The organism is Thermosynechococcus vestitus BP-1 (assembly GCF_000011345.1).
Taxonomy (GTDB): domain Bacteria; phylum Cyanobacteriota; class Cyanobacteriia; order Thermosynechococcales; family Thermosynechococcaceae; genus Thermosynechococcus; species Thermosynechococcus vestitus.
The window spans coordinates 1,769,712-1,826,061 of the sequence record NC_004113.1; the positions used below are offsets into that span (position 1 = coordinate 1,769,712).

Annotated in this window: 58 protein-coding genes and 2 tRNA genes (2 of these 60 only partly in view); 26 read left to right on the forward strand and 34 right to left on the reverse strand. The window is 53.4% G+C overall.

Features of this window, described 5'->3' with window-relative positions:
• Positions 1–168 carry the 5' portion of a translation elongation factor Ts gene (tsf, locus tag TLL_RS08565; protein ID WP_011057524.1) on the reverse strand. Its footprint begins 726 nt before the window's first position, so only the first 168 of its 894 coding nucleotides appear in the window; the start codon lies at positions 166–168; its stop codon lies off the left edge, out of view.
• A gap of 17 nt (positions 169–185) precedes the next feature.
• Positions 186–977, reverse strand: coding sequence for a 30S ribosomal protein S2 (gene rpsB / locus TLL_RS08570; RefSeq protein WP_011057525.1), 792 nt, complete (start codon positions 975–977; stop codon positions 186–188).
• Between the two features lie 220 nt (positions 978–1,197).
• Here rpsB and TLL_RS08575 point away from each other — a divergent pair, with 220 nt between their 5' ends.
• The 5 genes from TLL_RS08575 (at position 1,198) to TLL_RS08595 (ending at position 5,026) form a co-directional block, all read left to right on the forward strand.
• The gene (locus tag TLL_RS08575) at positions 1,198–2,589 is read left to right on the forward strand and encodes a ParA family protein (RefSeq protein WP_164920917.1); all 1,392 of its coding nucleotides are present in this window, start codon (positions 1,198–1,200) and stop codon (positions 2,587–2,589) included.
• Between the two features lie 358 nt (positions 2,590–2,947).
• Entirely contained in the window at positions 2,948–3,958 is a 1,011-nt protein-coding gene (locus TLL_RS08580) for a sulfate/molybdate ABC transporter ATP-binding protein (RefSeq protein ID WP_011057527.1), read from the forward strand.
• Positions 3,959–4,028: 70 nt separating this feature from the next.
• Positions 4,029–4,100: transfer RNA gene (locus tag TLL_RS08585), tRNA-Gln, on the forward strand.
• Positions 4,101–4,117: 17 nt separating this feature from the next.
• A complete protein-coding gene (locus TLL_RS08590) occupies positions 4,118–4,900 on the forward strand; it encodes an HAD family hydrolase (protein ID WP_011057528.1) in 783 nt (260 codons plus the stop codon).
• Positions 4,901–4,954: 54 nt separating this feature from the next.
• Positions 4,955–5,026, forward strand: a tRNA-Lys gene (locus tag TLL_RS08595).
• Positions 5,027–5,032: 6 nt separating this feature from the next.
• On the opposite strand, the gene TLL_RS08600 is transcribed toward TLL_RS08595, so the two are convergent.
• Genes TLL_RS08600 through TLL_RS08620 form a run of 5 tightly spaced genes read right to left on the reverse strand, consistent with a single transcriptional unit; the run spans position 5,033 to position 9,244 of the window.
• Entirely contained in the window at positions 5,033–5,878 is an 846-nt protein-coding gene (locus tag TLL_RS08600; protein ID WP_011057529.1) for a PspA/IM30 family protein, read from the reverse strand.
• Positions 5,879–5,925: 47 nt separating this feature from the next.
• The gene (gene fabI, locus TLL_RS08605) at positions 5,926–6,705 is read right to left on the reverse strand and encodes an enoyl-ACP reductase FabI (RefSeq protein WP_011057530.1); all 780 of its coding nucleotides are present in this window, start codon (positions 6,703–6,705) and stop codon (positions 5,926–5,928) included.
• Between the two features lie 57 nt (positions 6,706–6,762).
• Positions 6,763–7,836 (reverse strand): Rieske 2Fe-2S domain-containing protein, encoded by a 1,074-nt coding sequence (locus TLL_RS08610; protein WP_011057531.1) that lies wholly within the window; start codon positions 7,834–7,836, stop codon positions 6,763–6,765.
• A 39-nt stretch (positions 7,837–7,875) separates the two neighbouring features.
• A complete protein-coding gene (locus TLL_RS08615; protein WP_011057532.1) occupies positions 7,876–8,919 on the reverse strand; it encodes a photosynthesis system II assembly factor Ycf48 in 1,044 nt (347 codons plus the stop codon).
• Positions 8,909–9,244 (reverse strand): rubredoxin, encoded by a 336-nt coding sequence (locus tag TLL_RS08620; RefSeq protein WP_011057533.1) that lies wholly within the window; start codon positions 9,242–9,244, stop codon positions 8,909–8,911. Before TLL_RS08620 ends, TLL_RS08615 begins: the two co-directional genes overlap by 11 nt.
• Positions 9,245–9,589: 345 nt before the next feature.
• Between TLL_RS08620 and sfsA the strand changes: the two genes are divergently transcribed.
• The gene (gene sfsA / locus TLL_RS08625) at positions 9,590–10,315 is read left to right on the forward strand and encodes a DNA/RNA nuclease SfsA (RefSeq protein WP_011057534.1); all 726 of its coding nucleotides are present in this window, start codon (positions 9,590–9,592) and stop codon (positions 10,313–10,315) included.
• Here the strand turns inward: sfsA and TLL_RS08630 are convergent.
• Entirely contained in the window at positions 10,312–10,665 is a 354-nt protein-coding gene (locus TLL_RS08630) for a VOC family protein (protein WP_011057535.1), read from the reverse strand. The two genes, sfsA and TLL_RS08630, sit on opposite strands and share 4 nt — an antisense overlap.
• Positions 10,665–11,201 (reverse strand): phycobiliprotein lyase, encoded by a 537-nt coding sequence (locus TLL_RS08635; protein ID WP_164920918.1) that lies wholly within the window; start codon positions 11,199–11,201, stop codon positions 10,665–10,667. Before TLL_RS08635 ends, TLL_RS08630 begins: the two co-directional genes overlap by 1 nt.
• 182 nt (positions 11,202–11,383) lie before the next feature.
• Here TLL_RS08635 and TLL_RS08640 point away from each other — a divergent pair, with 182 nt between their 5' ends.
• Together TLL_RS08640 and TLL_RS08645 are read left to right on the forward strand one after the other, a co-directional pair.
• Positions 11,384–11,707, forward strand: coding sequence for a DUF2605 domain-containing protein (locus TLL_RS08640; RefSeq protein WP_011057537.1), 324 nt, complete (start codon positions 11,384–11,386; stop codon positions 11,705–11,707).
• Between the two features lie 36 nt (positions 11,708–11,743).
• Positions 11,744–12,025: a DUF2973 domain-containing protein gene (locus tag TLL_RS08645; protein WP_011057538.1), complete on the forward strand. Its 282-nt coding sequence runs from the start codon at positions 11,744–11,746 to the stop codon at positions 12,023–12,025.
• 87 nt (positions 12,026–12,112) lie between these two features.
• Here TLL_RS08645 and TLL_RS08650 read toward each other — a convergent pair whose 3' ends face one another.
• The 5 genes from TLL_RS08650 to TLL_RS08670 all read right to left on the reverse strand — a co-directional run bounded on the left by TLL_RS08650 (position 12,113) and on the right by TLL_RS08670 (position 17,893).
• Complete coding sequence (locus TLL_RS08650) at positions 12,113–14,398, reverse strand: ComEC/Rec2 family competence protein (protein ID WP_011057539.1); 2,286 nt, start codon at positions 14,396–14,398, stop codon at positions 12,113–12,115.
• A 110-nt stretch (positions 14,399–14,508) separates the two neighbouring features.
• Positions 14,509–14,799: a DUF1816 domain-containing protein gene (locus tag TLL_RS08655; protein ID WP_011057540.1), complete on the reverse strand. Its 291-nt coding sequence runs from the start codon at positions 14,797–14,799 to the stop codon at positions 14,509–14,511.
• A gap of 183 nt (positions 14,800–14,982) precedes the next feature.
• Positions 14,983–15,642 (reverse strand): 16S rRNA (guanine(527)-N(7))-methyltransferase RsmG, encoded by a 660-nt coding sequence (gene rsmG, locus TLL_RS08660; protein WP_231833756.1) that lies wholly within the window; start codon positions 15,640–15,642, stop codon positions 14,983–14,985.
• 7 nt (positions 15,643–15,649) lie between these two features.
• Entirely contained in the window at positions 15,650–15,955 is a 306-nt protein-coding gene (locus TLL_RS08665; protein ID WP_011057542.1) for a hypothetical protein, read from the reverse strand.
• A 186-nt stretch (positions 15,956–16,141) separates the two neighbouring features.
• Entirely contained in the window at positions 16,142–17,893 is a 1,752-nt protein-coding gene (locus TLL_RS08670; RefSeq protein WP_164920919.1) for an iron uptake porin, read from the reverse strand.
• Positions 17,894–18,184: 291 nt separating this feature from the next.
• On the opposite strand from TLL_RS08670, the gene radC reads away from it, so the two are divergent.
• Positions 18,185–18,934 (forward strand): RadC family protein, encoded by a 750-nt coding sequence (gene radC, locus TLL_RS08675; protein WP_164920920.1) that lies wholly within the window; start codon positions 18,185–18,187, stop codon positions 18,932–18,934.
• Here radC and TLL_RS08680 read toward each other — a convergent pair.
• Complete coding sequence (locus tag TLL_RS08680) at positions 18,931–19,833, reverse strand: polyphosphate kinase 2 family protein (protein ID WP_011057545.1); 903 nt, start codon at positions 19,831–19,833, stop codon at positions 18,931–18,933. The genes radC and TLL_RS08680 overlap by 4 nt on opposite strands.
• A gap of 203 nt (positions 19,834–20,036) precedes the next feature.
• Here TLL_RS08680 and TLL_RS08685 point away from each other — a divergent pair, with 203 nt between their 5' ends.
• Both TLL_RS08685 and TLL_RS08690 read left to right on the forward strand, forming a co-directional pair.
• Positions 20,037–20,456: a hypothetical protein gene (locus tag TLL_RS08685; RefSeq protein WP_011057546.1), complete on the forward strand. Its 420-nt coding sequence runs from the start codon at positions 20,037–20,039 to the stop codon at positions 20,454–20,456.
• Between the two features lie 7 nt (positions 20,457–20,463).
• Entirely contained in the window at positions 20,464–21,645 is a 1,182-nt protein-coding gene (locus TLL_RS08690; RefSeq protein ID WP_011057547.1) for a gamma-glutamyl-phosphate reductase, read from the forward strand.
• A 28-nt stretch (positions 21,646–21,673) separates the two neighbouring features.
• Here the strand turns inward: TLL_RS08690 and TLL_RS08695 are convergent, their stop codons facing one another.
• From TLL_RS08695 to TLL_RS08725, 7 genes are all read right to left on the reverse strand, one after another.
• Entirely contained in the window at positions 21,674–22,255 is a 582-nt protein-coding gene (locus tag TLL_RS08695; RefSeq protein WP_011057548.1) for a DUF1997 domain-containing protein, read from the reverse strand.
• 72 nt (positions 22,256–22,327) lie between these two features.
• Complete coding sequence (locus TLL_RS08700; protein ID WP_165442185.1) at positions 22,328–23,971, reverse strand: ABC transporter permease; 1,644 nt, start codon at positions 23,969–23,971, stop codon at positions 22,328–22,330.
• 42 nt (positions 23,972–24,013) lie between these two features.
• A complete protein-coding gene (gene nadC / locus TLL_RS08705; RefSeq protein ID WP_011057550.1) occupies positions 24,014–24,880 on the reverse strand; it encodes a carboxylating nicotinate-nucleotide diphosphorylase in 867 nt (288 codons plus the stop codon).
• Positions 24,870–25,889, reverse strand: coding sequence for an anthranilate phosphoribosyltransferase (gene trpD, locus TLL_RS08710; protein ID WP_011057551.1), 1,020 nt, complete (start codon positions 25,887–25,889; stop codon positions 24,870–24,872). The genes nadC and trpD overlap by 11 nt, the downstream gene beginning before the upstream one ends.
• Positions 25,890–25,956: 67 nt before the next feature.
• Positions 25,957–26,310, reverse strand: a complete 354-nt coding sequence (locus tag TLL_RS08715; protein ID WP_011057552.1) for a hypothetical protein — start codon at positions 26,308–26,310, stop codon at positions 25,957–25,959.
• Between the two features lie 96 nt (positions 26,311–26,406).
• Positions 26,407–27,888, reverse strand: coding sequence for a cobyric acid synthase (locus TLL_RS08720; RefSeq protein WP_011057553.1), 1,482 nt, complete (start codon positions 27,886–27,888; stop codon positions 26,407–26,409).
• A 292-nt stretch (positions 27,889–28,180) separates the two neighbouring features.
• Positions 28,181–29,887 (reverse strand): alpha/beta hydrolase, encoded by a 1,707-nt coding sequence (locus tag TLL_RS08725; protein ID WP_164920921.1) that lies wholly within the window; start codon positions 29,885–29,887, stop codon positions 28,181–28,183.
• Between the two features lie 343 nt (positions 29,888–30,230).
• Between TLL_RS08725 and TLL_RS08730 the strand changes: the two genes are divergently transcribed.
• Positions 30,231–30,974: a DUF928 domain-containing protein gene (locus tag TLL_RS08730; RefSeq protein WP_011057555.1), complete on the forward strand. Its 744-nt coding sequence runs from the start codon at positions 30,231–30,233 to the stop codon at positions 30,972–30,974.
• Here TLL_RS08730 and TLL_RS08735 read toward each other — a convergent pair.
• From TLL_RS08735 to TLL_RS08745, 3 genes are all read right to left on the reverse strand, one after another.
• Complete coding sequence (locus TLL_RS08735; protein WP_011057556.1) at positions 30,971–31,810, reverse strand: acyl-CoA desaturase; 840 nt, start codon at positions 31,808–31,810, stop codon at positions 30,971–30,973. The genes TLL_RS08730 and TLL_RS08735 overlap by 4 nt on opposite strands.
• Positions 31,811–31,899: 89 nt before the next feature.
• Positions 31,900–33,282: an oxygen-independent coproporphyrinogen III oxidase gene (gene hemN / locus TLL_RS08740; RefSeq protein WP_011057557.1), complete on the reverse strand. Its 1,383-nt coding sequence runs from the start codon at positions 33,280–33,282 to the stop codon at positions 31,900–31,902.
• Positions 33,283–33,320: 38 nt separating this feature from the next.
• Positions 33,321–34,052: a heme oxygenase (biliverdin-producing) gene (locus TLL_RS08745; protein ID WP_011057558.1), complete on the reverse strand. Its 732-nt coding sequence runs from the start codon at positions 34,050–34,052 to the stop codon at positions 33,321–33,323.
• A 272-nt stretch (positions 34,053–34,324) separates the two neighbouring features.
• On the opposite strand from TLL_RS08745, the gene acsF reads away from it, so the two are divergent.
• On the forward strand, positions 34,325–35,389 hold the full coding sequence (acsF, locus tag TLL_RS08750; RefSeq protein ID WP_011057559.1) for a magnesium-protoporphyrin IX monomethyl ester (oxidative) cyclase: 1,065 nt from the start codon (positions 34,325–34,327) through the stop codon (positions 35,387–35,389).
• Here acsF and TLL_RS08755 read toward each other — a convergent pair.
• Together TLL_RS08755 and TLL_RS08760 are read right to left on the reverse strand one after the other, a co-directional pair.
• On the reverse strand, positions 35,386–35,697 hold the full coding sequence (locus TLL_RS08755; RefSeq protein ID WP_011057560.1) for a DUF3181 family protein: 312 nt from the start codon (positions 35,695–35,697) through the stop codon (positions 35,386–35,388). The genes acsF and TLL_RS08755 overlap by 4 nt on opposite strands.
• 104 nt (positions 35,698–35,801) lie before the next feature.
• Positions 35,802–36,221 carry a photosystem I reaction center subunit II PsaD gene (locus TLL_RS08760; protein WP_011057561.1) on the reverse strand — a complete coding sequence of 140 codons (420 nt, stop codon included), beginning with the start codon at positions 36,219–36,221 and terminating at the stop codon, positions 35,802–35,804.
• Between the two features lie 380 nt (positions 36,222–36,601).
• On the opposite strand from TLL_RS08760, the gene TLL_RS08765 reads away from it, so the two are divergent.
• Positions 36,602–37,237 (forward strand): YqiA/YcfP family alpha/beta fold hydrolase, encoded by a 636-nt coding sequence (locus tag TLL_RS08765; protein WP_011057562.1) that lies wholly within the window; start codon positions 36,602–36,604, stop codon positions 37,235–37,237.
• Here TLL_RS08765 and TLL_RS08770 read toward each other — a convergent pair.
• Positions 37,222–38,208 carry a methyltransferase domain-containing protein gene (locus tag TLL_RS08770; protein ID WP_011057563.1) on the reverse strand — a complete coding sequence of 329 codons (987 nt, stop codon included), beginning with the start codon at positions 38,206–38,208 and terminating at the stop codon, positions 37,222–37,224. The genes TLL_RS08765 and TLL_RS08770 overlap by 16 nt on opposite strands.
• 249 nt (positions 38,209–38,457) lie before the next feature.
• Here TLL_RS08770 and ribBA point away from each other — a divergent pair, with 249 nt between their 5' ends.
• Positions 38,458–40,101: a bifunctional 3,4-dihydroxy-2-butanone-4-phosphate synthase/GTP cyclohydrolase II gene (gene ribBA / locus TLL_RS08775; protein ID WP_011057564.1), complete on the forward strand. Its 1,644-nt coding sequence runs from the start codon at positions 38,458–38,460 to the stop codon at positions 40,099–40,101.
• A 193-nt stretch (positions 40,102–40,294) separates the two neighbouring features.
• Here ribBA and TLL_RS08780 read toward each other — a convergent pair whose 3' ends face one another.
• From TLL_RS08780 to TLL_RS08790, 3 genes are all read right to left on the reverse strand, one after another.
• Positions 40,295–40,882 carry a 4'-phosphopantetheinyl transferase family protein gene (locus tag TLL_RS08780; RefSeq protein WP_011057566.1) on the reverse strand — a complete coding sequence of 196 codons (588 nt, stop codon included), beginning with the start codon at positions 40,880–40,882 and terminating at the stop codon, positions 40,295–40,297.
• Between the two features lie 6 nt (positions 40,883–40,888).
• Entirely contained in the window at positions 40,889–41,326 is a 438-nt protein-coding gene (locus tag TLL_RS08785; RefSeq protein ID WP_231833757.1) for a hypothetical protein, read from the reverse strand.
• Positions 41,327–41,642: 316 nt separating this feature from the next.
• Positions 41,643–42,677, reverse strand: coding sequence for a Gfo/Idh/MocA family protein (locus TLL_RS08790; protein WP_164920924.1), 1,035 nt, complete (start codon positions 42,675–42,677; stop codon positions 41,643–41,645).
• A 144-nt stretch (positions 42,678–42,821) separates the two neighbouring features.
• On the opposite strand from TLL_RS08790, the gene queC reads away from it, so the two are divergent.
• The 5 genes from queC (at position 42,822) to TLL_RS08810 (ending at position 47,819) form a co-directional block, all read left to right on the forward strand.
• A complete protein-coding gene (queC, locus tag TLL_RS08795; protein WP_011057569.1) occupies positions 42,822–43,523 on the forward strand; it encodes a 7-cyano-7-deazaguanine synthase QueC in 702 nt (233 codons plus the stop codon).
• A 126-nt stretch (positions 43,524–43,649) separates the two neighbouring features.
• A complete protein-coding gene (gene dnaK / locus TLL_RS08800) occupies positions 43,650–45,572 on the forward strand; it encodes a molecular chaperone DnaK (protein WP_011057570.1) in 1,923 nt (640 codons plus the stop codon).
• Between the two features lie 204 nt (positions 45,573–45,776).
• Positions 45,777–45,941, forward strand: coding sequence for a hypothetical protein (locus TLL_RS12650; RefSeq protein WP_011057571.1), 165 nt, complete (start codon positions 45,777–45,779; stop codon positions 45,939–45,941).
• A 10-nt stretch (positions 45,942–45,951) separates the two neighbouring features.
• Positions 45,952–46,251, forward strand: a complete 300-nt coding sequence (locus tag TLL_RS08805) for a TMEM165/GDT1 family protein (protein ID WP_011057572.1) — start codon at positions 45,952–45,954, stop codon at positions 46,249–46,251.
• 140 nt (positions 46,252–46,391) lie between these two features.
• Complete coding sequence (locus TLL_RS08810) at positions 46,392–47,819, forward strand: mechanosensitive ion channel domain-containing protein (protein ID WP_011057573.1); 1,428 nt, start codon at positions 46,392–46,394, stop codon at positions 47,817–47,819.
• A gap of 6 nt (positions 47,820–47,825) precedes the next feature.
• Here TLL_RS08810 and TLL_RS08815 read toward each other — a convergent pair whose 3' ends face one another.
• Both TLL_RS08815 and TLL_RS08820 read right to left on the reverse strand, forming a co-directional pair.
• Positions 47,826–48,200 (reverse strand): YraN family protein, encoded by a 375-nt coding sequence (locus TLL_RS08815; RefSeq protein WP_011057574.1) that lies wholly within the window; start codon positions 48,198–48,200, stop codon positions 47,826–47,828.
• 5 nt (positions 48,201–48,205) lie between these two features.
• On the reverse strand, positions 48,206–49,486 hold the full coding sequence (locus TLL_RS08820) for a glutamyl-tRNA reductase (RefSeq protein ID WP_011057575.1): 1,281 nt from the start codon (positions 49,484–49,486) through the stop codon (positions 48,206–48,208).
• Positions 49,487–49,788: 302 nt separating this feature from the next.
• On the opposite strand from TLL_RS08820, the gene TLL_RS08825 reads away from it, so the two are divergent.
• Genes TLL_RS08825 through ftnA form a run of 4 tightly spaced genes read left to right on the forward strand, consistent with a single transcriptional unit; the run spans position 49,789 to position 53,301 of the window.
• A complete protein-coding gene (locus TLL_RS08825; protein ID WP_164920925.1) occupies positions 49,789–50,250 on the forward strand; it encodes a FeoA family protein in 462 nt (153 codons plus the stop codon).
• Between the two features lie 14 nt (positions 50,251–50,264).
• Positions 50,265–52,559 carry a Fe(2+) transporter permease subunit FeoB gene (gene feoB, locus TLL_RS08830; RefSeq protein WP_011057577.1) on the forward strand — a complete coding sequence of 765 codons (2,295 nt, stop codon included), beginning with the start codon at positions 50,265–50,267 and terminating at the stop codon, positions 52,557–52,559.
• A gap of 2 nt (positions 52,560–52,561) precedes the next feature.
• Positions 52,562–52,777: a FeoC-like transcriptional regulator gene (locus TLL_RS13550; protein WP_164920926.1), complete on the forward strand. Its 216-nt coding sequence runs from the start codon at positions 52,562–52,564 to the stop codon at positions 52,775–52,777.
• On the forward strand, positions 52,777–53,301 hold the full coding sequence (gene ftnA, locus TLL_RS08840) for a non-heme ferritin (protein WP_145986138.1): 525 nt from the start codon (positions 52,777–52,779) through the stop codon (positions 53,299–53,301). The genes TLL_RS13550 and ftnA overlap by 1 nt, the downstream gene beginning before the upstream one ends.
• 104 nt (positions 53,302–53,405) lie before the next feature.
• Here ftnA and TLL_RS08845 read toward each other — a convergent pair whose 3' ends face one another.
• Complete coding sequence (locus TLL_RS08845) at positions 53,406–54,707, reverse strand: valine--pyruvate transaminase (protein ID WP_011057579.1); 1,302 nt, start codon at positions 54,705–54,707, stop codon at positions 53,406–53,408.
• A gap of 146 nt (positions 54,708–54,853) precedes the next feature.
• Between TLL_RS08845 and TLL_RS08850 the strand changes: the two genes are divergently transcribed.
• Together TLL_RS08850 and TLL_RS08855 are read left to right on the forward strand one after the other, a co-directional pair.
• Positions 54,854–56,140: an efflux RND transporter periplasmic adaptor subunit gene (locus TLL_RS08850; RefSeq protein ID WP_011057580.1), complete on the forward strand. Its 1,287-nt coding sequence runs from the start codon at positions 54,854–54,856 to the stop codon at positions 56,138–56,140.
• 3 nt (positions 56,141–56,143) lie between these two features.
• A protein-coding gene (locus tag TLL_RS08855) for a VOC family protein (protein ID WP_011057581.1) crosses the window boundary here: on the forward strand, positions 56,144–56,350 show its 5' end (the start). 219 nt of this gene lie beyond the right edge of the window; the window shows 207 of its 426 coding nt (coding positions 1–207); its start codon is at positions 56,144–56,146; its stop codon lies beyond the right edge, outside the window.

Here is a 56,350-nt window from a genome sequence, read left to right on the forward strand (position 1 = left end):
TACCCGCCCGGCCTTTTTACCCGCAGAGGCTAGACCCTTTTGCCGCAACCAAGTAATGGCGGCTTCCATATCGCCATTGGACTCCTGCAAGGCTTTCTTGCAGTCCATCATGCCGGCACCGGTTTTGTCCCGCAGTTCTTTGACTAGTTTGGCTGAAATCTCTGCCATGATCTGTTCCTCAAGGATTAAGCATCAGAGTCATCTGGAATATCTAGGGCTTCAGCATCACCATCGTCGCTGGTGGTCATCCCATTGTCGTCCTCATCAGCGAGATCCGCTTCGGGTTCCTCCAACTGACCATGGCGTCCCTCATAGATAGCATCGGCTAGTTTGCCCACAATCAGCTTAATCGAACGGATGGCATCATCGTTAGCCGGAATGGGAATATCCACCTGGGTGGGGTCACAGTTGGTATCTAGCAGTGCCACGATAGGAATCCCCAATTTGTGACACTCGGCAACGGCGTTGTACTCCCGCTTGACATCAACAATAATTGCGATATCGGGCAAGCGCCGCATTTGTTTGATCCCGCCAAGGTATTTTTGTAGGCGTGCCAGCTCTCGCCGCAGGGCTGAGGCCTCCTGTTTTGGCCGCAGATCAATGAGGCCGCTTTCCTCCATGCTTTCTAGTTCTTTGAGGCGATCGACACGGGTTTTGATCGTAGTCCAGTTGGTGAGCATTCCCCCCAGCCAGCGCTGGTTGACGTAGTAACTGCCGCAGCGGAGCGCCTCCTGTTCAACAATGCCGGCGGCTTGACGCTTGGTCCCAATAAACAAAAAGCGTTTGCCTTTTTCAGCAGCGTTGCGGATGTAGTTGTAGGCTTCTTCCACCAGTTGGGCGGTCTGTACGAGGTCAATGATGTGCACCCCATTGCGAACCGTGAAGATGTAGGGTGCCATCCGGGGGTTCCAGCGGCGGGCTTGGTGGCCAAAGTGAACCCCTGCCTCCAGCATTTGGGCAAGGCTGAGAACTGCCATTGATATTGTACTCCTATGGGTTAAACAACCATTCGTCCATGATCCGGTGAGGACACCCAAGGGGACGAATGTGAAAGATTTGCAGAGCTATTATCATAGCGTAATGATCAAGGCCTTTGGAAGGCCCAATCCCCAGTGATTTGGTAGCGTTGTCATCTTGACGCTCGGGGGTGGCCAACCTACTTCTGAAACAGGCAAGACGGCTGGATGGTGCTTAACCTTGGATATTTCCCGCTTGCGATCGCAATGGCAACAGATTCACGGTGACGAAACCTCTGAAGCCGTTATTGAGGAGCACTTTGTCCAACCACTCTTGAGTGTGTTGGGGTTTGGCGATCGCGATCGCCTCTCCTCCTTTGATACCGGTATGGGCATTGCCGATGTAGCAGCGCGGTTTCCCCGCCAGGGTCAGCCTCCCTTTTCGCAGACGCAAGTTGACCCCGATTTAATTGTGGAGATTAAAACCCCTGCCCGTCGCTCTCGCAATACCCCCAGTCAAACGGTGGCCTTGAATCTTGAGAATGGTTCTGCCCATCATAGCCGCGCTCTGCAACAGCTGCGCCAACTTCTCAGCGGGTGCCACTGCCAAGGAACCGCTTGGGGGTTGATCACCAATGCCCGCCATCTCCAGCTTTTTCGACGCCATGGTCACCTGGTCTATCCAGCCACGCCCAATTATGAACTGACGGGCGATCGCCTTGAGTGGATTATCAAAGACCTCAAAACCTGCCTGCGATCGCGCCCCCGGGCCACCACCCTCGGCATCTATAATTACAAGGGGGGAGTGGGCAAAACCACCACCACGATTAACTTAGGAGCCACTCTTGCTGTGGCGGATGCGGCGGTTTTGCTGGTTGATTGCGACCCTCAGGGGGATCTCAGCCGTGCTCTTGAGCTCGCCCCCCTAGGGACAACCCTGGCGGCCTGTCTACAACATCCTGATGAGCCGATTACGGCCGCGATTCGCCCCTTTGACTTGCGCATTCGCACCAGTAGCAGTATCAAATCTGCCCATATTTTTGATGTCATTCCCGCTGCGCCACAACTGCAAAGTCTCCTCATTCAGGCAATGCAAACCCAAAATCCACCCATTACCCGTCTGCGGGAGCGCCTCGCCCCCTTGCGCGATCGCTACGACTACATCCTCATTGACTGCCCCAGTGCCTGGCTCTTTTTAAGTAAGAGCGCCCTATATGCCAGTGACGCCGTTTTGATTCCCACCCGCCACACCGATCTCTCCTCCCTCAACAATGCAGCTCAGGTGATTCACCAATTTCTCTTTCATGAAATCCACCCATTGCGCCGTGAAGGGGGACCCCTGCCTTTACCCATTTTCTTTAATGGGGCTCCGACAACCGCCAAGGCAATGGCCGTTGCCCAAGCAGAAATTGAACGGATTCTCCAGAAACTCCCCCACCTCACCCCCTACTTTTGGCCACAGTATCAAGCTAATGACACGACTGTATTTGCCATTCCTGAATATGCTGTCATTTCCCGTGCCGCCTTTGCCCGTGTTCCTGCTGTGTTCAAAGATAAGCGCGTCCTAGGCTTCTATCAGGCATTGGTGCAGACCTATCTTCGTCCCCTAGCGCCTACCAATGACCTCCCCTAACAGACAACTTTCTAACAGGATTTATAAAAAATCTAAAAACAGAAATTGCTTGCTCCCCCTAAACTGAAATTGGCCCTTGCCGAGCAGTAGTCATAACTGAGCCTGTTACCCCCTCCCCAACCACTAACGTTTTGAAAACTGTAGAGTCAATCCAGTCGCCACGGGCGGAACTCACCCCCCGTAAAGGTTCCGTGAAACGTTCAACATCGTAGAGGCCAAAATAAGGGCAGAACGGGACGATGACGACCTCCTTCGTCTCTGGACGAGGGTCTGAGGAGGTGTTTGCTCTGTAGGCAAAGACACAAGCTGCAAAACTACGGTAATCTTATAGAGAAACTAGAGTATTACTGGCAGTGCTATGGGCATCACCATTGAAAACGTTTCTAAGTCCTTTGGTTCCTTTCAAGCAGTCAAGCAGGTGGATTTGGATATTGCCAGTGGCTCTTTAGTGGCGCTGTTGGGGCCCTCCGGTTCTGGCAAATCAACCCTACTGCGGCTGATTGCGGGTCTAGAGATGCCCGACACTGGACGGATTCTGCTCACGGGCAAGGACGCCACCTATCAAAGTGTTCAAGAGCGTAATATTGGCTTCGTCTTTCAGCACTATGCCCTTTTTAAGCACATGACGGTGCGCCAAAATATCGCCTTTGGCCTAGAGCTGCGCAAGGTGCCCCGTGCCAAGATCAACGCTCGGGTGGCGGAACTGCTCGAGTTGGTGCAGTTGACTGGCTTGGGCGATCGCTACCCCTCTCAGCTCTCAGGGGGACAGCGCCAGCGGGTGGCTCTTGCCCGTGCCCTTGCGGTAGAGCCCAAGGTGCTGTTGCTCGATGAGCCGTTTGGTGCCCTCGATGCCAAAGTGCGCAAGGAACTGCGAGCATGGTTACGCCGCCTCCATGACGATGTCCATGTGACAACGGTCTTCGTGACCCACGACCAAGAGGAAGCCATGGAGGTCGCAGATCAAATTGTCGTCATGAACAAAGGGCAAGTGGAGCAGGTGGGCACCCCCGCTGAAATTTACGACCATCCCGCCAGCCCCTTTGTGATGAGCTTTATTGGCCCCGTCAATGTCTTACGCTCTCGGGTTTTCCAACAAAGTGAAGGTACGGCTGCTCACTGCGATATTTTTCTGCGGCCGCGCGACATCATTATTGAAACCCGTCCCAATGGCAACACCGTCTCAGCCCGCATTCACCGCATCATTCACTTAGGCTGGGAAATTCAGGTGGAACTGCGCCTAGACGATGGGCAGGAATTGATGGCCCACCTCTCGCGAGAGCGATTTGACGAGCTGCACCTTGAACCCCAACAGCAGGTCTTTATTAAGCCACGGGAGGCAAAGTCCTTTCCCCTTTACTACAGCATTTAGGCACGAAAAAAAATCAGTCCATCCCTTGAACAACGGTCCCTAGACTTGCTATGCTAACAAAGCGATGCAATGGGGTGTCGCCAAGCGGTAAGGCAGCGGGTTTTGGTCCCGCCATTCGGGGGTTCGAATCCTCCCGCCCCAGTTAGGTCTTAGAACTCAATGGCACCAACACTGCCCTCATTGCTGGCCTTGGATTTTGATGGCGTTCTCTGCAACGGCCTGCGGGAATATTTTCAAACCAGTTGGCGAGTGTATCAGCAGGTGTGGCCTGAGCCGCTCCTTGGGATTTCCCTAGAGCAACTAGAAAGGGAATTTGGTCAATTGCGCCCTGTGATTACGGTGGGGTGGGAGATGCCGCTGCTGTTGCGGGCAATTGTTGCAGGTACCCCTGCTCAACAGATTCTCCAAGATTGGCCAAAGGTGCGCGATCGCCTGCTGGCTACCTATCATCTCACTGCCGCTGATTTAGGAGCACGCGTGGACGGCCTGCGCGATCGCTGGATTGAAACGGACTGGCAAAGCTGGTTGGCGCTCCATGACTTTTATGACGGTGTCATAGCCGCTTTGCAACACTGGCAGGCCCAAGGGCAAGCCCTCGCCATTGTCACCACCAAAGAGCAGCGCTTTGTCACCTATTTACTGGAGCAGGCGGGCCTCTCTTTTCCCTCGGAGGCCATCTATGGCAAAGAGCAACAGCAGCCAAAACCTGTGATTCTTCAGGCGCTGCAGTCAACCTATGGTGCCCCCCTGTGGTTTGTTGAGGATCGCCTTGGGGCCCTCCTACAGGTTGCCGTGACACCAGAACTAGGGCAAACAGAACTTTTCTTGGCCGCCTGGGGCTATACCACGGCGGGCGATCGCGCCCAGGCTGAGGCCCATCCGCGCATCCATCTCCTCAGCCTAGAACAATTTTGCCAATTTCCCCACTGGCTGCCCCCCTAACCCCTTGTCTTTCAAGGCGGTTTTCTCTATACTGAAAAAGCTGTGAAACAGCGCGGGTCGCTAGCTCAGCGGTAGAGCACTCGGCTTTTAACCGATTGGTCTTGGGTTCGAATCCCAGGCGACCCACTTCACCTAACCCTCTAGGAGGCGGCGGAGCTCTGCGATATCGTCATCAACAGATTTACTTTGAGACGATGAACGGGTGCGGGGTGCGTCCTGCACTTCGGGAGCAGAGACATTGATATGGATATTCACCTGACCGCTGCCACTGGAGGTCTGGGGTAGCGTTCCCGCAGAGGGGGCATCCGGCAACAAGCCCATTTGTCGCTTCATTTCCAGCAGCTCAAATTCCACGTCTTGCCTGTTAGCGCTGCTTTGGAGGGCTTCGAATTGACTTTCGAGAGTATCGCCACTCAGTTCAGCAATGGCTTGGGAGCGGGCCTCCATTTGGAGCACTTTATCTTCCATGCGCTCAAATGCCGCCATCGCATTGGAGGTGCCCACCTTGCTGACCGCTTGGTGAATCTGCTCCGAGGCCTTGGCTGCACGAACCCGTGCCTTAAGCATTTCCTTCTTCGTTTTCGCCTCAGAAATTTTGCTTTCAAGAGCCGTCAAGTTGTCCTTGAGGGTTTTCACTTGAGCAGCCATTTGATCCACCTGGGCTTTAAGGGCAGCAGCGGTATCTGCGGCAGTTTTCTTGCGATTTAAGGCTTCGAGGGCCAGTGCTTCATCTCCTCTACTGAGGGCAAGCCGTGCCCGCTCTTCCCACTGTTGGGCATCCTTAAGGTTTTGGGCGTACTGTTGTTCGAGTCGTTTTTGAGCGGCAATGGCCTGAGCAACCGCTTGGCGTAACTTCACCAAGTCGGCATTCATATCAATAATCGTTTGCTCAAGAATTTTTTCTGGATCTTCAGCAGCGCTCACTAGGGCATTGAGGTTAGAGCGAATTACCATGCCCACACGATCAAGTAAACCCATGCTTGGCCTCGTCAATAACTCGTTGACTCTACTCTAGCGCATGCCCCTCACATGCCCATGATGCAGTAGCCCGAATCCACGTAAAGAATTTGGCCAGTGATGCCACTGGCTAGATCACTGGCAAGAAAAGCTGCTGTGTTGCCCACTTCTGTTTGCGTTACCGTACGCCGCAGCGGAGCCGTGGCTTCCACATGGTGAATCATGTCCAGAATGCCCCCTACGGCTGAGGAAGCTAAGGTGCGAATCGGACCAGCGGAGATACCATTGACGCGGATGTTCCGAGGCCCTAGTTCCGCTGCGAGGTAGCGCACATTCATTTCTAGGGCTGCCTTAGCAATGCCCATGACGTTGTAGTTTGGCACAACCCGTACACCCCCCAAATAGGTGAGGGTAATAATTGAACCCCCATGGGTCATCAGGGGTTTAGCGGCACGGCTGAGGGAGATAAGGGAGTAGGCACTAATGTCAAGGGCAAGATGAAAGCCTTCGAGGGAGACCGCTGAAAAGTCACCATTGAGATCTTCTTTTTGGGCAAAGGCCAAACAGTGAATCAAGATATCTAAGCCACCCCATGTGGATTGAATCGCCGCAAAGACATCGTCAATTTGTTGAGGTTGCTGCACATCTAGCGGCAGGAGCAACTTGGGAACAAGGGGGGCTGTCAGTTCCTCGACCTTTTGCTTGAGCTTTCCCCGCTCGTCGGGAAGGTACGTCACCGCCAGTTCAGCACCCGCGGCATGGATCTGTTGGGCAATCCCCCAAGCAATCGAACGATTATTGGCAATGCCTGTCACAAGGGCGCGTTTGCCCGATAGGTCTAGGAGCATAGGTCCAGCCAGTGCGAATGATCTAACCCTCTGATCCTACCAGAGGGGCTGCTGCCTTTAGCGCCAGCGCAGGACTTGGGTTTTCAGGGGGTTGACAAATTCCCGTTCCTCTTGGGTGGCCTTTTCGTACTCCCGTTTAAGCTGGTAGTACCACTTGGCTTGGTAATCCGCTTCTTTGATGAGGGTCAAGGGTGGTTTGTACTTCAGGCCTTCGCTTTGCTTGGCTACAATGCGCAAATCTTGGTTGAGAAATTCCCGCGCTAGGGGAGCCAGTAGGGGTTTCAGGGGAGCAAGCCAAGGAAATGTCCAGTAGTAGGTGGCGGTGAGTTCAGTTTCCTGATCATTAATGGGGGTGAGGGTAATCAGAAAACAAAACGTGTGGCGATCGCTATAGTTGGTTTCAATGCGAATCCCCGGCAGCCGATAGATAATTTCCACCTCCGGGTGGCCACCCAAAAGATGGTGTGCCCAAGACTTGCGCAACAGGGGATGACGGCGCATTGTAAAGCCATAGGGCGACGGATCAAAGGTTTTTGCCTTCTCAAAGAGCTTGCCTCGCTTGCGCCACCACCACGCCCCATGGACAAAGGGCGCATGGGAGGGATCCATAAAGTTAATAAACACCTGATCTAGATGTCCCGGAAAGATGAATTTTTGTACCGCTTGGGGTTGGGTCTCGGCACTAAATCCGGGAACAAGGGGCACCTCTAGGGTGGGCTCGCTGACATTGCGGCCATTGGCCGGGAAAAAAATCCAGAGATTGCCCTGCACCTCCCGCACCGGATAGCTCAACACCCCAAAGTTCTTGAGATCCACATCGCTATCACTCGTCAGGGAGGGAATCAGCGTACAGTGGCCGTGGGCATTAAAGCGCCAGCCGTGGTAGGGGCACTCCACCTCTTTGCCATCAAAGCGACCATAGTGCAGGGGCATGCCACGGTGAGGGCAGAGATTACGCAGGGCAAAGGGCTTGCCTGAAGTGGTACGACAAAATAGGATGGGCTCCCCTAAAAGCACCTTGGCTTGACACCGACCGGGTTTAAGGTCAGCGGCGGGCAGGCCATAGTACCAGATATTGCGCAAAAAGCTATTACCCCCATGGAGAGAGAATGAAGTGCTGCTGGATGTCATAACGAGACGCCACCAGAGGCTCGGCAGTTATTTTCTACGTTACGCTGGCGCAGCCGTCAAGTCAGTTACATAGCGCAGTAAGATTCCCTTCTGGCCGAGGATAAACCCTTGATCGGGACTAAAGAAGAGAATTTTATAGAAGTTGGAGGGGACTTTCTTGACATCCACGTCCTGCTGCCACGTTTGGCCACCATCTTGGCTACACAGCAGCGCGCCGGCACCCCCTGCTAGCCATACTTCGTTCGGTGTGCGATAGGCCAGATCAAGGAAGCCAACACTATTGCGACGCAGAGGACTCAGCAGTTCTCCCCAGTTCTCAGAATTATCTGGATCAGAGAAAGCGATTTTACCGCCATTGACAATCATCCAGAGCCGACCATCAGGGGTAAAGCCCATATTGTGAAGGCGCCGGGAGGTGGTGCGATTATGGGGTTCCCAAGCGGTTTGTCCGGGTTCCCAGGTAGAGTAAAAGCTCCCCCGCGAGGAGACAGCCACATACTCGCCAGAGGGGGAACGGTTGAGGTTGCGCATGACACCAATGGCTTCTTGGACTAAGGCTTGCCAGTTTTTGCCACTATCTTTGGTGCGGTAAATTGCCCCCACGTTGGTTATCATTTCCGCAGAGCCATTGCCGAGGGCTTTGATCAGGCGGGGCGAGCCGGGGAGTTTTGGATCGAGGGGAATTTGGCTCCAAGATTGGCCACCATCAGTTGTGTGCAGCATAATTGGCGGCTCACCGACAATCCAGCCCTCGTTCCCTTGGAAGCTGACGCTGTTGAAGCGATAGTCGGAATGATCTAAAACCAGCGTGCGCGGTTCCCAAGTTTGACCACCGTCGCGGGTTTCCATTAGCGTGGCATTGACACCTACCAACCAACCATGATGACGATCAATAAAGCTCATGTCAAGAATCGTTGCGGTGGTTGGCAGTTGGATCGCTTCCCAAGGGTTGTAGTCTAAAGCAGGAATAGCAAGGGCAGGGGTACTCAGGCTCACCCAGAGGAGAACGGTCCCTAGGAGCCAATGCAGGAACTTGATTCCTTTCATTTTTTGCCAATGGATGTCAATTTGTTTAGCGAACATTATAGAAACTCAGTAGAAAAAGAACAGCAAGGGCAAGACCACCAAAAATGAGGATATTTTTTTGGCCAGGGGTGAGGCGATTCACACCGAAGCCATAGTTGAGATTCTCCTTGAAGCCTGAGGGGGATCCCACAGGTCCAATGTTGCTAAATTGCTTTTTTGGAGCACTACACACTGGACACCGCCAGTTCAGGGGCAGATCAGCAAAGGCTGTCCCGGGCGGAATCGAGCGATTCTCGTCTCCCTTTGCCGGTTCATAGATGTAGCCGCAGGCACGGCACTCAAACCGATCTAAGGGCGCAACATCAGGGGTTTCGGCGGTCATACCTCAGAAATTTTTAAGATTTGCGACATACATCTTAATACTACGGGATTTGGGGGCGTTTCTTGTGGGCAGAACCGGGGAGTTTTCAGGGCAATACTGCGAAACTCTAAGACATGTAACGAAAGATCGGGTCTTTGCAACATAAATATAAAGAAAAGATTAGGAAAGGCCCCCCTGCCAAGAAGTGATGCCATGATAGGGGTATTCAATTGAGGTCAGCCGATATAGACCTTAACCTTAAATCTCCTTTAATATTCCGTAGAATGCTGGCTTCCATATCACCAAAGGGGGCTGGCATTTTACTTTTGGGGTAAAATGAGGGCTTGCGCTTTCTGCTGATCCCCTGTGACTCCCCCATTCTGTTGGTACTATCCACCGCTCCAAGAAGGAATTCTCTGTCGGCGCTATCAGCGATTTTTTGCTGAGATTGAGTTGACCTCGGGCGATCGCGTTACGGCCCACTGCCCAAATACAGGGCCAATGACAGGGATTTGCCAAGTAGGTGCTCCCGTTCAAGTCTCCTACCATGCGGATCCCAAGCGTAAGCTAGCCTATACGTGGGAAATGATTTTTGTTGACGGTACCTGGGTAGGGGTGAATACCAGTCTGCCCAATCGGGTCATTGCTTCGGCGTTGGCGGCAGGCATCCTACCGGAACTGGCTGGCTACGGCACTCAGCAGCGAGAGGTGGCCTACGGTCAAGAGCGCAGCCGCATTGACTTTTACTTAACGGATCATCCTCAAGAGCCCCCCGCCTATGTTGAGGTGAAAAATACCACTTGGGCGCAAGGGGGTTTAGCCCTGTTTCCTGATACGGTCACCAGCCGCGGTCAAAAACATCTGCGGGAACTGCAACGGCTGCGGCAAACCCAACCAGAAACTCGGGTGTGTATGCTCTACTTTATTAATCGCGGCGATTGCGATCGCTTTGCGCCCGGAGATAGTGCTGATCCCACCTATGGACAGCTCCTACGCGCTGCCTACAACCAAGGGGTGGAAATTTTGCCCTACCGCTTCGCCATTGAACCAAGGGGCATTCAGTTCTTGGGAACTGCCAAGCTGTTGCTCTAGGACAGTTGGCTAAGTTCAATCAAATTGCCATCGGGATCGGCGACAAAGATGGCGGCGCGTCCTGAGGCACTGCGCTGCCAGGGAATTTGGGCTGCCACTAGGCGTTGTTCGAGACTGGCTAAATCAGTCACACCAAGGGCAAAGTGGGGGTTACGTCCCCACCGCTGATCTTGACAGGTATCTACTACCTTCTCCGCTTGGATCAGATGAATTTCCACGGCACCGATTTGGTACCAGCGGCCGGGAAATTTCAGGGGGCGATCGACGGCGGTAAGACCCAGCACCCCTTCATAGAAGGCAGCAGCTCGCTCTAGATTCGTGACGTTAATGGCAACGTGGAGAAAAACCATCAGGAGTTGGCGGGTTGCGTCACCCCTAAGCGAATTTCCGAGCAGAAGGAGGCCATACTAAAACCACCAAAGCGCTTGAGAATACTGGTGCGCAGACGTAAATTGGGGCTGGCAAACCAGAGGCGCTCTTCGGAATAGATGGTTTCGTATTCGGTAATCAATGTCAGGGCACCATCACTGCCCATGCTGAAGCGACCGGCAACCGGTGCTTTTTCAGCGTAGCCCATTTCCCGCAGGAGCTTTCCTTCCATCCGCGATCCCTGATCCATGATGGGTACCAGTACTGTTGAGCCTTCGTGCTTCTCATTGTCCCATTCCATGGTGCCGTCCCAACTGACCCGCGCGCCGCACACTGCCCAAGCGGGATCCATATCATATTGCTGACACAGGGCAATGACTGCAGGATCATCCACCGACAGTAATTCAATGGTTAACTGAGACTTGCCGGACTCGGTTTGCTTAAAGGCCAAGTGATGACTCGTCCGTTGGGAAAACCAGCGGCCAGCACTTTGGGCAAAAAAATCGCGGATGTCCATACCTATGCACACTAGCTAATGGGGACAGAATCGGTATTTTTTAGTCTTTTTTTAGGGTACACCGTCTCTTCGATTCCTTCCAAACGATCGCGCCGCGGAAAGGGCACTGAAAAATCAAAAATGTAACAATATGTAAACGAGTTTAAGATTTAAGATAGAAGTAGATCGCCCTCATAATCCCTATGCTGCACTCAAATTTACCTGAACCTCAACTCCTTAAGGTCTTGTTGGAGCCGCTACTTGAAGATTTTCAGTACTGGTTCACGCGATCGCGATCGCTGTTGCAGACAGAGGTCATTCCTTTCCTGGAGGTGGCACAACAGCAGGCACTCCTTGAACGGGTGGAGACAGCCCTCAACGATGTGATTGCTACCCAAAGCCTCTTTCGGGCAACGGACGGCCAAGTGGGGGTTGATACACAGGTATTAATGCAGTGGCATACGCTCTTGATGGAGTGCTGGCAGGTTGCCCACCACTACCGCTTATCCAAATCTTGTGACGCTTAAACGATTCTCAGCGCTTGGCTCGGAGGTGCTTTCTTCATGTTGCAGTTGATTTACATTGTTGTCTTTACGGTCTTGGCACTACTGGCCATGGCGAATTTGATTCGCAGTTTGTTGACCCTCGGTATTGAATCACAACGGCAATTTTCACCGCAACGGGTAACCCATCCAGAACTTTTAGATAGCGATGGCCGTGTTATTGATGAACCCCTGTTGGTGATGCGCTCTTTGAGTGTGGAGGATGCCCGTGCCCAACTGGATGCAATCTATCGCGAATCCCCCAGCTACGGTGATGATGGCGGTGGCAACAACCCAGCTTAGGTTTTTAGGGGAGGCTGCCAGAAGTTGTCCCTAAGTGGCTGCTTCGTGCTGTCTGCTGTAACCGCCAGCAGCGGGTAAGGGGGCATCCTAAATCAAGCCGTCGTTTTGAGGAGTATTTGCTTTTAGGGAGCCATCGGGCTGCCAGCGCACCTCCCCGGCTTCTCCAACAACAAAATAGGGGATTTGTTTTTGCTTTAAGTAGCGGGCGATCGCCGGATCAAGGGTATTCCGACTAAGAATGACACTGCGCGGCTTGACAATCTCAAAGAGGCGTGGCGTTAATTTTCGCCCCCACCACCAGAGAACCTGCGGCGGTTCCACGGGCGTCACGGCCAGCCAAGCCGTTTGCGCGGCATCCCGACTCGGATCAGTGACAAAGAGCCACTGAGTGTTGCCCATCTCCAAGGTCAAGATGGCTGGATCCGCCCGCAGGACTGTAATTTTCACCTGACCCAGTTGAACAGGTTGCCGCAGGGGGAGCGGTTGATAGGGGACCTTGAGGGTAGTCAACATTTCCCAGTAGGCAGGATCACTTTTGGCCGTTGGCACATCCGTCAATTGGCGAATGGGGGTGATCTCATGAATGTCGCGCCAGCCCTGTTGTTGACGGTACTGGCGATCGCTGGCCACCGCCCAATCAATCCGGTTAATGCCCTCTTGAGCCAAAAAGGCCGCCAGCCCTTGGGCATCGCCGCCATTGATCACCACGGTACCTGCCGGTTGCTGAATCACGAGGGTGGGAACCCGCGTATTGGCCAAAACAGTAGCCTGGAACAGGGTGGTTTGGCGGAAAATAAACGGCACAAGGACAAGGGTGACGCCCAGCGTAAACAACAAGAACCAGCGCCGCCGCCAAGGGGGACTCAACCACACCAGTAGCATCAGACCATAGAGGACAATGACCTGTAGCCAACCCAAGCTGCCAAGGGCAATCACTGCTCCTGGCCAGCGGCCAATGGTTTCAATCAGCCACAGGAGCAAGGCCGTGGGGTAGGAGAGCAGCCAAGCTAGGGCAGAGCCGAGGGGAGGAAGAATGAAACCAACGGTTGCACTGATAAAACCGCCAACAGTCAACAGAATCAGGAAAGGATTGGCAATCACATTGGCCGGCAGACCATAAACAGGGATAGTGCCAAAGATAGCGAGGGACAAGGGAAGTACCCAGAGGGTGGCCGCTAAGGCCACAGCAAGGGGGCTGCGCAGGGGTGTCGGCAGCCAATGGAGGCGATCGCTGATGGGTTGGGCGCTGACAATTAAGCCCAAGGTGGCGAGGAAGCTCAATTGAAAGCCTATGTCTTCAATCCAAAGGGGGTTGTAGATCAGCATGGCGGTGGCGATCGCCAAGAGAATCACAAGGGGTTGCCCCTTTTGGCCATTCACTAAAGCCACCAACCCCGCTAAGCCCATCAGGGCAGCGCGCATTGCGGAGGGGGCAAATCCAGTCAAAAAGGCAAAGAACACCAAGACGCCAGCCCCCAGCCCAGAGCGCCACCGCTGCGGCAGAGGACGGGTTGCCGTTAGGACAACGGCCAAAAGAATCGCTGTGTGAAACCCTGAGGCTGCCAGGGCATGGGATAGCCCCGCTCGCCGAAAGCTGTCGCGCACCTCAAAGGGAATGGCCACCGCGCGGTTCCCCAGCACCATTCCCGAGACCACAGCACCATGGCGATCGCCCAATCCTTGGGCATGGACTTGGACAATTCGCTGCCGTAGTGCCCATAACCCCCAGGGTGATCCCTGATCCAAAATGGTGACCTTATTGGCCGCTAAGCCCGCAAAGGTGTACTGCAACTGAAGCTGCCGCCGAAAGTTAAAGGCACGAAAAAACTGACTACCCCCACTGCGGGGAAGATAGAGCCGTCCCACAAGCCGAATCCGCTGGCTGGGATGCAGCATTGCCCCTTGCTGTGCTGGAACGGTGACGTAGAGACGACCGCTTGCCCGCCCTTGGAGCACACCACTTTTAGCAGCTTCCCCACTCAGATTTTCATAGCGCTCCACCCCAAGAAAAAAGCGTAGTCGCCCAGCGCGATTGGGCAGTGGTGTGGTTTCAACACGACCCTCGACCAGCACCGTTGGCGGTAGATTGAGTGCCTCAAGACGCGGCACCAAAGTGCTGATGTCATTGACCCCCGGCTGGGGGGTGCGCAGCCATACATAGAGCATTGCCAAGAGGGCAACCCCGGTGGCGATCGCAAAACTTTGACTTGCAGGCAGTCGCAGCCAAACCCTACCACCCCAACGGCGGCCCCCGTAGAGCATCCCCCCTAGGGCCAAGATCCCCAGCCACCCCCACTGAAAGAGACTGAAAATACACCCCGTAATAAAGGCGATCGCCCAGAGAATTCCATCCGCCTTGGTAATGGTGAACATAGCCCTGTGGAGGTTGGCGTCCAGTGGAAGTACCTAGAAGGAACTCTAAGGCACCATCCTACTTTAAGAAACTCTAGGGACAAAGTTTTGGAGCCAATTCAGACTTTAGCCTATGTTATGCCGACACTAAGGGGCACCCGCGTCTTTTTTTCGGCGTCAATGGTCACCTCTTCAGGACGGCAGCGCACCACACTGACCTCCAGTCCCTCTGCTCCCTCAGCCTCCAAGTCCTCAATGTAGCCATCCTTCTCTTTTTCGGCCTCCGTGGGTGTCAGAAAAGGACCAAAGTAGTACGTGCAGGGGGGGGTCTTCGTCTCTATCTTGACCCACCATGCCAGACCCATTCCATTGAGGAGATCGGCGAGCCAGCTTGTAAAACTTGTATTATTATCTTTAAACATTGACGGTATTCCTCCAAGACTTGCCAAATTGCCCCAACCAATCCATACATCTCTTGGTTTGTTCTCTATTTGTGTATAACTGATCCCCCCCTAAATGTGTATGGCAAAACTTCCAAACCATCAATTGTCATATTTATTTACAGCAAGACTCCCCAGGAGGACAAGATCGCCAAGATCACTGATTCAACCCTGACGCTGCAGGTAAACGCAGTGCCGTTGGGCATGGCTCAAGGGAGTAGTAAATCCCTGAATGTCTAGTCGTCGACTGCGGTATCGTGGCAAGAGAGTCTCTAGATGCTGGGTATCCTCGTCGCTCCACTGACCTCGGTACAGGACTAAAATGCCCCCCGAGCGCAACAGGGGCAAGCCGTAGGCACAACAACGAGCAACATCACCGACGGCTCGAATCAAGGCCAAATCATAACGGCGGCCATGGGACTCTGCCCGTCCCCATTCTGGGTAAATGTTGGCCAAGCCAACCGCTGAACCCAGAGAGTGCAAAAATTTCACTTTCTTTTGGGTTGCTTCAAGGAGCGTCACTGACCAGTCCGGGCGGGCGATCGCCACCGGTACCCCCGGAAAACCACCGCCACTGCCAATATCAATGACCTGTTGAATCTTGGCTCCCCACAACGTTTCCCCAGTGGGCTGAAGCCACGGTAAAATTCCCCGCAACGAATCCCAGAGGTGTTTCTCCCAGAAATCAGGGACTGCCGTAATCCGCGTCAGGTTCATCCCTTGGTTGGCTGCAAGGAGAGCCCCATAGAACCGTTGGAACTGTTCCTGCTGTTGGGGTGTGGGTTGCCACTGGAGGGTTTCCTGCCAAGGGAATTGCTCAAGCAATAACGCGCTAGGATTCCTCATCACCACTGGGCAGCTCTCTCTTTGCCGTTAGCACCTCCCAGGCGGCCTTGAGGCGCTCTTCAAAATCCTTGACATGGCTAGAGACGGTATCAGCATTCGACTTCAGCTCTGCGATCGCCGTTTCAAGGGCTTTTTGTACATCCGCGGGTAGGGCTTTAAGTTGAGCAGCTGCAAAGCGTTGCAGAGCAGCAAGGAGAGCTTTTGCCGCTTCGGTCACTTCTTCGGGAGTGACGGCTTCTGTTTCAGGTTCGGGAGTCGGGGACTCTGGTGGCGAAACTTGTTCTTCAGACATAGGGTAATACTCCCAAGTGAGTACTCAACAAGCTTAGCAATTCTTTTGCCTACCCCAGAAAAGGGCTGTACCCCTACCTTAGCAGATGGCTTTTTTGATTTTCAGAGTGCCCTGACGTTCTAAAGAAAGATTTTCTAAAGATTAAAGTGAAACCCCGCCCCGTGGGGCAGGGAAGATATCGAAGTACTAGAAGCTAAAGGTTGTCCGCACCACACCGAGGACGATTGGGGCATTGTTACTGTTGCTGTTGGGGTTGACCAAAGCAATGACCCCTGGTGTGATTGAAATATTCCGTGAAATAGGAATGCGGTATACTCCCTCAATGTGGTAGGAGTTAAACGTTGCAGCAGGAGCACCCAGTACATTACGAACGCTAATGGTTTGTGGAGGTTGACCAACAATCAAACCAAGAAGATCGCCCTTGCGCCAGAGGTCCGGTACCCCAAAGGTGGCTGCCCAGTTCAAAACCTCTGCTTCTGCCCGTGGTCCTGCAAAGCCTTGCACTTGATAGACACTGGAATAGCCGACCCAGCCAGCGATATTCAACTTCGGAATCGGGCGATAGGTAAACTGAAAGCCAAAGTTATCGGCTGCGGCATTGGCGTTATTACCAATGGGGTTAGCAGCGGAACCCGGAAAACCACTGCTTCCTGCGGCGCCATCAACACCAACACCGAAGGAGCGCACATAGGTAAATCCTAGGGCTAAGTTCTTCACGGGTCGCCAATCCAATTGGGCCAGGGCGGCATAGGCTCCCCCAATCAAACCATTGGTATTCGGCGCATTGGGGATGGGATTGTTGGCAAAGGGCGCTTGATAACCAAGATTCAGGACAAGGTTTGTCCCCTGCTCTTTATTTTCAAGGAGTGTGTAGCGTAGGGTTAGACCAGCACTGTTGCCGCCGCCAAAGCGATAGAGGGGGTTAAAGCGACCGAAACGGCTAATGGCTCCCGTTTCATCGGACTGCAAGAGGGGGTTAAAGGTGAAGACATTTTTATCAAAGTTCCCCGCTGCGGCGTCAAAGGCAAGGAATAGGCGCTGGGTCAGAGGGGTGCGGTAGTAGAGGTCAGCAAGGGCAAATACGCCACCAGTGTTGGTGTCATAGCCGAGGCGGGCCATGTTTGTACCGGTAACGGCTCCGTAGTTGGGCATATTGGCAGCCTGAATGCGCACCCGCAGGACATCTTTGCCATAGAAGCTGGTGTCAAAGTTGAGTCGAGCCCGGTAGGTGGCAACAGGATTGTCTTGGATAGTTGGCCCGCGACCGGGAGCCGCAACGGCTTGGGTGCCCGTGAGGACATCGGACACATTAAACACTACTGAAGCCCGTAGTTTGGTAGTGGTGGCGAATTGCTGTGCTTCCAACTGAGCAGTGCGAGCCTCCAGCCTATCCACCCGACCGCGCAGGGTAGCCAGTTCAGCCCTGAACTCATCCATCAGGCGCTGCAAGGTAGCGAGGTCTTCCTTGGTGGCAAAGCGATCGCTAATCACATCCAAGCAAGCATTCAGTGCTGCAGCCATTTCATAGCGGGTGGCTGCCCGATTGCCACGGAAGGTACCATCGGGATAACCGGCAATGCAGCCATATTTCTCCACCAGGGACGCCAAGGCTTGATAGGCCCAATCGGTGGGGCTCACATCCGAAAGTTGACTCACCGAGGTCACTTGGGGTATTGTCCGCTGCATTCCCAAAGACTGGTCGGGGGCAGGAAGTCGGGGAGCCTGAGCTTCTAAGTCCGCTACCGCTGGCATTTGTGCCACTTGAAAGGGTGATTTGACTGCATGAGTGGCTTGTTGCGACGTATAGTCAAAAAACGCAGCGGCACTCCCATCACTCCTATGGGAGGCATCCTGCAAGTGATTTGCAGCTATTGCCGCTGACATTCCCCAGGCGGGAGCCAAAACCAACCCCAGCCAGACCGCGATTGATCTCGCCATTATTCACTCCTCATTAATGATCAAAGTACCTGCAAGCCTCTTTATAAAATTCCAAGGGCGATCGCCCCCAGGAATTCCGAAGGGGCAACAATCACCTGTCCCTAGGAAAAGTCAGGAGTGGATTCGCAACAAGTTCATTGAGGCTGAACAGAGGAAAACGGTTCCCTTACTGTGTTTATCTTGAACTACTTGCAAATAAAAGTCAACTACTTCTTGCGAATTTTCTAATTCAGCCCCAACGCTACCATAAGCTTGATATGCTTTTTAGCAATCCCGTCAGTCACTGCTGTGATGTCCTACTCGCTGCGTGTTGCTGATCTGCCCGCCGGCGATCGCCCCCGTGAAAAGCTCCTCAGCCAAGGTGCCCGCTACCTGAGTTCCGCTGAATTGTTGGCGATTTTACTGGGAACAGGTCAAGGGGCGGGCAAGCTCTCGGCCGTCGGCTTGGGGCAGTTTATTCTCAAACAGTTGGGGGAGCGCACTGGTGACAGTACCGATGCCGTCAGCGCCTTGCGTGACATTACCCCAGAGGAACTAATGGCAATTCCTGGGGTTGGCCCCGCCAAAGCCACCACGATCCTAGCCGCCGTCGAACTGGGGAAGCGGGTCTTTCAGTCGCGACCGGGGGAGCAAACAATCATTGACAGTCCTGCTCTGGCTGCTGCTGTCCTCGCTGCTGATCTCATGTGGCAAGCCACAGAACGGTTTGCCGTTCTCCTGCTGGATGTGCGCCATCGCCTGTTGGGATCCCATGTGATTACGGTGGGCACCGCCACCGAAACCCTTGCCCATCCCCGCGAAATTTTTCGGGAAGCCGTGCGCCGCAATGCTAGCCGCCTGATCATTGCCCACAACCATCCCTCAGGCAATCTCTCTCCCAGTCAAGCAGATCTGGACTTGACAAAACAAATTCTACAAGCGGGACAACTCATGGAAATTCCAGTGCTTGACCATTTGATTCTTGGGAATGGGGATTACCAAAGTTTGCGGGAGATAACCCCCCTCTGGCAACAGGTGCCCCAAGGGGACGGCAGTGCCTAATCCTCATCCGGTTCATTTTCCAGCAGCGCTTTTGCCTCTAGGAGTTGCTCCCTGTGGGCTTCACTGAGCATCGGGTAGTGGAGGTTGAGGCTCGCCAGTTTTTGATAAATGAAGTGAGCCACCATCAGCCGCGCAAACCACTTATGATTGGCGGGAATAATGTGCCACGGTGCCCATTTGGTGCTGGTGTGGCGAAAGACATCGGCATAGGCTTGTTGGTAGTCATCCCAGTGGGCGCGATCGCGCACATCCTCAATGGAAAATTTCCAGTTCTTTTCCGGGCGGCTAATCCGCTCTAAAAAGCGTTTCTTTTGCTCTGCTTTGGAGATATGCAAGAAAAACTTGAGGATGAGAATGCCATTGCGTGTTAAGTAACGTTCGTAGTGATTAATGTCCTCAAAGCGCTCTTTCCAGATGTGCTTGGTCTTGGTTTCGGGGGGAAGTTGCTGGCGATTGAGTAAATCCGGGTGCACGCGCACCACAAGGACTTCTTCGTAATAGGAGCGATTAAAAATACCAATACAGCCTCGCTCGGGCAAGGCACGATTCGCTCGCCACAAAAAGTCATGATCCAATTCTTCGGCACTGGGGGCCTTAAAGCTGTAGACGCGGCAGGCTTGGGGGTTCAGGCCACTCATGACATGTTTGATCGTGCTGTCTTTGCCTGCTGCATCCATTGCCTGAAAAATAATCAGCAGCCCATAGATATTCTGGGCATAGAGCACATCTTGGTAGGCCGCGAGCTTCTTAATCCCCGCAGCAAGGAGTTCCTGGGCTTCGACTTTACTTTTGAGGCCAGCGGTATCGCCAGGATCGTAGTCCTTCCAGTGAAAATTTCCCCCCGCGGGAACAATGTAGCGATCGGGGTTAATTTCGTCGAGAAAATCTTGAGGAATCATGATCAAGGAAAGATGCGGCAGAACTGTATCCTAGCCTAGATTCTCTCATTGTAGAAAAATCAAAAGATTTCACGTTGCTGGCTATCTTTAACAAATTGTATAAGGCAGGGGCAAAACGGAATTCTGTTTGTATGCTGTATCAGTAGGCGAGCGATCGCCCCCCATCGAATCATTTCCTGTCGTTTGCGTTTTGGACAGCCACCGTGGCTCCGATGAAACCTCACAAACTGGATCTGGACGCCAGTTATCCCTGCCCCTGTCGCCGTCAGGGGGAGTTGATGCCAATTGCCCTCACAGAAGCTTTTGGCTGTCGGCGCTGTCAGCAAATTTTTGTTGTGCGTCCCGATGGCTATTCCATTGAGCAGTTGGCAACCACCTATCCCTACAAACGAGCGTGGTATTGGACGGGCTTGCAGTGGAGTCAGTTGCAGCGGGGCTTCTCAGAAAGCTACTGGTATTTCGCCATCGGTTTGAGCTTCTTTTTATTGATGCCTATTCTCCTCTGGCTGCCCTTACTTCTACAATTGTCCTTAAAACCTGAAGGGCTGCTATGGGTGATTGCCTCTCTGCTGATTGCACTAACGCCAGCATTTCTAGTCTGGATTGCCCTCTCCCGTCGTTGAATGCTCTGTGGCTATGTTGCCTGAGCCACTGAAGAGGGCGCGGGTCGCCAGTACATACCTCAGTCAAGCGAGCTATGCCCTCCGTCAGGAAGCCCTGAGGCACCTCATTGAGGAGTTGGCAACGGCAGAACCTCTCCTGTTGGAGCAAAATACTCTCGATCTCGAATCCAGCCGTGATCTAGCAGTGTCTCAGATTGTGCTTGGCTGGCTGCGGCTGACCCATGAGCGCCTGCAGCGGATTCGCCAGTGGCTAGAGCACCTCTACCATGCAGCAGATCCATGGCAGCAACCATTGCCGACGCGACCCGAGCGGTTTCAGTATGCCGTTCCCCTCGGAGTGGTGGCCTTAGTCTATGAAGGGCTACCTACTTTAAGCTTGATGCTGGCGGGCATGGCACTCAAAACAGGAAATGCCCTTGTGCTCTGGAGTGGTGAAAGTAGTCACTATACCGCTGGGGCGATCGCTACTCTCATCGAGGCCGCGTTGAGCAAAACCAGTCTGCCGAAAACCACTATTCAAACCCTCTCCCTTAGTCCGGCAAGTTGGCTTGGGGATCCCACTGCTGTTGATTTAGCCCTTGTCTATGGCCGCTCCCGCTTTGTCGCGGAGCAACGGGCTGCTGCTCGCTGTCCCTTGGTCTCTCTTTCCCTTGGTAATACCTATCTCGTTTGGGATGGTTCGGTGTCACCAGAGAGTGTCCTCAACTGTATTCAGCGCAGCCACCAGGCCAATCCCGATCGCGCCCTTGCCATTGAAAAAGTGATTGTGCTCGCCAATGTCAATCCCTCCCATCTTGCCTTTGTGATCAATGAACTCAGCCAAGCAGGCTACAAACAGGGGGTCGATGAGCATTTACACCGCAACTATGCCGAAATTCCCCTTGTGGATGCCAGTGAGTGGCCGCTTCCCTACCTGGATCAACGCTTGGCGTGGCACTACGAAGAAGATCTCACCGCCGCAGTGAATTGGATTCACCAGTATGGCAGCGCCGCCAGTGGGATTATTGCCAGCAGCTACGAGGACTGCCGGGCCTTTTATCAGCAGGTGCAAACGCCCCTTGTATTTGTCAATCGCCCCCCCCAACTCGAGCGCTTGGATGCCTTGGCCCTTGGTGTGGCCGCAAAAGGACCGCAGCGAGGACTCTTTAGCCTTGCTCAGTTACTCAGCACCAAGCAGGTTTATCTCTAGGGGAGTCAAAGCTCAAATCTCTTCCGTCCTAGGTTGAACTCACGGGAAGAGGTGCTAGCCAACGCTCATTGCCTGTGGTTTCGACTTCTGTGAGCCAGCGTTGGTAATCGGCTACTAACTGCTGACTGAGGCGCTGTTTAATCGTTAAGAGAACGCTCTTGAGTAAGCCATTGCCAGTGGCTTCAAGAATCGGACGCGGTGTCAGATCCAAGGGAGGCGGAATATCTACGCCCACCTGCAAGTCCGCTAGACCGATTAAATCCGTACCGTTCACCGTGGCTTGGGGACACAGGTAGCCTTCGAGGGCTAGGTGAAAGCGGCGATTGATGTAGTCCACCCCGCGAATTTCACAGCCGAGGGAGCGCAATTGTAAAGAGCCGTCACTATTGGCATGAACCGCTAAATCTACGGTGGGTTGCAAGCTAACCATGAGAAAGTTCAAGGGGCGCATCTTCAGGCGAAAGCGATCGCTCCCCAAAAATTCCACTCGCGTGGGATCCGTTAGGGCATAGACAAGCCGCTGGGGTTGACGCAGGTAGTGCTGTAAGGGAGCCGTGGGTGTTTCAATACTGAGGCGGACAGATTGGCTGGCCTTAAATTCTAAATACATAGCACACCTAGCAAACGTTGCTTCTAATGTAACGAATTATTAAGGAAATCGGTAAAGGGTAAACCGAACCCCCTAGTCAGCCCAGCGGGTTTGCCGTCCCAGCCAAATCACCGGAATGAGACCCACGACCACCAGGGCCAAAGCACTTAGGGCCGCCTCAGGAAGTCGCTCATCAGAGGCAAGGCGGTAAACCTGTATTGCTAGGGTATCAAAGTTAAGGGGGCGAATCACCAATGTTGCTGGCAATTCCTTCATCACATCCACAAAGACCATCAGGGCGGCGGTAAAAAGGCCGGGCACCATCAGTGGGAGGTGAATCGTGCCCAGAATATTCCAAGGCGATCGCCCTAGGGTCCGCGCCACCTCATCGAGAGAGGGGCGAATTTTCACCAGGCTAGCCTCCACACTGCCTAAGGAAACCGCCAAAAAGCGCACCAAGTAGGCATAGATCAGTGCTGTGACCGTGCCACTGAGAATCAAGCCCACTTCCACCCCCCACAGGTGCTCAGTGACATCATTAATGACGTTGTCTAGCCACCCCAGGGGCATGAGAATCCCCACTGCAATCACTGTGCCTGGAATCGCATAGCCCATGGCAGCTATCTGGGTTCCCCAACGCACCCAAACCGTTGGCAGCAGACGTTGCCCATAGGCCAGCAGCAGGGCAATCCCCACCGCAAGGACGGCCGAGAGCGTCGCCAAAATGAGGCTGTGGCTGGCATGTTCTAAAAATTCGCGGCTCAGTTGCAATTGTTGGTAGCTGATGGCCAAGTAGAGCAGCAACCCGCCGGGGAGCAGGAGGCCAAAGAACACCGGTAGGGCACAGACTAGCCAAGCCAGAGCCGCCCGCCATCCCTTGAGCAGGTAGGGAATGGGGCGATCGCTGCCCCGACTGTAATAACGCGCCTTGCCCCGCGACCACTTTTCCACAAGCAGCAGGGCAAAAACAATGACCACCAACACTGAAGCCAACTGGGCCGCTGCCACGCGATCGCCCATGCCGAACCAGGTGCGGTAAATTCCTACGGTGAAGGTATCGACACCAAAGTACTGTACGGTACCAAAATCATTGAGGGTTTCCATGAGGGCGAGGCTCGTACCCGCAGCGATCGCCGGCCGCGCAAGGGGCAATGCCACTGTCCAAAAACTACGCCAAGGTCCACAGCCAAGGGAACGACTGGCCTCTAAGCTACAGGTGGCCTGCTCCAAAAATGCTACTCGTGCCAAGAGAAAAACATAGGGATAAAGAACGAGGGTGAGCAGGGCGATCGCCCCGCCAAGGGAGCGGATATTGGGAAACCAATAGTCACCATAACCCCAGCCCGTTAGTTCCCGTAGCCATGCCTGAATCGGACCTTCAAAGGCAAAAAATTCCGTATAGGTGTAGGCCAAGACATAGGCGGGTGCCGCCAAAGGGGTCAGCAGCAGCCATTGCCACCAGCGCACACCCCAAAATTGACAGTTGGTAACCAACCATGCCGTACTGACCCCAATGACCACAACGCCTATCCCCACGCCCAACATCAACCAGAGGGAGTTCAACAGGTAGTCGGGCAAAACCGTTGTTGCCAAATGCTGCCAAGTGTTATCCGTATTAACAAAAACTTGGCTGAGAATGACAAGAATGGGCACGGCAATCACAAGGGCAATCAGCCACGCCAGTAGCTCCCAAGGTTTTAGCCGAACCCACCGAGGTAGGCTTAGGGACTTCAACACGGTTCGACCTCCGAAAACAGGCACTCACTTTCTCAAAAAGGCTCAAAGAATCGTCAAACTAAAATCTAGCCAGGGCGATCGCGTGATCATGGCACTGGTAGAAATGTAGTCCACCCCCGTCAAGGCCACTGGTCGCAGGGTTTCTAGGGTGATATTGCCAGAGGCCTCAATTTTAATGTGGGGGGCTTCAGCGCGGATCATCGCCACTGCTTGGGTCATCTCTGGAATCGGCATATTGTCGAGCATGATCACATCTACCCCAAGGAAAAGGGCTTCGCGCACCTGCTCAAGGGTTTCGGTTTCCACCTCAATGGCCAAGGGAAAGGGACTGGCTTGGCGAACTTTTTCAACCGCGGCGGTGATGCCCCCTGCCGCCACAATGTGGTTATCCTTAATCAGGATCGCATCGTCAAGGCCAAAGCGATGGTTCACACCGCCCCCCACAGCCACCGCATATTTTTCTAGCAGACGCAGTCCGGGCGTTGTTTTGCGGGTATCTACGAGTTGGGTCGGCAAATCGGCAATTGCTTGGACGTAGGTATGGGTGAGGGTGGCAATGCCACTGAGGCGCATCAAGCAATTGAGGGCGAGCCGTTCACCCAGGAGTAATGTTTCTAGGGGAGCGGCAATCCGGGCAACAATGGTCGGCTCCTCACAAATGGCGCCCTCGGCCTGCTCGTAGGTGAACACTACCGCTGTGGTCAGGCGCTGGAAAACTCGCTCCACGATGGGCAGACCGGCAATGACCCCCTGACTTTTGAGACGGATATGGGCTTTTCCTTGGCGATCTTGGAGATGCAGGGCTTGAGTGGTGCGATCGCCCCGACCAATATCCTCCTGCAACCATTGATCCAGGAGGGGATCCAAAACAGACCACGGCGGTAAATAGGCAGAGACCCTAGGATTCATTGGAGAGCGTCACCAATGCCTGTAGCTTGTCCCAGGCCGCGCCACTGGCCAGAATCGCTTTTGCGCGATCGACCCCTTCCCACCAATTCTCCACTGCTGCGGCCACATAGAGGGCTAAGGCCGCATTGAGCGCTACCACATTCTGCTGGGCACTTGTGCCCTTTCCCTGAAGAACGTGGGTGAGAATTGCGGCATTGGTCTGGAGATCTCCCCCAGCGAGATCCCGCAGGGGTGCACTGGCAAGTCCCAAGGCTTGGGGATCCAGGACTTCTTGGCGCAGGGACTCCTCAGGGCCGCTAAACATCACTAGATCGGTCATATTGCCCAGGGTAGCTTCATCCACCCCTTCACGGCCATAGAGGACAATCCCCCGTTGGCGTCCAAGACGTTGTAGGGTACCGGCCACCGCTTCAAGATAGCGATCGCTAAAAATCCCAATTACCTGTCCTGTGGGATAGAGCGGATTCACCAAAGGGCCAAGCAGGTTAAAGACGGTGCGAGTTTTCAGGGTACGCCGCAGGGGAGCGACGGCCTTCATGGCTGGATGCCAACCGGGGGCAAAGAGGAACGTAATCCCCACTTCCTTGAGTAAAAAGGCAGGATCACTGTGGGCAAGGTTGACCCCAAGGGTCTCAAGGACATCGGCGGAACCCACCCGACTGGAGACCGAGCGATTGCCATGCTTGGCCACTTTGACCCCCGCTGCTGCCACGACAAAGGCCACTGCTGTGGAGATATTAAAGGTACCAGCGCGATCGCCCCCCGTGCCGCAGGTATCAATGAGGGGTTCGGCTAAATTTAGCGGTGCACCTGCGGATTGAGCCAACAATACATTGGCCATCCCCGTCAGTTCCTCAACCGTTAGCCCCTTGAGCTGTAATGCCGTAAGAATAGCACCGGAGAGGGCATCGGGAATTTCTTCTGCCAGCCATCCTTGCATTAACTGAGCCGCCTGCTCTTGGGTCAGGGCTTGGCGATCAAGGAGTTGTTGGAGCAGGTCAGACCACATTGAACCTTGTAGGCAGAGAATCGAGACGTGATTAGACTGAACTCGTCTGAATTAGACTGAATTGAACTTAATTGAGTTGTTGCTGGCGCTGACGTGCCTGCCAATAGTGCATCGGTAAGCAAAGCAGCGAAGAGACGGTCAGCAAAAAGGCCAAGAGTGCGGTGATTTTGCACATTTGACCCAAATCCGTACCTTCTAATGGTACAGCGATTTGCAGTCCCCGCGCACCACAATAGACGAGCCAATAGACAAAGATCATCCGCCAAAGGGTTTCACCATAGGCTTCTTGGGGAGAATACTCCCGCAGCGGAAATTGTTTTTCCTCTTGATAGGCCCGGTACAAGAGCCAGCTTAAGCCACTCAGGGCGGCGATCGCTGAGGCAATTAACATTCCCACAGACCAAGAAGCAGCACCGATCATTCTTGCTTGCAACTCCTGCTCATCAACAGATCGTTCTTCAGTCTAGGGGAGTGATTTAGCAACGATGACAATTGCTAACAATTTGAAATTTTTACGTCAACATAATTTACAAATGCCCCTGAGGTTCAGGTGAGCCATGACGGTTTTGGTCAATTCATCCAGTGCAACAGTCCGTTGCTCGCCATAGTGGGGAATTGCTGTCGGTAGAGGCGGCAGTTGGCGGCGCGATCGCAACCCATTGAGCCAATGGCGACGCCAAGGACCGTTTTCCAGTAGCCCATGGAGATACGTGCCCCAAAGTGTGCCCGCTCTGTTAACAAGCCCCAGTTCTGGGGCAGCAAAAAGGGGGTGCCAACCTTGGCGATCACCAGTGTATTCACTTTGGCCTTGGTGAATTTCATAGCCCAGGATTGGCTCAGGACAGTTGAAATACAGCGATTGGGTTTGCTGTTGCTGGGTACATTTGGTTGGCCCCAATTGGGTGTGCAGCGGCATGAGGCCCAATCCTTCATAGGTGCCGGGACATCCCTCTAAGCCTAGGGGATCGCTGATGGCGGTCCCCAACATCTGCCAACCGCCGCAAATGCCGAGAATCGTTCCCCCTTGGGCAGCGTAGGTTTTGAGTTGCTCGGCCATCCCCGTTTCCCGTAGCACCTGAAGATCGGCAATGGTCGTTTTCGTCCCCGGCAAGATCACGGCATCGGGTCGCCCGAGGGGACGATGGGGGGGCAAAAACTCAACAGCAACGCTGGGTTCTGCCAGGAGAGGATCAATGTCGGTAAAGTTGGCAATCCGCGGCAGTCGAATCACCGTAATTTTCAGGTCTGCCCCTTGGCGTTGCGGACGGGGATCCCAAAGGTCAAGGGAATCTTCGGCAGCGTAGTGGCGCTCGAGCCATGGAATCACCCCTAAAACGGGTACGCCCGTGGTCTCCTCTAGCCATTGCAAGCCACTGTCAAGGAGCGATCGCTGGCCGCGAAATTTATTAATCACGATCCCCTGAATCAACGCCCGCTCAGCGGGCTCCAGGAGCATCAATGTGCCGACAATGTGGGCAAACACACCACCGCGATCAATATCGGCCACAAGAATAGTCGGTGCCCCAAGATATGTGGCCACCCGCATGTTGGTGAGATCGCGGTGCTTAAGATTGATTTCTGCGGGTGACCCTGCCCCCTCACACACAATCCAGTCAAACCGTTGCTGGAGATCTGCCAGGGCCTCTGTAATTGCCTGCCAACCCCGCTCAAAATAGTCCCGATAGTAGTCGGCCGCTCGGGTAACACCCACCACCTGCCCCCTAAGGATCACTTGGGAGGTCATGTTGCCTTGGGGCTTGAGGAGAATTGGGTTCATTGCCACTTCGGGTTCTATCCCTGCCGCCCAGGCCTGCATTGCTTGGGCATAGCCAATTTCGCCACCTTCACGGGTGACGTAGGCATTCAAGGCCATATTTTGTCCCTTAAAGGGAGTGACGCGGTAGCCCTGCTGAGCCAGCCAACGACAAATCACTGCTGCGAGGAGAGATTTACCCGCATGGGAGGTGGTTCCCACCACCATCAGGGATTTAGCCTTCATCGTATTGCGTGCTGGAGACCTCTGCCTTCAAGCAGGGGAGAAAGGCCCCGCCTCCGTTGAGTTTTTGTGACAAACTCCTTATAGTAAAATGTAAAGCATAAAGTTGCGTTGACCGTGACCTTAACGCAGTCATTACAATTTTGGCGGCCGGGCAGGCCGTGACCGCAGGGGGAGATGGTGTCAGACCTGTTCAAGTTTCGCTTTGTTCGGGCGACTGTCTGTAAAGCGTGAACCATCCCGATGCCTCTGGGGTTAGAAATCCCCTGACTTCAGGAGAGGGAGGAGGTGAACCTTACTTCACTGCCTGCGCTACCTTTTCCAACAGTTCTGGATCGAGAGATTGGGTGAGGTTTAGGCCATAGGTGGGTGAACTCAACGCCATTGCGGCTGCCGGTGTCAGCCACTGCCGCGCCTGTTCATCCCCTAAAAGGTGCAAGCGTAAAAAGGCCAAGCTCAATCCGCGGAGATAGGCGCGCGATCGCGGGGGTGTGGCACCCACAAGTGCCTTTGGTACAGGCAGCACCGGTTCATTGGGACTGGCCTCACCAATCGTTGAAAAATGGGTTGCATTGTCCATCAACACTAAGTAGCGATCGCGCCCTGTCAGCCATGTGAAGGGATAAATTTGCTCTTCTACAGGGGGGGCGATCGCATCGCTACTGGCTGCAACAAACATCACAGCCGCCTTTAAGTGCCCCAAGGACTCAGGACTAAAAAGAGCACTGGTAATTGGGTTAACAGCAATGACCGCTTGCACCCGGGAATCCTCTAGGGAATAGACCTTTGCGGGTAATGCTTGCGCTTGGCATTGGAGCAGCAGTGACACATTGAAGGAGGTGAGGAGGGTGCTTGTACAGTGTCGCCGTAGTTGCTGAAAATCCAATCGTGCCCCTGCTAGGGCTAGAGCGGTGTAGCCGCCAAAGGATTGACCAATGATTGCCACCCGCTCCAAGTTGAGCCGTCCTGCCCAAGGGTAGAGCTGCTCAGGAAATGCCGCCAAACGATTGAGGACAAACGTAACATCGAGGGGACGATCCAGAAACTCTTGAGCCGCCATCCTTGAACTGACATAGCCCATGGGAAAAGACATGACCTGACGGGCTGAGCTACCAACATGCTCAAGGGCAATCACCGCAAACCCATGGGAGGCCAGATGCTGGCACAGATAGCGATAGCTATAGCGGCTTGCCCCCAGGCCATGGGAAACAATGACCACTGGAACCCGCTGTCCCGCAGGAACGATGGGTAGATAGAGATCCGCTTCAACGGGGCGGGCATGTCCCGTTAACTGCAACCGCTGAGGCGATTCATCTACCGCTGTCCAAGGCATCTCTAGCCACCGCCAAAGGCCCAGTTGCAGCAGTGGTTGCACACTTGCAGGGATAGCTTCTGTCTGATTTGCGATCGCCCGTTGACGGACAACATTTAGAATTGTCTCTGTTTTGTAGATTGTGTGCTGGAAATTTTTGAGAATCGCGAGTCCCTCCTTGAGGTCAAAGCGAATACTGGGGGAGGGGTAGTGGCGCATCACACTCAACACGGTGAGACCATTGGGGTCAGTGGCAGCGAGAATCAGCGCCGCCCGCAGCGCAAGGGCATTTTCTTGACGGCTTTGGGTTTGGAGAATCCGCCCCGCTTGCACCATAAATTCTTGACCCAGGGGGGAGTACAACAGTTGAGCAACGGCCACGGGGGACAATCGCAGTCGTTCTTGTAAGGCCAATCGCAATTGCTGCCGGTGCCCAGGGGGGAATAGCCGTAAATAGCTCGCAAGTTTTGGCGAGCTCTGGCCAGTGGTAGCAAACCATTCTAAATCAGCAATGGGGAGCGATCGCTCGAAGGGGCCATAGCGAAAAATAATTTGCTCTGCTGCCGTTGCCGACAGCCCCCCTGATCGCAGCCAAAGGAGGCCGAGACCCGCCACGACAGTGAGGGGCGGCCATAGAAACCACTTAAGGGAGAGGTTATTCACAGCGAGGAGTCCCGCAATGCCACTCAATCAAAAAACTTAGATCAATCGTGGGAACAGCGCTCAGGGGAAAAAATTTCTAGGCACTTTCCAGTATAGATACAGCCCTTTGCTAGGATGGCGGCTGCTCAAATCATCTCCACATCACCTTGGAACTGCGAGGGTGCGGTCCTCGTCCTAGGGACTGCTCAGGTTGTGAGCCAGTGCAATATCAGTAGGTGATGGACATCATCAGCCTCACGTTGGTGCTATCACCCCGCAGCCCCCACCAAACTCCTATGGTAGGAGTAGGGCAGGTAGGGAAATGACCCAAGAGGAACGAGCAGACCCCCTGACACCTGTCGCTACCGCTTTTCAGTAAGGATATTGACCTATGAAACCACCCATTGTTACGTCACTGCGATATTTCGTTCCTTGGAGCTTGGCCGTACTCATCCTGAATGCCGGTCTGAGTTGGGCGGGATTTACGCCCCCCAGCAACCTATCCCGTCCGGGGAATCGGGAGGGGGCGGCCACACGCGGCGCCTGCAAAGTGCAAACCGCAGCAAATGAACCTGATTTAACGACACTGGTGCCTGCCAGTAATATTGGCTTGACGGCAATGAGTCGCCCCACGTTCTACTGGTATTTACCCGCCAATAATTACCAAGCTCTCGAGTTTGCCCTCTTTCAGAGCCTTGCCGATGGCGGGGAGGTGCAAATTTACAAGCAACAGTTTCCAATGGCCCATCGTCCCCGCCTAGACAGTATCACCTTGACCGGTGAGGTGCCGCCCCTACAGGAGGGGGTAGACTACCGCTGGACGGTGAGTCTGATCTGTAACCCCAATGACCCCGATCCCTCCCAGATTCGCTTTGCGGAAGGCTGGGTACAACGGGTCCCTCTACCCGTGACATTGCAAAAACAACTCCTCAAAGCCAGCCCCCTGCAACAGTATGATCTATTGGCCAGCAATGGCCTTTGGTATGATGCCCTCGATGCGTTGGTGAAACTGCGGCAGAAGCGGCCCCATGACACCAAAGTGAAGACTCTTTGGAAAGAGTTAATGACCACCGAGGGCGTCGGTCTCCATCCGCTGAGCAACCTGGCGATCGCCCAACGTAGCCGAGGCAATTAGGACAACGCTTTGGGCGGTGGCAACTGTACCTTGGCGGCAAGACCGAGTCCTTGGAGTGTGCGAATCACCCACCAGGTGGGATCCACTTCCCACCAGTACCAGCCCGCCTTGGCAACGTGGGGATAGGCATGGTGGTTGTTGTGCCAACCTTCACCATAGGTGAGGAGGGCTGCCCACCAGAGATTGCGTGAGTTATCCTCAGTCTCAAAGCGACGATAGCCCCATTTGTGGGTGGCAGAGTTAATCAACCAAGTGCTGTGCCAAAGAAAAACGGCTCGCATAAACATCCCCCACAACAACCAGGACCAACCCCCTAAGCCATAGAGGAGCAGCGCAAGGGGAAGCTGCAGGAGTAAAAAGTAGCGATCTAGCCAGCGGTAAAAGGGATCTCGTGTGAGGTCAGGGGCAAAGCGGGCATACTCCTCGGCATTGAAAAACTGGGACTGCGGATAGACGAGCCACAGCATATGACTCCACCAAAAGCCCCGCCGTGCTGAGTAGGGATCTTTAATCTCATCCTCGGTGTGGGCATGGTGTAAGCGGTGCCCTGCCACCCAAAAAATCGGGCCTCCCTGCATGGCCAAGGCACCCACAACAGCAATGACGTACTCCAACCATTGGGGCACTTGGAAACTGCGGTGACTTAAAAGACGATGGTATCCCAAGCAAATACCGATACTGCCAAAGAGCCAGTGCAGAAAGATGGTGACGGCCAATGCCGACCAGGAGAAAAAGAAAAGCGCAACCGCGGCTAAAATATGCACCGCCCCTAAAAAGAGGACAAAGCCCCAATTGAGGCGGGAGGTCTGGGGTTGCAATTCTAAGGATGATGTCATAGGTACTCCTCAACACCGTTTGTGAGTTTAGATGCGGGTTTAGATCCAGGGATTCTGGATGACCCAGAAAATGGTAGAGGCAATGGGGGCTAAATGGCCTTAGAAAATGTCCTACCAGATTTTTGTTGCAGGTAGGCATCAAAGACGGCGGTAATGTTGCGGATAAGGAGTCGGCCTACGGGGGTGACCTCTAGGCGATCGCGCCCCAAATGAAGGAGGCCATCGGCAGCCAATTCCCGCAGCGCAGCTAACTCGGAGGCAAAGTAGGCATCAAAATCAAGATTAAACTGGCGGGCGATCGCCCCCTTGTCGAGGCTAAATTGGCACATCAGTTCCATGATGATCGTGCGGCGCAACAAATCTTCACAGTGCAGTTGAATGCCGCGTTCTGTGGCCAGCTGACCCGCAGCAACATCACTAAAGTAGGTGGCTAAGTGTTTCTGATTTTGGGCATAGGCCGCCTGCAACATGCTGATCGAGGTGAGGCCAAAGCCAATCAAATCTGCGGTTGGCAGTGTTGTATAGCCCTGAAAGTTGCGCTTGAGCGTCCCCGCTTCCTGGGCGATCGCCAGCTCATCAGTGGGCTTGGCAAAGTGATCCATGCCAATGTACCGATAGCCTTGGCTAGTTAGCCTTTCAATCACCCGCTGCAAAATCGTCAGTTTGGTTGCACTATCGGGTAGGGTGGTGGGGTCAATTCGCTTTTGGATGGGTTTCAAATTGGGTAGATAGGCAAAGTTAAAGACAGCAATGCGATCCGGATCAAGGCGCAGCGTTTTCGCAATCGTAGCTTCAAAGGATTGAACAGTTTGATAGGGCAGACCATAGATGAGGTCAATGTTGACACTCTCAAACTCAGCAGCGCGGATCCACTCCATCACTTGAAAGAGCCATGTCTCAGGCTGCACGCGATTCACTGCCAGTTGCACTTGGGGATCAAAGTCCTGCAGGCCAAAGCTGATGCGATTGAAGCCCAAGTTCCGCAGCCGCAAGAGGTAATCACGGTTGATGTAGCGGGGATTGACTTCAATGGAAATTTCCGCATCATTGGTCAATTCAAAGTGCTGAGTGAGCGTCCGCCACAGGGATTCCACTTGGTCAATCGTGAGGTAGTTGGGAGTACCGCCGCCCCAATGCATTTGAATCACGGGACGAGTGCGATCCAGCCGTGCCGCCACTTGAGCAATTTCCGCCGCCAAGGCATCCAAGTAGGTTTTGGCAATCGTTTGGCTTTGGGTGATGATGACGTTGCAACCGCAAAAATAGCAGGCGGTCTGGCAAAAGGGAATATGCACGTACAGAGATAGGGGTAGGTGCGCTTCGTTACTCCGCAGTAGCTGCCGCTGGAAACAATGGCGATCAAAATCAGTAGTAAATTCGGCAGCCGTGGGATAACTGGTATAGCGGGGCAAGGGGCGATCGTATTTTTGCAGCAGTGCCCCATCGAATTGGATTGGCTGAACCACACTCATGGATGTTTGCAAGCTCCTAACAAGATGAACCGTGGGTCTTAGATGGCAATGGCTTCAGGACGGGGGTGCTGCCGCCGACTGGGCTGGTTCTCGATAACCATGGACTGCCACACCTGATCGCCAATGGTGGTTTTTAACTCCGATTCAAGGGCGTGCATGAGGTTGCAGTTGAGGGCAAAGGCAAAGTTGGCTTCCTGAACAATGCGGGCGATCGCCTCCTCGTCGAGGCCAAGACTATCCAAAGTTGCCCGATACCGCTGCTTAAAGGCTTTCTTATCTTCCGGGGTCGGCAGTGCTGGAAACTCGTAAAAGGCGGTGCCCTTGCCTTCAGGGAGCATCAACTGTGAATGCACAATTTTACTCAGGGCTTGCCCCCCAGAGAGATCCCCCATATAGCGGGTGTAGGAATGGGCAATAAGCAACAGAGGTTCACTTTGAGCGACATCATGCAGGCGACTGAGGTAAACACGGGTGGCGGTAAGGGGAGTCACCTGATCCCGCCAATCCTCGCCGTAGTAGAAGGCCAAGTCCTGAGCCAGTTGGCCACTGCGGTTCAGTTCGGGGAAGTAAATAGCACGCACCGCATCGCTGTTGGCACTGGCTAAGGCCGCCTCGAGATCGGTGTAAACAAAGTAGAGGTTAGCCAAGAACTGGCGGAAGAGACGAGAGGTGATCAACCCGCGTACAAAGCATTTCATGAAGGCGGTGTGCTCAGCCAAGGTGTGAGCCTCAGCCGTTCCTTCCCGCAGCGCAAGGGAGAGCACTGTCATACCTGTAACTCCTGAAATTGGTTTTAACAGTCTTTTTTGAAGAAACTTATCCTGCCAACGGGGAATGGCCGTGGGCTGAACAGGGGCAGAATGGCAGGCTATTGGTGAGTATTACTTTTTGATCATATAGCTGTCAAGTGAAACTTCAAAAAACATAACAAAACTGCCTACTTTTCCAAAATTGTCAAGGGGACTATTGACCGTCCTCAGGGATATAGTATAGTAAAACGGCATAACTTGCATAGGTTTAGTTCTATAGGAGTGAAAGGCTTATGGTGGCGATCGCCCCCAATCCCCATTCAGGCCAGAGCGTGAAAACCATTCGCGAAAACCTTTTAACCCCTCGTTTTTATACAACAGATTTTGAACAGGCAGCAAAACTTGACCTCAGTCGTCAGCAAGAACAACTGGAAGCGATGTTGGCGGAAATGCGGGCAGACTACAACCGCCATCACTTTGTCCGCGATGACTCCTTCAAAGGCACTTGGGACCTCTTGGATGCACAGACCCGTAAAGCCTTTATTGACTACCTTGAGCGGTCCTGTGTCTCTGAGTTTTCAGGGTTTCTGCTCTTTAAGGAACTCTCGCGCAAGCTCAAGGATCGCAACCCCCTTTTGGCGGAAATCTTCCACCTGATGGCGCGGGATGAAGCGCGGCATGCAGGGTTTCTCAACAAAGCGATGATGGATTTTGGCCATGCCATGGACTTAGGGTACCTCTCCAAGACACGCACCTACACTTTTTTCCCGCTGCCCTGGGTACTCTACACCGTTTATCTATCAGAGAAAATTGGCTACTGGCGCTACATCATCATCTACCGTCATCTTGAAAAGCACCCCGAACATTCCTTCTACCCCCTCTTTAACTATTTTGAACGTTGGTGCCAAGACGAAAACCGCCACGGCGACATTTTCAAGGCCTTGATCCACTCCCAACCCCAATTGATTCAAGGCTGGGGCGCCAAACTGTGGATGCGCTTCTTCCTGCTGACGGTGTTTGCCACCCATACGCTGACGGTGCATGAGCGTGCCAAATTCTATGAAGCCCTTGGGCTTGATGCCACAGCCTTCGATCGCGAGGTGATTGCCAAAACCAATGAAACAGCGGCGCGGACCTTCTCTGTGGTACTGAATGTCGATCACCCTGAGTTTTATTCGCGTCTGCAACGCTGTGTTGAAATCAGCAACAAACTACAGGCAATTGAAGCCACTCATCAACCAAAGTGGCTGAAGGCATTGCGGAAACTTCCCCACCAGTTGGCGATCGCAGGTCATCTCCTGCGCATTTACCTGTTGCCCCCCGTCAATGCCCAACAGGAATGGGGCACCGTCCACTAAGACTCAAGCTCCTCTTGGCGAAAACGGTTGAGCAGTTCTACCAATAATTCTTGGTTGGCCTTGGGAATCAAGCGCTCCAGGGAAAGGAATTGCTGATCCCCGCCAAGGGGAACTGAGACCTCCTGCAAGACGCTAGTGACCTGTGCCAAACTCATCTCCCCCTGTTCTAAAAGGGGCAAAAAGGCTTCCGCAAGAGGGGTTGCCAGCTTTGCATCACCAAGGTATAGATGCCATTTAGCAACATCCATATAAATATCACGGCCAATTTCAGCCGCAAGGCGTTCAATTAAAGGAGTACGACTCAACACCTGTCACCTTCCTTCAGGACTCCCGTTGACCCTAGGTTAGCTCAAAAGAATACCCCCTATGGCTCAACCATGGGGGGCGATGATAAAGAACGTTCAGCAGCGACCTATGGATCGTAGGGCTTTTTGCCAGTGAACTTCAGTTGCGAGGGGTTGGGATTCTGGCCAATGGAGCGAGGCACAGAGTTGACCGCCTCCCGCCCTTTGTTGACTTTCTCAGGGAAAACGCCATCCTTGGGATGGATCAATACCGTTTCGCCATCGGGAAAAATCCGATAGATTTTGTAGTCGTTAATTTTGCGGGGACGCAGTTGCTGAGCAGCTAGGGCAAGGCACTGCTCCTTACGGGCAAAGTAAACGAGATTTTCACCTTCACGCATAACAGCAGCCCCAGCCGTCGGCATCTCAAAAACTTGCTCTTTGGGGCTTGTCCAAGTGATGGCGTATTTCTCTTCGGTATCCGCTGCGCTGAGGAGGCCGCCGGTGCTGCCACCATAGAGCGGGGGTTGCCCAGTGAGTGTTGTCATGCGTTCGATCCTCAATCTCTGACGTTGTTATCCTTAAGATTGGCTAGATACAACCCTTTTCTTGCCTATGGGATACATCCAGGGGATGCACTGCTCTCCCATGGGGGCCTTCGCAGTTTTGAGCGTTTGCCACCGTTGTGAAAAGGGCTCTAACCAGATTCAACGGCATCGTAGCATTGAAATCCCTGGATTGATGCGACTTGTGAGAAACTGTAACAGTTCGTTCATGATGACCCATTGTGATTGGGCTATTTGATCGAGATTCTGACTGATTACCAATGATCACCCTTGAAAAACCTATGGCTAAAGGGGAAATTTGTTAAGATTATTGACAAAGTACAACAAAAATATGTCCACTCCTCGCAAGGGATCGTTGAACAATGCAATATCTCTACCTCCATGGATTTGCCTCGTCGCCGCGCTCGAGTAAAGCCCAGTATTTTCGCGATCGCTTTGAGGAACTTGGTCAACCGCTACTCATTCCTGATCTCAATCAGGAGGACTTTTTTCACTTGACCCTCAGTCGCCAAATTGAACAGGTAGAAGCCCTGCTGACCCCAGAAGAACCCATCACATTAATTGGCTCTAGTTTTGGTGGCTTGACTGCTGCTTGGCTTGCGGAAAAACATCCCCAAGTGGTGCAGTTGTTTCTCTTGGCTCCTGCCTTTGAGTTTGCGATCCACTGGCTACCGCGTCTAGGGGATGAATATCGCCGCTGGCAAGCCACGGGGGTTTTAGAAGTCTATCACTACACTGAAGAACGCCCACTGCCCCTCAGCTATGGCTTTGCCAAGGATTTACTGGAGTATGACGATCGCCAGCTGCAGCGCCCTGTGCCCACCCTCATTTTCCATGGCCTTCAGGATGAAGTGATTCCCATTGACGCCAGTCGTCGCTACTGTGAAGGTCGCCCTTGGGTGAGTCGGGTGGAATTGGACAGTGATCACGCCCTCAAGGACGTACAGCCCGCGATTTGGGGCATGATGTATCCCATTATTTATCAGCAGTTCACTTGAGGGGCGGGCTCAAGGGAGACAGCGGGAATCTCCGCTCGCACAGCGCGAAACATACCAAAGCGGCAGAGTCCCATACCAAAGGCAATCCGCATCAGCAGGAATGTGGGAACTTCCCGCAAGGATTTCACGAGCCCCGGTAGGCCAAAGCGAATTAGCCCCTCTGGCCGCACAATTCCCTGCCAAATCGAATCTAGCCATGAGGGGAGCGTTTCCTGGGTCCAGTCAGCAGTCATGACCTCTCCAGCCACTAAACCCGTTGCTGCAAGGGCCTCGGCAAAGCCTTCAATGCTGGCAAAGGCGGGGTGTGCCCATTGATCCAAGAGCTGCCGCATGATCAGCCGCTCCCAGAAGTTCAAGGGCTGCTGGCGATCGTCCCGCTGGTTCCAATCAGCAACCACCAGAATTCCCCCAGGCTTCAGGACACGGAGTAATTCTTTAGCGAACTGCTGTTTATCGGGCATGTGGGGGCCGGCTTCAATTGACCAAACTACGTCAAAGCTGGCATCTGGAAATGACAAGGCTAGCGCGTCATCGAGCTGAAAGCGAACATTCAGCTCCGCAGGAGTGAGTTCTCGCGCCCGGCGTACCTGCTCAGGGCTAATCGTAATCCCAGTCACATGAAAGCCATAGTCACGGGCCAGGATACGACTGCTCCCGCCAATACCACAGCCGACATCCAAGACGGTTGTCCCCGGCGGCAGGCGATCGAGACCGGCCCAACGCACCATTTCATGAACAAAATCTACCTTCGCTTGGCGAAAGTCCTTGGGACGAGGAGGCAAACCATAGTGGCCAAGGTGAATATGCTCACCCCAGTAAAATTCTAGAATGCCGTCCTTGGTCCAGTTGTCATAGGACTCGGCCACGGAACGGGCAGACTCGTACTTGCGGGGGAACAACAGGTAAAGCGCTAAGCCCAGCAGGACTAACGCAACAACAGTGATAACCAGTATGAGCCCTAGATGAGACATGGAGGGGATTGACTAGCGAAACCTTTCACTATGATGACGAGGTTTTCAACATTTTCACAAGGGCAAGAACCACAGATGGGTTTTCGTTGGAGATTGGACGCCCTTCAATACTATCTTGAAAAGTTGACTATCTTGAAAAGTTGGTGCAATCCTGCTGAGGGGTGCTGCGAGCCCCCAATCGTCGTGAAAAAGGCTGTAACTTAGTAATAGGAAGCCTGAAGAATTCTGGAAGTAACTGCCTTGGCGGATGTGCCTGTGTTTGACTCCATTGAATCAGCATTAGAAGCCCTGCGGCGCGGCGAAGTGATTGTGGTCGTCGATGATGAAAATCGCGAGAATGAGGGGGATCTGATTGGTGCTGCCGAGCGGGTGACCCCCGCCATGATTAACTTCATGGCTGTTCATGCACGGGGACTGATTTGCCTTGCCATGGAGGGCGATCGCCTCGATGAATTGGATTTGCCCTTAATGGTAACAACAAATACCGATAGCAACCAAACTGCCTTTACGGTTAGCGTTGATGCCGGTGCCCGTTGGGGCGTGACCACAGGTATTTCCGCCGAGGATCGCGCCCGCACGATTCAAGCGTTAATTGATCCGAGCACGCAACCTCAAGATCTCCGTCGCCCTGGCCATGTTTTCCCCCTGCGATCGCGCCCTGGGGGAGTTCTTAAGCGAGCTGGCCACACCGAGGCCGCAGTGGATCTGACACGGCTGGCGGGTCTTTACCCAGCGGGTGTGATCTGTGAAATTCAAAATCCCGACGGCACCATGTCGCGGCTGCCCCAACTCATGGAGTATGCCCGCACCCACCAACTCAAAATCATTAGCATTGCCGACCTCATTAGCTACCGTCTCCAGCATGAGCGCTTTGTGCGCCGCGAGGCCGTCGCCAAGCTACCGACGGAGTTCGGTGAATTTCAAATCTATGGCTACCGCAATTCCCTCGATCAATCGGAGCACGTCGCCATTGTCAAAGGGGATCCCGCTACATTTGGGGAGCAACCCGTGCTGGTGCGCGTCCATTCTGAATGCTTGACGGGCGATGCCCTTGGTTCCTTGCGCTGTGATTGTCGGATGCAACTGCAGGCAGCTCTGAAAATGATTAACGCCGCCGGTCGGGGTGTAGTGGTTTACCTACGGCAGGAGGGGCGGGGGATTGGGCTGGTCAACAAGCTGCGTGCTTATTCCCTGCAGGATTTAGGCATGGATACGGTGGAGGCCAATGAGCACCTGGGCTTTCCAGCGGATTTGCGCAATTATGGCGTCGGTGCCCAGATACTCAATGATTTGGGGGTGAAGCAGATTCGCCTGATTACCAATAACCCCCGCAAAATTGCTGGCCTCAAGGGCTATGGCCTTGAAGTGGTGGATCGGGTGCCCCTGTTGATTGAAGCAACCCCCTACAACACCCCCTACTTGACGACCAAGGCAGAAAAACTGGGGCATCTGCTGCTGCAAACGTACCTGATTACGGTGGCTTTTCGCTGGCAGGGGTCGCAATTGGCTGCGGGCGATCGCTATGAACGACTGGAAAAACTGCGTCATCTGGCCGCAGGCGTCCATTTGCTGGTGCGCGAAGAAGCTCGGCCCGTTGCTCAGGCCATCTTTGGGCATCCTGACCTCATTGTTCACTTTGGCTTTGACCAGCCCCATGTGGCCGATCGCCAGTGGTATAAGCAGCCAGAACATCCCTATGTGCTTGCGGTGCAAACCCTGCTGCGGCAATTTTGCCAATGGCCAACGCTAAAAGGATTTGAGTTTCTGGTGGCCACGGGCACCGATCCAATGCTCAACCTACCGATGGATTTGGATCGCCAAGCCTACACCCAACAGTCTCCCAGTGAATGGCGGCCTCATCTCATCTATTCCTGGTCTGCAGCAGCAGGTTAAAGCATCAAAAAGCACCAATGGATGTCTGGGAGTATTGACAGCAGGTCTGCGATTGTGGAGTTGGGACAACGCCAAGGTTCCCCACTCCCTTTTCGGGATGACGGGTGACCCTCTTGTTGAGGGGGGCAAGGCTTTTGACCCAAATGACGCTGATGACACTGTTATGACACTGTTTATCAGTGCGAACATCCATTCAAGCCATCGCTTCTGGCCGAAAAAAGAAACACTGGGGCGGCGTTGGCGTTAGTACAACAACACTGGCAATGGCGCGATCGCCCACAGGGAAACTGGCCACCCAATGCTCTAAAGACTGAGCCGCTGTCCGCTGCCATACCCCTATTCCCTGAGCCTTGAGCCACGCTTCATAGTAGGTCCAAGCCTGGAGAAAGGAGCGATCGCCCCCCTCTAATATTCTTTGTTGCAGAGCAGCCCCAAAAAACCGCCGACTAATCGCTGCACGTTGAGGACAGAGGCGCAAGATTTCAACATCTACCCCCACAGCAGCCCTGCCACTCACAGCCAACACCGCCAAGTTGCCACTATGGCTCCAGTTAAACTCCAACCCATTCAGATAGGGCTTACCCCCGGCAGCGCGCGGCAGAGGCCTCTCCCCCAGATTGGGTTGATAGCGTCGCAAATAAGCACGGAGAATAACCCCGCGGGGTACATCGGGGGGAAGCGTTAGCCACCAAAGATGCAGCGCAGAGGAATCTAGGGTGAGATTGGGGTGTGGCGCCCGCCATTGAGGGACAACAATCGGCGGTAGGGGACAATCCCACACATTACATTAAAGACTGAGACGTTTTTTTAGGGACAATAGGTGAGTACGGGGATTAATTGGGCTGCGGGGCAGGGGCAACTCAAAATTCGGCCAATTGGTTAGACTCGCACAGGGACAGTGTAAAGGGGGCAACCCATGACAAGGGAGGGGCACTGGCATCTGGCAGCGGGCGCAGGGGCTAATCTCCCAACAGTCGCTCAGTAGTTGGGCAATTGTCTCCGTCGTGTCTTCGAGAAAGCAGTCTCCTGCCTGACCAGAGATCACATAGGCCCAGCAGGCCTCAAAGGCTTGGCTGTAGCGATCGCCCTGAAGAACCGGTTGTGGCAGCACCCTATGCTCTCCGCCCCAAATACAAAGCCGCTTACCCAACTGAAACCAGTGGGCGAGATAGGACTTTACCTTTGCTTGGGCTGCCAAAAAGGCACAGCCTTCTATCTCCGTCATTGATACAACCCTCGCTGCTGTACTTACTACCCTAGCGCAAGGAAACGAGGGTCGCAGATCGGCTGAGCTCATCCGCCGCTAGGATTCAAATAAAAGTAGGATCAAGTCATTGGTTGCAGGTATGAAGGGCAATTCCCTGGCAGGCCGGGAGAGCCCAAGGCTGTTTCCTTCACTGCCACCCCACATCTGGTCCAGTAACCCACACCCTGAATTTTCAATCCCAGTCAGAAGTCCTCAAGCTCAGTTTCAATAGACTGATAGATTGATAGATTTTTCAATAAATGAACTAAAAATAAACTAACCTCAGTGGCACAGCTTAGCGCATGAGGGACGCCAAGGAGGTATCTAAGTGCCCCCAACTGTGGCCATCAAGGGCTAATTGCTCGATGAGACTGGCCAAGCGCAATGCCTTGAGGGCCTGTTCCCCACCCACCGACGGGGCTTGACCACCACGAACGCAGTTGACAAAGTGCTCCAGCTCCGCATGCAGAGGTTCAATGTTACTCGTATAGACCTTCTCAATTAGGCCGTCTTGGCGGTAAAGGACTTGGCCATGATCGGCACGGCAGGATGCGGTGGTTTTGCGGTGAATGAGAATCTCGTTTTTGAGGAAATCTGCCTCTGTAAGGGAATTTTTGCAATGGGCGGCAATGCGCCGTTGCTTGCGGTGGGTAACCTTACTGGCAGTGAGCGTGGCAATAATACCATTGGCAAAACCCAAGGTGGCGGTCACATAGTCTAGATACCCGGAGTTGGCAGAGCGACTGCCTGCTGCCGTCAGGCGCACTACAGGGGAATTGGTGAGTTCCAACAGCAGGTCAATGTCGTGGATCATTAAGTCGAGAACCACTGAGACATCATTGGCGCGCTCGGAGTAGGGACTCATGCGATCCGCCTCAAGGGCAAGGATTTCCTCCGTACGCAGGACTTTGCTGAGCTCTTGAAAGGCAGGGTTAAATCGCTCAATATGTCCGACTTGGAGGATGCATTGACACTCTGCTGCTGCGTTAACAAGGGACTCTGCTTCGCTAATACTGGCGGCAATGGGTTTTTCCACCAAGACGTGAACCCCGTGGCGCAGGCAGGTAATCCCCACCTCATGATGGAGACGGGTGGGCACAGCAATACAGACCGCCTCAACGTGGGGCAGCAAATCCACATAGTTTTCAAAGAATTTGACCCGATATTTGCTAGCCGTGTCAATGCCCCGCTCTAGATTGACATCGGAGATGCCCACAAGTTCGACATCTTTGAGTAAACTCAAAACACGGGTGTGGTGCTGACCCATGTTGCCAACACCAATGACGCCAATGCGCAGTGGTTCGGGCTGGGGACGGACGACAGAACTCATGTCTATTGATTTCACTCCTCTACGCAACCAGGGAAGGGCTTGGTGTTGGCGATCGCCCGCCGTAAGTCAACGCTCACAGAATAAGCATTTTCAGAAAGATGCTACCACAGCGTTACCAAATGTAAAGTTTCTGTATAGACAGGTATGGTGACGACACAAAAGGCCGTCGTGTTGCTCTCAGGGGGCTTAGACTCCAGCACGGTATTATTTCGTGCCAAGGCACTGGGGTATGCTTGCTATGCCCTCTCCTTTGACTATGGGCAGCGCCACCGGCGCGAATTAGAAGCAGCGATCGCCATTGCCACCAGCGCTGGGGTTGTTGAGCATCAAATCCTGCCCCTGAATCTGCGCCTATGGGGGGGGTCGGCTCTGACAGACTTGAGCATTGACCTGCCTCGCGATCGCGATCTGGCCACCATGAGCCAAGAGATTCCCGTCACCTATGTCCCCGCCCGCAATACAATTTTCCTGAGTGTCGCCCTCGCCTATGCCGAAGCCCTGGAGGCACGAAGCGTTCATATTGGCGTTAATGCCCTCGATTACTCTGGCTATCCCGACTGTCGCCCCGACTATATTGCCGCAATGCAGGAGGTCTATCGCCTTGGTACCAAACAGGGGCGTGAAGGCCAGCCCATTGAAATTGTCACCCCCCTGATTGACCTTCACAAAACAGATATCATTCGCCTGGGTCATGGGTATGGTGTTCCTTGGGAAAAAACATGGTCTTGTTACAGCGATGGCCAACAGGCCTGTGGTCGCTGTGATGCCTGTCGGTTGCGTTTAGCGGCCTTTGCCGAATTGGGTTTAGTGGATCCCTTGCCCTACGCGGTTCACCCCCCGCTGTAGGTTCGGTAAATCCCCCTTTTGCTCATGGCAGGGGCGATCGCACTATAGAAAGGTAGAGAGGGTTAAGCCCAATATGGGTGCTGTGCCCCGCATCGAAGTTAGCCTGCAAAGGGAGTTTTCGTCGCTATGGCAAAAGTTGTCGGAATTGATCTGGGGACCACCAACTCCTGTGTGGCCGTTATGGAAGGGGGCAAGCCCACGGTTATTGCCAATGCTGAAGGGTTTCGGACAACGCCCTCCGTTGTTGCCTATACCAAAAATGGCGATCGCCTCGTGGGTCAAATTGCCAAACGGCAAGCAGTCATGAACCCCGAAAATACCTTCTATTCTGTGAAGCGCTTTATTGGCCGTCGTTTCGATGAGGTGACCCACGAAGCCACCGAGGTCTCCTACAAAGTTTTGAACGTCAATGGCAACGTCAAGCTAGATTGCCCCGCCCTTGGCAAACAGTTTGCCCCTGAAGAAATTTCTGCGCAAGTCCTGCGCAAACTCAAAGAGGACGCCAGTAAATACCTTGGCGAGGAAGTCACCCAGGCGGTGATTACCGTGCCTGCCTACTTCAATGACTCACAGCGTCAAGCCACCAAAGACGCTGGCAAAATTGCAGGTCTTGAAGTTCTGCGGATCATTAACGAACCCACCGCTGCTTCCTTGGCCTATGGCCTAGATAAAAAAGCCAATGAAACCATTCTCGTCTTCGACCTTGGCGGTGGCACCTTTGACGTCTCCATCCTTGAAGTCGGTGATGGGGTTTTTGAAGTGCTCGCCACCTCTGGGGACACCCACCTTGGCGGTGACGACTTCGACAAAAAAATTGTGGACTATCTAGCCGAATCTTTCCGTGCCCAAGAAGGCATTGACCTGCGCAAAGACAGACAGGCCCTGCAACGGCTCACCGAGGCAGCAGAAAAAGCCAAAATTGAACTCTCCAGCGTCATGCAAACGGAAATCAACCTGCCCTTCATTACCGCGACACAGGATGGTCCTAAGCACCTCGACATGACGCTCACCCGCGCCAAATTTGAGGAACTCTGCTCTGATCTGATTGACCGTTGCCGCGTACCGGTCGAGCAAGCCCTCAAAGACGCCAAACTTAGCAAAGACCAGATTGATGAAGTCGTACTCGTGGGAGGTTCCACCCGCATTCCCGCCATCCAAGAGCTGGTCAAACGGCTATTGGGCAAAGACCCCAACCAGAGTGTCAACCCCGATGAAGTCGTCGCCGTGGGTGCTGCCATTCAAGCTGGGGTGCTCGCAGGGGAAGTGAAAGACATTCTCCTTCTCGATGTCACACCGCTGTCTTTGGGGGTGGAAACCCTGGGTGGTGTGATGACGAAAATTATTCCCCGCAACACCACGATCCCCACGAAAAAATCTGAGGTTTTCTCCACCGCCGTTGACGGTCAAACCAATGTGGAAATCCACGTTCTCCAAGGGGAGCGGGAAATGGCCGCCGACAACAAGAGCCTCGGTACCTTCCGTTTGGATGGCATTCCGCCAGCACCGCGCGGCGTGCCCCAAATCGAAGTTACGTTTGATATTGATGCCAACGGTATCCTCAACGTAACCGCTCGCGACAAAGGTACCGGCAAACAGCAGTCCATTAGCATCACAGGGGCGTCAACGCTGCCCAAGGAAGAAGTGGAACGCATGGTGCGCGAAGCAGAAATGAATGCCGCCGCCGATAAAGCCAAACGCGAGAAAATCGAGACTAAGAACCAAGCGGAGCAACTCTGCTATCAAGCGGAGAAACAGTTGAATGAGTTGGGGGATAAAGTCTCCACCAGTGATAAGGACCGTCTCACCTCCCTCATTGCCAACCTGCGCTCGGAAATCGGCACTGAAGCGGAGAAGAAACCCATTGATGCCATTGACTTTGGACGGGTGAAATCCCTGATGCAGGATCTGCAACAAGCCCTCTACAGTGTCGGCTCAAGTGTCTATCAAAGTGCTCAGTCCAGTGATGGCACTGGCTCCAGCAGCAGCGGTGGCAGTGGTAGCGGCGGTGATGACGAAGTGATTGACGCCGAGTTCTCAGAAACCAAATAGTTCCGCCCAGTGGCAACTTTCTGCCGAACCAGACTCCTCCTCCCCCTGGGTGAAGGCTTAGGGGGTTTCTCTTTTTTTTAGTGTGGTATGCTCGGTGGTTTTTTGCTGGGGGCTTCTTGTGCTAGGAGAAAAATCTCGATACAATGGAATCTCTGTTCTTAATTTTTGTTGAATGCTGAGATCACCCCTACCATTGAGGTAAGCATGGCCAAACGCCGCAATCCCAAAAAAGAAAAAGCTCTTCGTAACCAAGCCTATGCTCGTAAGTTTCGCAAGCGTTCTTCGGGTCGCTACAGCCGCCGTCTAAATACGGAGAATCGTCCAGAGACAAAGACCACCGAGACCGTTGAGGAAATGACGGACGCCTAGAGGGCAGTGGGTGATTAAGCGCGGGTTGCCATGGCGGGAGTTCGGGGTTGCGTTTTTAACCGTTTTTTTGGCTGAATTTGCCGATAAAACTCAAATTGCTGTATTTTTCATGGCTGCCCGCGCTGCCTCTCCTTGGTTGGTGTTTTTGGGGGCAGCTTTAGCCTTGGTGACCACTAGCTTGATTGGGGTATGGATTGGTCGCTGGCTATCCCAGTACCTCTCGGAGCAGCGATTACAGACGTTAACGGGCAGTAGTCTGCTGGCGATCGCCCTCTGGCTACTGTGGGATATGTTGCACCCAAACCTTTGATCCCTAAGAGAACAGATGGCGATTGCGGTGCGTTCCTTCACTTAACACTTACTCCCTGCTAAAGTGAGGGGGTGAGATTGGGCACACTGATTATCTTAGGCGCTGTCTAAGTTGGTGACCCCCTGAGGAGACTGTGGAGAATGCCATCTCAAGTCATTGAACTGTGGTCATTGTTCATTGGTATTGTCGATGCACCCTTGTTTCGCCTTGGGCGGGAAACCATTTCCCTGCGCTGGCTGTTGCAGGTGGTGCTGCTGCTCATTCTCGTTGCAATTTTAGCGCGGTTTTTCAAGGGGGTACTGAAAAATCAACTTTTACCGCGCCTTGGTTTGGATTTGGGCAACCGCGAGGCCATTTCCACGGTGATTAGTGGTGCCGGAGGGGCACTGGGCTACATCATTGTTTTGCAAGCGGTGGGGATTAATCTCGATTCCCTAGCGGTCATTATCGGCGGCTTGGGGGTGGGGATTGGCTTTGGTTTGCAGGATGTCACCCGCAATCTCATCAGTGGTCTGACCCTCCTGATTGAACGCAAAGTGCGTGTTGGTGACTTTGTGGAAATTGGAAACATCAGTGGCTACGTTCAGGAAGTCTCGATGCGCGCCACAGTGATTCAAACCTTTAACGGTTCAAATGTGGTGGTGCCCAATACTTACCTTGCCGATAGTCCGGTACTGAATTGGTACTATGAGACCCATCGGGGTCGCATTGATATTCCCATTGGGGTCGCCTATGGCACGGATCCAGTTTTGGTGACGGAAGTGTTGCTCAATATTGCTTACTCTGAGTCAGATGTCCTCAGGGAGCCAGCCCCCCGCGTTATTTTCCGCGAATTTGGTGATTCCGCCCTGAACTTTGAGCTGTGGGTATGGACAGATGCCATTGAGCGGCGAGTATTCATCAAGAGCAGTCTCAATTTCAAGATTGATTACTACTTTCGGCAGCACAATATCTCGATTCCTTTCCCACAGCGGGATATCTGGATTCGCAATGCACCAGCCCTTTCTCTTGTCTCTGAACCAGCCGAAACAGTAGGCATGCCCTTGGCACCGGCAACGCCCTCCTTAAGGTCTCTGCTGCGGCAGGTGAGCTACTTTCAGTGCATGAATGACCTACAACTGCGCTTTCTCATTGAATCGGGCTATCGCAAGCACTTGAGGGCAGGGGAAATTTTATTTCGTGCTCAGGAGCCCATTAATAGTTTCTATATTGTATTGCAGGGGCAGATGGCAGCAGTCTATGAGGAGGAGGGTGAATTCAAGCCAATCATGATGTTTAATCCGGGGGAGCACTTTGGCGAACTGCCCCTTATGCTGGGGGTGGCCTGCCCAACAACAATGATGGCAATGATGGATACGGTGTTGTTTGTTCTGCCACGGGAGGGATTTGAACAGTTGCTCAAGGAACACCCTGCCCTTGCCGATGACATTGCGGTGGCGATCGCCCGCCGCCAGGATGTGTTAGCACAACATCAACAGGAGCTTCAGCAACTGAGTCGCCAAGAGTCGGATCCCAGTCGTCCGATGAACTGGATTCGCGATCGCCTGCAAAAACTGCTGAACTGGTAAATGGCTTCACTTGATTGAGTCTAAGGTAAAGGCCTGGGCCAAATAGTGATGGAGGTGATAGGCACCCCTTTGGTGTCGCACCAAGGCCACATCAAAGCGACAGGGGTGCTCCTGCCACTGGGGCTGAGATTCTAGGAATGCTTGGGCTGCCAAAATGAGTTTGCGTTGCTTGCTGGGGGAAATAGCGTCGAGGCCATCCCTATCCCAGTTGTAAGAACCGCGGGTTTTCACTTCAACAAAGAGGACCACTCCCCCCGGATCACAGGCAATAATATCCAGTTCACCCCAAGGGCAAGACCAGTTTTGAGCCAAAATTTGACACTGCTGAGTTTGTAGCCACGCCGCAACCACTGCCTCCCCGCGATCGCCCACGTGGCGCATAGGCCCTAGGCTTCGATGGGTTCGAGATTAAACAAGTCTTGGAGGGTCTGCATAGCGCGTTGACGACTCTCTAAATCCCGCTGCGATTGCAGTTGTACGGTCGGATCATGGAGAATCTTGTTGATGATGGTGCGGGTCATTGCTTCAATAACCCCTTGGTGCTTGTCAGCAAACTCACTACCTAAGCGGGAGAGGGCTTTTTCCAGTTCCTGGGTGCGAATCGCTTCCATTTTTTGGCGCAGACTGCGGATGATTGGTACCGTTTCCAGGGCGTGCCACCAAGCCAAAAATGTCTCTAATTCCTCCTCAAGGATGCCCTCAGCCTCTTGGGCCAACTGGCGTCGAGCCTCTTGGTTTTGGGCAACCACGGCTTGGAGATCATCCACATTAAAGAGTTGTACGGTGCCCAACTCTGTCACGTTGGCATGGACATTGCGGGGCACGGAAATATCAATGATGGCAAGGGAGCGATCGCCCACCAGTACAGCCCCTAAATTGTCTCGATCCAGTAGGGGCTCGGTTGCCGCCGTACTTGTGAACACTAAATCCATGGCGGCCACAATTGGCAGTAAATCGGTCATTGTGAAGAGTTCAAACCGTACCTCTGGAAATTGCTGTGCTAGTTCCTGGGCCCGTTCTAAGGAGCGATTGATAATCCTGATTTCCTTGACCCCGCGGGCAATGAGGTGTTGCACCACCAAACGGGACATTTTACCTGCACCGACAACGGCAATTCGGCAGTTTTGTAGATTTTGCAGCCGCAGATCCGCCAGTTCTACTGCCGCTGAACTGATGGAGACTGCCCCAGTGCCAATACTGGTTTCTGTGCGTACCCGCTTACCGGCAGCGATCGCCCCCGTAAAGACACGATTGAGAATCGGCCCAATGGATTTGTACTGCTGCCCCAACTGATGACAGCGTTTAACTTGAGAGAGAATTTGCCCCTCGCCAATCACTAGGCTATCCAGACCCGAGGCTACTCGCATTAAGTGCATCACCGCATCCTGATGGAGCAGGATAAAGAGGTAGGGACGCAGTTGGGGTAGAGGAATGTGACTCCACTCACTGAGAAACTGATGCACTTCCCGCACGCCCACCTCAGTGTCACTGGTAACAATGTAAATTTCTAAGCGGTTACAGGTGCTGAGGATTGTCGCCTCCTGAATATGGGCATAGCCGCACAAATGTTGCAGTGCCCGCTCCCGCACATCCTCTGGCACACTCAATTTTTCACGCACATCCACAGGGGCGGTTTTGTGACTCAAGCCAATAACAGCAATATTCATAGGGATCGGTGACGTTTGGCTGCAACTCCATCAATTGTTGTATCAGGATTCTAGAGCGTCCTTCATGCTTCTTTGCAAGTCTTTACTCAAAGAAGGCAATTGCTAAGATGCTAAGTTTTGTCAAGGGATTCAACAGTTCTGGGCTGTAGTCTGCTATTATTGAGAATCAAAGTCAATAAGCAAATATTTTATTGAGAACAGAGTCAAGAAGCAGATGTTAAATGCAAAATTCTTCACCTTCATGGCCATCCTACACCTATATTGCTGATCCCTATCCCCAAAGACACCGTTGGAGAGGACCGATGTCCAAGCTGATTTCCCTGGCAGCGGCTGAGCCTGGCAAGCTCTACATGATTGCTCGGTTGGCATGTACTAACCCTCGAGAGCTTTTGGCAATGGGTCTAAGGCCAGGGGTCACGGTTACCATCCTGCAAAAGAATAATCACGGTGCTGTGATGATTGCTCTCAGGGACCAGCGATTTTGCATTAACCACGCCTTAGCGCAACACATTTTGCTGGCAGCTGTCACGGGAGAGGTTGATCTACGCACTGCTCCCATTGGGGCCCGTCTGCGCATTAGTGGGTATGCCCCCACTGCCCCTAGTTATAAACGTAAATTGTTGGCAATGGGTTTAACCCCCGGCACTGAACTTGAGATCATCCGCCATGCCCCCCTAGGCGATCCCACAGAGATTAAAGTGCGGGGTTTCCATTTGAGCCTACGTAAGGAGGAGGCCGATGCCCTGGAAGTTTCGCCACTGTAACTAAGGAGCGTGGAATGGCAGCCATTATTGCTTTGATTGGCAATCCTAACTGTGGTAAAACAACAATTTTTAATGGTCTTACAGGAGCAAATCAGCGCGTTGGCAACTGGCCGGGAGTTACGGTTGAGCGTAAGCAGGGTGGCTATCGCGATCAAGATCTAGTAGTAGAGGTGGTGGATTTGCCGGGCGTTTATGCCCTCGATGCCGAGGAGAGCACTGGAGTGGACGAGCAAATTGCCCGTAATTTTCTCCTAGAGGGAGAGTATGACTTAGTCATAAATATCCTTGATGCGGCCAACCTAGAGCGTAATTTTTACCTGACGACCCAGTTACTAGACCGAGGGGTGCCGCTGATATTAGTGCTAAACATGATTGACAGAGCACAGGCTAACGGAATGAGCATTGACACCCAAGGGCTCAGCCAGCGTTTAGGCATTCCGGTCCTTCCTTTTTGTGCCAAACAAAAGGCCTACTTTGATCAACTGCGGCAAGCAATTCGCCTAGCTCTTCAAGATCGGCCCATTTCCACTGTTAGAGCGCCTCAACCCCCCATCATTGAAGAGGCAATTACTGATTTGCTGACCAAAGGTGCCAAGGATCGAGGACAAGCTTTGGCTTGGCTGCAATATCTAGAATCTGTTCCCAAAGGGGAGGTACCCCAACTTCATCAGTGGCGACGGCGGATTCACCAAACCCTAGAAGAAGATATTGATCTTGTGATTGCCGACAGTCGCTATCGCTGGATTCAGCATCTCATGGCGGATGTTTTGGAAAGGGGCGATCGCCCGACAACAACGATTTCGGATCGCATAGACCGAATTGTTCTCAACCGCTGGTTGGGGATTCCCATCTTCTTGGCTGTCATGTACATGGTGTTTTTAATTTCCATCAACGTTGGCGGTGCCTTCATTGACTTCTTTGATATTGGGGTGGGAGCATTGGTGGTGGGCTGGCCAACCCAAGTTCTACAAACCCTCCATGCCCCTGGTTGGTTAATTGGTCTGCTGGCGGAGGGAGTGGGTGGTGGCATCCAAACCACAGCAACATTTATTCCCCAGATTGGCCTGCTTTTTATTTTTCTAACACTCCTTGAGGACAGTGGTTATTTGGCGCGGGCAGCCTTTGTCATGGATCGAATGATGCAGTGGCTGGGGTTACCCGGCAAGTCCTTTGTGCCAATGCTGGTGTCCTTTGGCTGCAACATCCCGGGCATTATGGCCACTCGCGTCCTTGAAAATCGGCGCGATCGCTTGATGACCATTCTCATGAATCCTTTTATGTCCTGCGGTGCCCGCTTACCGATCTATGCTCTGTTTGTCGCTGCTTTCTTCCCCCGCAATGGTCAAAATATCGTATTTTCCCTCTACTTGTTGGGGATTGTAGCAGCGATCTTTACAGGGTTTGTGATAAAGCGCACCCTCTTTCAAGGGGAGATTGCGCCTTTTGTGATGGAATTACCCCCCTACCATTTGCCCACATTGAGGGGTGTATTCCTTCGAGCTTGGGAACGGCTAAAAACGTTTCTCAGCCGAGCCGGCAAGATGATTGTGCTCCTTGTGCTCATTCTGGGGCTACTCAACTCTGTGGGGACCGATGGCAGTTTTGGCAAACAGGATAGTACACAGTCGATTTTAAGTGCCTTTAGTCGTCAAATTACGCCCATATTTTCACCCATGGGAATCCAGCCCGACAACTGGCCGGCCACTGTGGGACTTTTTACAGGCGTGTTTGCCAAGGAAGTCATGGTGGGGACCATGGATGCTCTCTATACAGAACTAGCCCGGCAGGAAAATCAGGAGGCTAGCGCCGGAGAGGAGGTAGAACCATTTTCAGTTTGGGAACAACTGAGGCAAGCGGTGCTGAGTATTCCCCAAAATCTCAGTGAGCTGGGGCAGCAGATGCTTGATCCGTTGGGATTTCAGGTATTGCAAGAGGCAGAAAATCCCGAAGCGGCGGCTGAGGTGCAGGAGGTGCACTACACGACCTTTGGTCAGATGGCAAAGCGGTTTCGTACACCAACAGCAGCGATCGCCTTCCTCATATTTGTCTTACTGTACTTTCCCTGTGTGTCAGCCACTGCCGCAGTCTATCGAGAAACCAATCTTAGCTGGACAATCTTTGTGACAACTTGGACAACGGGCTTGGCCTACTGGGTTGCCACGGCTTACTACCAGATCATGACCTTCGCTGCTCATCCTGTCTTTTCCGCACTGTGCTTAGTCGGTCTAGGGGCGGTGATGGCAATTGTGATCATGGCCTTGAAGTACTGTGGCGATCGCCGGCGCCTTTCCTCGCCACAGGAGGTGTAATCATGCTTTTGGAATTGCAGGACTACATTAAGAAGCGCAAAGTGGTTTCCATGGAGGACTTAGTGAACCATTTTCGATTGCCATCGAGTGTCATTGAGCCTATCATTGAGCAGCTCATGGACAAAGGGCGAGTTCAAAAAATTAACCCTCGCCGCTGTGGTAGCTGCCATCAGTGCGACTCACTGTCTCTTCAACTATACGGATGGAGGATGAACTAATGTTATCTTCAGCAATGATCAATCGCCTAAATGCACAAATTAATCTTGAGATGTTCTCAGCTCGTCTCTATTTGCAGATGAGCTCTTGGTGTGCTCACAAAGCCTTAGAAGGATGTGCTACTTTTCTTGGGCAACATGCCGATGAAGAAATGGCACACATGCGGCGCCTTCTGAGCTATATGCACGAGACCGGTGCCCTCGCAATTTTGGAGGGTCTAGAGGCTCCTCCCCACAACTTTGGTTCTCTGAAGGAGATGTTTAGCCAAGTCTATAGCCACGAACAGTTGGTCACTCGCAAAATAAACGAGCTAGTGCATTTAGCAAATAGCGAACCTGATTATTCAACACTGCAGTTTTTGCAGTGGTATGTTGCCGAACAACACCAAGAGGAATTTTTATTCAAGAGCATCCTTGATAAAATTGACCTCATTGGTACAGAGGGGCAAGGGCTATTTTTTATTGACCAAGAAATTGGTAAACTTGCCTCGACCAGCGGCAGCAAGACACTGTCTACCATAGGCTAACCTATAGCCATTGCCAAAAGGTTGAATGTTCCCCAAGGAGATTAGGGATAGGTCGGGATAGGTCATTGGCCTATCAGTGCTATAACAACACGATCAAAAGACAACTACGCCAACACATCAGAATAGGAGCAGTTAGGGGATTCTTGGTAAACCTGTGTAATGGTGGCGGCGAGGCGTTGCATGCCAAGGGCAATTTCCTCGTCACTGGCAGTGAGACTAATGCGTAAGCACTCCTGCTTGTGCCGCCACGGCGCGCTCAGACCGGGGAAAAAGGAACTGCCGGGAACGACAATGACCCCTGCTCGCTTCAAGTGTTGGTAGAGTTCCCAGTCGCTCATCGGCAAATCCCGCAGCCACAGCCAGGCAAAAATGCCCCCCTCGCCGCGATGTAAAAACCACGGTATATCATTGGCCATGGCGGCGCGTAAGGTTTCCTCTAGAACGGCGAACTTGCGTTGATAGAAGGGACGAATGACATTGACGGACACTTCGGCTAGGGCACCGTTGGCAATGGCTAAAGCGGCGATCGCCTGACCGTAGCGCGAGGCATGAATGCAGGCATTGGTTTGAAAGGCTTCAAGGACACTCAAAATCTCGCGATCGCCAATGGCAATCCCCACCCGTTCCCCCGGCAGTCCTGCCTTTGAAAGGCTGAGGCAGTGAACAATGTTACCGCCAAAAACGGGCGCTAGCTCGGTAAAGTTCAAACTGGGGTAGGGCGGCCCATAGGCAGCATCAATCAACACCGGCACGCCATAGGGCACCCCCAGATCAGCAATTTGCCGCACCTCTAGGTCTGTGAGTACATTTCCCGTTGGATTGCAGGGACGGGAGAAAATGACACAGCCCGTGGTGTCATCAATGTGCAGTTGTTGAAAGTCCGGACGATACTTAAACGTGTGATCGGCCTCAAAAATCTCAAGGCGTGGACGATAGGCAACGACGCTATTGGGCGCCAGACTGACCCCCCCATACCCCGTGTATTCGGGACTTAAGGGGAGCACCACTTTCTTTAATTCACCACTGGAACTCAGCCCACCAAAGGCATTGGCTGCAAAGAAGTAGATCGCCTGACTCCCGGGCGTTACAAGGACATTGCGCTCCGTCAAGTTCAGACCATAGCGGCGATTAAAGTCATCCACCACCGCAGCAATCAACGGTTCATACCCCTGGCTGGGACCATAGCGGCAGACCACTTGACCGAATTCTGGGCTGGCCAGCAGCTCGTGGGTACAGTCCCGCCACAGTTGCTCAACCTCAGGGACAATGAGGGGGTTGCCTGCACTCAGGTTAATCAGGTCTTGGCCACGATTCAGGCGCAGTGTCTCGATAATATCCTTCATGATTGCCCGAACTCCCGTCAGTTGGGACATTTGCTGGCCAATCTGGGAGAGTGCAGGATTCATAGGCAAAGGACATAGACAGTATTGGTTAGGATAGCATCTGCGCCTCTACTCAGGGACAGATAAAACCATATAGACACGGTCAATGCTGCTCGTCGGTTGGTCACTGTAACATAACGTTAGAATAGGCCAAGAACTGTAAGGGATCCATGGCAGCTTTTATCCCCTTCGTCGGCAAAGCTTCATCCCCTTGGCGATCGCTCGTGGTTGGGGTGATTGCTGCGGGCCTAGTGGGCGGTGTTGGACTATTTCTCTGGCGATCGCGCCAAACGCCCCTTGATTTAGATCGCTACACCGTCCCCGTGCAAGACAGTCGCGATTTCATTGCTCGCATTGCCGCTACGGGCAAAGTCGTACCTGGGCAAAGTGTCAATATCAGTCCAAAGCGAGCGGGCCTTTTGGCAGAACTGTACGTCGAACAGGGGGATCGGGTGAAAGCGGGTCAAATCATTGCCCGTATGGACAGTCGCGATGAACAAGCGCAACTGGCCCAAGCCCAAGCCAACCTAGCCGATGCCATTGCTCGTCGCGATCGCATCGTTGCCGGGAACCGGGCTGAGGAAATTGCCCAAGCTGAAGCCCAAGTGCGAGCCGCCACCAGCCGTGCGCAATTGGCAGAAGAACGCCTGAAACGCAATGAATGGTTAGCGGCGGAGGGGGTCATTCCCCGCGATACTTTGGCTGAGCTCAAGGCCAACCGCGATAGTGCGATCGCCAACCTCAACGAAGCCCAAAAGCGCCTGCAACTCTTACAGCGGGGCTCCCGCAGTGAAGACATCCGCCAAGCAGACGCAATGGTTGCCGCTGCCCAAGCCCAAGTCCAAGCCGCCCGTGCTGCCCTCGAAGATACGGTGATTCGTGCTCCTTTTACGGGGATTATTACCCAGAAGTACGCCAATCCGGGAGCCTTTGTCACACCCACCACGACCGCTTCGGCGACAACCTCAGCCACTTCCACCTCAATTGTGGCGATCGCTAAGGGCTTAGAAATTCTTGCCGAAGTACCAGAAGTGGATATTGGCCAAGTGCTTGTGGGACAACCCGTTGAAATCCGTGCCGATGCCTATCCCGGGGAAACCTTTCAGGGGCGGGTGCGACTTGTAGCTCCCGAGGCAGTGGTGGAGCAAAATGTCACCTTCTTTCAGGTGCGGGTTTCCTTGCAAACAGGGCGAGAAAAGCTGCGTTCTGGGATGAATGTGAACCTAGATTTTCTGGGGCAAAAAATTAACAACGCTCTATTGGTACCCACAGTGGCTATTGCCGTTGAACGTGGCCAAACGGGTGTTTATGTGGTGGGTGCAGACCAACGACCAAAATTCCGCCCCGTCACCATTGGCAGTAGCTGGCAAGATCAAACCCAAATTATCAGTGGTGTCAGGGTCGGTGAGCGCGTCTTTATTGACTTTCCTGAGCGGCTACGTCCGAAACAGGAGTAGTCTATGGCTTTCCACCATGTTTCAATTCGCACAGCGAATATCCAGCGGGCGATCGCCTTCTACGAATGCCTCGGCTTCACAATGGATGTCCGCTTTACCACGGGCTATACCCTCGCCTGTTGGCTCAAGGGCTGGCACACCCGCCTCGAACTTCTGCAAGTCCCGCAACCGAAGCCGGCTGCGGATTCCTTCCACGATGAACACTACGTC

Coding starts and splice junctions, on each gene's coding strand:
- rpsB (WP_011057525.1), bottom strand. CDS start 977: ATGGCAGTTCTCAGCCTTGCCCAAATGCTGGAGGCAGGGGTTCACTTT.
- TLL_RS08765 (WP_011057562.1), top strand. CDS start 36,602: ATGCAATATCTCTACCTCCATGGATTTGCCTCGTCGCCGCGCTCGAGT.
- TLL_RS08630 (WP_011057535.1), bottom strand. CDS start 10,665: ATGGTTTTTCTCCACGTTGCCATTAACGTCACGAATCTAGAGCGAGCT.
- ftnA (WP_145986138.1), top strand. CDS start 52,777: ATGTTATCTTCAGCAATGATCAATCGCCTAAATGCACAAATTAATCTT.
- TLL_RS13550 (WP_164920926.1), top strand. CDS start 52,562: ATGCTTTTGGAATTGCAGGACTACATTAAGAAGCGCAAAGTGGTTTCC.
- TLL_RS08760 (WP_011057561.1), bottom strand. CDS start 36,221: ATGACAACACTCACTGGGCAACCCCCGCTCTATGGTGGCAGCACCGGC.
- TLL_RS08620 (WP_011057533.1), bottom strand. CDS start 9,244: ATGACCGCCGAAACCCCTGATGTTGCGCCCTTAGATCGGTTTGAGTGC.
- feoB (WP_011057577.1), top strand. CDS start 50,265: ATGGCAGCCATTATTGCTTTGATTGGCAATCCTAACTGTGGTAAAACA.
- TLL_RS08790 (WP_164920924.1), bottom strand. CDS start 42,677: ATGAGTTCTGTCGTCCGTCCCCAGCCCGAACCACTGCGCATTGGCGTC.
- TLL_RS08815 (WP_011057574.1), bottom strand. CDS start 48,200: ATGCGCCACGTGGGCGATCGCGGGGAGGCAGTGGTTGCGGCGTGGCTA.
- TLL_RS08810 (WP_011057573.1), top strand. CDS start 46,392: ATGCCATCTCAAGTCATTGAACTGTGGTCATTGTTCATTGGTATTGTC.
- TLL_RS08715 (WP_011057552.1), bottom strand. CDS start 26,310: ATGATCGGTGCTGCTTCTTGGTCTGTGGGAATGTTAATTGCCTCAGCG.
- nadC (WP_011057550.1), bottom strand. CDS start 24,880: ATGAATCCTAGGGTCTCTGCCTATTTACCGCCGTGGTCTGTTTTGGAT.
- TLL_RS08845 (WP_011057579.1), bottom strand. CDS start 54,707: ATGAATCCTGCACTCTCCCAGATTGGCCAGCAAATGTCCCAACTGACG.
- radC (WP_164920920.1), top strand. CDS start 18,185: ATGTCCTACTCGCTGCGTGTTGCTGATCTGCCCGCCGGCGATCGCCCC.
- TLL_RS08820 (WP_011057575.1), bottom strand. CDS start 49,486: ATGAATATTGCTGTTATTGGCTTGAGTCACAAAACCGCCCCTGTGGAT.
- TLL_RS08850 (WP_011057580.1), top strand. CDS start 54,854: ATGGCAGCTTTTATCCCCTTCGTCGGCAAAGCTTCATCCCCTTGGCGA.
- TLL_RS08650 (WP_011057539.1), bottom strand. CDS start 14,398: ATGTTCACCATTACCAAGGCGGATGGAATTCTCTGGGCGATCGCCTTT.
- TLL_RS08665 (WP_011057542.1), bottom strand. CDS start 15,955: ATGTCTGAAGAACAAGTTTCGCCACCAGAGTCCCCGACTCCCGAACCT.
- TLL_RS12650 (WP_011057571.1), top strand. CDS start 45,777: ATGGCCAAACGCCGCAATCCCAAAAAAGAAAAAGCTCTTCGTAACCAA.
- hemN (WP_011057557.1), bottom strand. CDS start 33,282: ATGAGTGTGGTTCAGCCAATCCAATTCGATGGGGCACTGCTGCAAAAA.
- TLL_RS08720 (WP_011057553.1), bottom strand. CDS start 27,888: ATGAAGGCTAAATCCCTGATGGTGGTGGGAACCACCTCCCATGCGGGT.
- TLL_RS08615 (WP_011057532.1), bottom strand. CDS start 8,919: ATGTTCGCTAAACAAATTGACATCCATTGGCAAAAAATGAAAGGAATC.
- TLL_RS08580 (WP_011057527.1), top strand. CDS start 2,948: ATGGGCATCACCATTGAAAACGTTTCTAAGTCCTTTGGTTCCTTTCAA.
- TLL_RS08655 (WP_011057540.1), bottom strand. CDS start 14,799: ATGTTTAAAGATAATAATACAAGTTTTACAAGCTGGCTCGCCGATCTC.
- TLL_RS08770 (WP_011057563.1), bottom strand. CDS start 38,208: ATGTCTCATCTAGGGCTCATACTGGTTATCACTGTTGTTGCGTTAGTC.
- TLL_RS08745 (WP_011057558.1), bottom strand. CDS start 34,052: ATGACAGTGCTCTCCCTTGCGCTGCGGGAAGGAACGGCTGAGGCTCAC.
- acsF (WP_011057559.1), top strand. CDS start 34,325: ATGGTGGCGATCGCCCCCAATCCCCATTCAGGCCAGAGCGTGAAAACC.
- TLL_RS08600 (WP_011057529.1), bottom strand. CDS start 5,878: ATGGGTTTACTTGATCGTGTGGGCATGGTAATTCGCTCTAACCTCAAT.
- queC (WP_011057569.1), top strand. CDS start 42,822: ATGGTGACGACACAAAAGGCCGTCGTGTTGCTCTCAGGGGGCTTAGAC.
- TLL_RS08680 (WP_011057545.1), bottom strand. CDS start 19,833: ATGATTCCTCAAGATTTTCTCGACGAAATTAACCCCGATCGCTACATT.
- TLL_RS08695 (WP_011057548.1), bottom strand. CDS start 22,255: ATGTATTTAGAATTTAAGGCCAGCCAATCTGTCCGCCTCAGTATTGAA.
- TLL_RS08730 (WP_011057555.1), top strand. CDS start 30,231: ATGAAACCACCCATTGTTACGTCACTGCGATATTTCGTTCCTTGGAGC.
- TLL_RS08640 (WP_011057537.1), top strand. CDS start 11,384: ATGCTGCACTCAAATTTACCTGAACCTCAACTCCTTAAGGTCTTGTTG.
- TLL_RS08645 (WP_011057538.1), top strand. CDS start 11,744: ATGTTGCAGTTGATTTACATTGTTGTCTTTACGGTCTTGGCACTACTG.
- TLL_RS08670 (WP_164920919.1), bottom strand. CDS start 17,893: ATGGCGAGATCAATCGCGGTCTGGCTGGGGTTGGTTTTGGCTCCCGCC.
- TLL_RS08825 (WP_164920925.1), top strand. CDS start 49,789: ATGTCCAAGCTGATTTCCCTGGCAGCGGCTGAGCCTGGCAAGCTCTAC.
- TLL_RS08735 (WP_011057556.1), bottom strand. CDS start 31,810: ATGACATCATCCTTAGAATTGCAACCCCAGACCTCCCGCCTCAATTGG.
- TLL_RS08635 (WP_164920918.1), bottom strand. CDS start 11,201: ATGGACATCCGCGATTTTTTTGCCCAAAGTGCTGGCCGCTGGTTTTCC.
- fabI (WP_011057530.1), bottom strand. CDS start 6,705: ATGCTCCTAGACCTATCGGGCAAACGCGCCCTTGTGACAGGCATTGCC.
- TLL_RS08590 (WP_011057528.1), top strand. CDS start 4,118: ATGGCACCAACACTGCCCTCATTGCTGGCCTTGGATTTTGATGGCGTT.
- TLL_RS08785 (WP_231833757.1), bottom strand. CDS start 41,326: ATGACGGAGATAGAAGGCTGTGCCTTTTTGGCAGCCCAAGCAAAGGTA.
- dnaK (WP_011057570.1), top strand. CDS start 43,650: ATGGCAAAAGTTGTCGGAATTGATCTGGGGACCACCAACTCCTGTGTG.
- TLL_RS08610 (WP_011057531.1), bottom strand. CDS start 7,836: ATGACATCCAGCAGCACTTCATTCTCTCTCCATGGGGGTAATAGCTTT.
- trpD (WP_011057551.1), bottom strand. CDS start 25,889: ATGTGGTCTGACCTGCTCCAACAACTCCTTGATCGCCAAGCCCTGACC.